Raw genomic sequence first — 56,151 nt, forward strand, 5'->3', positions numbered from 1 at the left:
GCGCGTCGACCAGGCCCGCCTGTTCGACGCCGTCGACAGTCTCGTGGCCAAATCGATGGTCGCGCCGCGCCCCATCGGCGCCATGATGCGCTACCGCCTGCTCGACACGACGCGCGCTTATCTGCTCGAGATCGAGCCCGATGACGCGGCTCTCGCCGCCCGCCACGCGACGTACTACCGGCGATGGCTGGAACAGGCCGGCATGACATGGGCCGCCGTGCCGAGCGCGGACGAGCGAGCTGCTCACTTCTCCGCGCTTCACAATGTGCGCGCCGCGCTCGACTGGTGCTTCGGGGCGGGCGGTGATCTTGGCATCGGCATTGCGCTCGCCGCTGCCGCGGCGCCGATCTTCCTGGCGATGTCCTTGTTGATCGAATGCCGGCGCTGGTCGGAACGGGCGCTGCTGGCGATGGACCCCTCCTCGCGCGGCAGCGCCGAGGAAATGCACATCCAGGCCGCTCTCGGACTGACCTTGATGTTCACCCGCGGCGGCAGCGAAGCGGCGCGCAGCGCCTTGAGCCGGAGCCTTGCGATCGCCGAAGCGCGCGGCGACGAAATCAACCAGCTCCAGCTGCTCGGCCGGATGCATATTTTTCACGAGCGGATGGGAGAGTTCGACGCCGCGCTCGGCTATGCGCAGCAGAGCCTCGGGGTCGCGAGGTCGCTGGGCGATTCCGCCTCGATCGCCCTCGCCCATTCCCTCCTCGGCGTCTCCTTGCATCTGGCAGGCCGGCATCGCGACGCGCTCGAGATGCTGGAGGTCGCATGGCGGGGACCGGGCACGGAGCGAATCAGCACCGTCCACGGCTTCGATCATCGCAATCGGGCCGGCATCACGCTGGCTCGCGAGCTCTGGTTGCAGGGCCGCCCCGCGGATGCGCTGCAACTGGCGCGACAGACGGTCACCGAGGCCGCGCAGATGGATCACCCGATCACGCTCTGCATTGCGCTGATCTGGACGGTCGCAATTGATCTCTGGAGCGGAGACCTCGACGGTGCGGACGCGAACATCGACCGCTTCATCGCGCATGCGGCGTCGCGTTCGATGGGGCCTTATCTCGCCGTCGGCCGCGGCGTCAAAGGCGAGCTGGCGATCCGGCGCGGCGATGCCGCAGTTGGCGCCGAGACGATCAGGACTTGCCTGCGTGAGCTCCACGATGCCCGCTACGAGCTGCTGACCACGACGTTCAACATCGCGCTGGTTCAGGGATTGGTAGCGCTCGGCCAGATCGCGCAGAGCGCACAGCTGATCGACGACGCCATCCGCCTCGTCGCGCAGAGCGGCGATCACCTCTATATGCCCGAGCTGTTGCGCATGAAGGGCAAGGTGCTGTCGCACCTGCCCGAGCCGCAAATCGAGGAAGCGGAGGCCTGCCTGGTGCAGGCGCTGGAACTCAGCCGCGACAAGGGCGCCAAAGCGTGGGAATTGCGCGCGGCAATCGATCTGGCGCAGCTTCTTGCCCACCGGCGCCGCGGCAAGGAAGCCAGGCGATTACTTCAATCGGCACGCGAAGGTTTCGCTGCAGGTTCCGAGACTGAAGATATCAGGGCCGCCGATGCCCTCCTGAAGGCGCTGTAGCGGGCTCACCCCGTCGGCGTGCCCTGCTTCCACTGGCCGCCGGCGATCTTGGCGGCCGCGATCACCGCCTGGGTGCGGCTTTCGACACCGAGCTTTTGCAGGATCGCCGAGACATGTGCCTTGATGGTGGCCTCGGAGACCCCGAGCTCATAGGCGATCTGCTTGTTGAGGAGGCCCTCCGACAGCATCATCAGGACCCGGACCTGCTGCGGCGTCAGCGTCACCAGACGGTCGCGCAGGCGCGTCATATCGGGATCGGCCGCAGCCGACAGATCGGTATCGGCGGGAACCCAGACGTCGCCCTCCATCACCTTGAGGATGGCGTCGCGCAGGGTCTCGACGCCGAATCGCTTGGGAATGAAGCCGGAGGCGCCGAAATCGAGCGAGCGGCGGATCGTGGCGCTGTCGTCGGACGCCGAGACGATCACCACCGGGATCGCCGGATATTGCGCACGCAGATAGATCAGGCCGGAAAAGCCTGAGATCCCGGGCATCGAGAGGTCGAGCAGGATCAGGTCGACATCCGAAGTCTGTTCCAGGAGCTTGGTCAGATCCTCGAACGATCCGGCCTCGTCGATCCTGGCCGAGGTCAGGACGCCGGCCACCGCCTGTCGCAGCGCGTCGCGGAAAAGAGGATGGTCATCGGCGATGACGAGATGGGTCGAGGGAGCGTTCATCGTTCTCTTGCTGTCGTTCGCGGGCCGGCGGACAGATCCCGGGTATGTCAATTCTTCCCCGAGCGGCCGTGGCATGCAAGTGCACATTATCCCTTTGCTGCAAAGGGGTTAATCCGGAAGCCTACGTGGCGGCGCGCCGGTGCCCGATACCGGCGTCAGCTACGCGTCAGTGCGCAAGGCCGAAAGTCGTATTGGGGCGGGTTTCACGCCGATGTTACCTTGCAGCCAAGACCTGGGTTGATCCGGCATGTCCGGACGTCTGGGGTGCGAGGAAACGCAATTCGGGGAGCGACTCAATATGTCGACAATGGCTGTGTCTCAAGCAGGCGCGGGAGGGATGACGAAGGACGAACGGTTCGTCATTCTCGCCTCCTCGCTCGGTACCGTCTTCGAGTGGTACGATTTCTACCTCTACGGCTCGCTGGCTTCGATCATCGGCGTGCAGTTCTTCTCGGATTACCCGCCAGCCACCCGCGACATCTTCGCGCTGCTGGCCTTCGCCGCCGGCTTCCTGGTGCGTCCGTTCGGCGCGATCGTGTTCGGCCGCGTCGGCGACATCGTCGGCCGCAAATACACCTTCCTCGTCACCATCCTGATCATGGGTCTGTCGACCTTCATCGTCGGCCTGCTGCCGAACGCGGCGACCATCGGCATCGCGGCTCCGATCATCCTGATCGCGCTGCGCCTCGCCCAGGGCCTGGCGCTCGGCGGTGAGTATGGCGGCGCGGCCACTTATGTCGCGGAGCATGCTCCGAACGGCAAGCGCGGCTACTACACCTCCTTCATTCAGACCACCGCGACGCTCGGCCTGTTCCTGTCGCTACTGGTGATCCTGTTCACCCGTAGCGCCCTCGGCGAGGCCGATTTCGCGAAGTGGGGCTGGCGCATCCCGTTCCTGGTCTCGGTGCTGCTGCTCGGCATCTCGGTCTGGATCCGGCTTCGCCTCAATGAATCCCCGATCTTCCAGAAGATGAAGGACGAGGGCAAGAGCTCGAAGGCGCCGCTGACCGAAGCCTTCGGCAACTGGCAGAACGGCAAGCTGGTGCTGCTCGCGCTGCTTGGCGGCGTGATGGGCCAGGGCGTCGTCTGGTACACCGGTCAGTTCTACGCGCTGTTCTTCCTGCAATCGATCCTGAAGGTCGACGGCTACACCGCCAACCTGCTGATCGCCTGGTCGCTGCTGCTCGGCACCGGCTTCTTCATCGTGTTCGGCATGCTGTCCGACAAGATCGGCCGCAAGCCGATCATCCTCGGCGGCTGTCTGATCGCGGCGCTGACCTTCTTCCCGATTTTCAAGATGATCACCACCAATGCCAACCCGGCGCTGGAAAAGGCGATCGAATCGGTCAAGGTCGACGTGGTGGCGGATCCCGCGGGTTGCGGCGACCTGTTCAACCCGGTCGGCACCCGTGTCTTCACCGCACCTTGCGACACCGCACGTGCCTACCTGTCGCAGTCGTCGGTCAAGTACTCGACCACGTCTGGCGCAGCCGGCTCGGGTGTGAAGGTCGTCGTCAATGGTAAGGAAGTGCCCTACACGAGCGCCAAGGACAGCAACCCGGCAGTGCTCGCCGCGGTGCAGGCGGCCGGCTATCCGAAGGCCGGCGATGCGGGCATCGTGAAGATGTCCCATCCGTTCGACATCTTCCGTCCGCAGGTGGCGGCGATCATCGGCCTGCTGTTCATCCTGGTGCTGTTCGTCACCATGGTGTACGGCCCGATCGCGGCGATGCTGGTCGAACTGTTCCCGACCCGCATCCGCTACACCTCGATGTCGCTACCCTACCACATTGGTAACGGCTGGTTCGGCGGCCTGCTGCCGGCGACCGCCTTTGCCATCGTGGCCTCGACGGGCGACATCTATGCCGGCCTCTGGTACCCGATCATCTTCGCCTCGATTACCGTTGTGATCGGCTTCTTCTTCCTGCCCGAGACCAAGGACGTCGACATCAAGGCGACCTGATCGAAAGCAGCGATAGGTACAACGAACCGGCCGCGGAGCGATCCGCGGCCGGTTTTGTTTGAGCACTAAAATTGCTTTATTGATTGCTGCCGACGAATTGCAGCACCACCTCGCGCCGGTGCGGGCGCTTGCGGTGCTCGATCAAATAGATCGCCTGCCATGTGCCGAGGGCAAGCCTGCCGCTCAGGACCGGGACCTGAAGCGAGGCCCCGGTCAGCATCGTCTTGATATGTGCCGGCATGTCGTCCGGTCCTTCGGTGTCGTGGGTCCACCCGGCATTCTCCGGCGCCAGCCGGGACAGCGCCGTGGTGAGATCGACCAGCACGGACGGATCGGCGTTCTCCTGGATCGTCAGCGAGGCCGAGGTATGGCGGATGAACAGCGTCAGCGCGCCGTCGCGCGCGTGAACCTCGGCGATGAATTTTGCAGCCTCGCTCGTCAGATCGGTGAAGCCGTGACCCGATGTCTGCACGGTCAGCAATGACGATGCGATGGTGTCGGCTTGCACCGACGATGGCGCCGAGCGGGTGACTGATCTGGTTGATGTCATGAAGGGTCTCGACTAATCGAATACTGCCGTAGGGTGGGCAAAGGCGCAAAGCGCCGTGCCCACGTCTTTTCTTCATTGTCTTAGAAGCATGGTGGGCACGGCGTAAGAACGCCTTTGCCCACCCTACGGCACCTCAACGCACGGATGGCGCGAAGGGGTCCTCAAATCTTCCCCGACACGTCCTTCTGGACGCGGTTGGCCATGTCGATCAGCCGCCGCCAGGCCTTTTCCAGAAACGACATCACGCGGTCGACGTCCTGGTCGCTCGGCAGCGGGATCTCGATCTTGCGCTCGCCCTCGGCGGCCTTGGGCTCCGCTTTCTTCAGCGGGTCGGATTTCGGCAGCGCCTCGTCGATCTTGCCCGACACCGTCGGCCCGGCCGCGAGCTGTCCCTGCAGCCTTTCGACCTCGGCCTGGAGCCGGCCGATCTCGGCGTCGAGCGCGGTCCGTTCGTCGGGCACCGCGTAACAGGCCCAGCCGGCGCCGTTCTTGGTGCAGGTCGATACCGTCCCGGTGCGCGTGTCGAGCCGCAACACGCCCTCGGGGATGGGCGTCATGCTGTAGCGGCCGTTCTCGCTATCGGGCGCGGATTGCGCGGCCTCGAGGTCGCCGCCGATCGCCACCGCGGCGGCGAACGCCGCCAGCGCAAGCCATGATGTTGTGGATGACGTCACTGGTCTCATCGCGATCTCCGCCACGACGTGCAGGTGGCCCTCTCGCAAATTCTACACCCCGGTGAGGCGATCCGCCGCCCAAAACACGCACCCTTATCAACGATCGCGGCGGCGTGTTCGATCCCGGCAGCGTGGCGAAAGGGCGGCCGCCTTCGCCGATCCTGAGGCTTGCTGCTGCGGTGCGGCGTCACGCTGTGTGCAGCGCTGCCGTGCGCGCCAATATCATCAAATAAATCAGCTACATAACCGAAAGCGACGCAATCGTGACTTGGCTTGACTTGATTATGGGCCATCAGTATGGTCCGCGCGGCTTTTGAGGGTGGCGGGCGCAATTTCCATTCAGCCGCGGCGTTTCGGGTCTTCGTTGCATGACACAGGGCACGGGACACGGCGAGAATGGGGATCGCGATAGATCGTCCGAGGAAGCTGCGCTTTCCGAACGGCTCGGAAATCTTGATCAGCGGTTGTCCGAATTCCGGGACCGACGAATCAAGACCGAGCAACCCGCAGGTGACGGTGAGGACAGAGCGGCCAGAGCTTCGGCGATGGCGCTTGGTTTCCGGTTATCCTCCGAGTTGATCGCCGGGGTCGTTGTCGGAGCGGGGATTGGCTGGGGTTTCGACCGCTTGCTGTCGACGTCGCCTTTCGGATTTATCGTGTTCCTGTTGCTGGGCTTCGTCGCCGGCGTGGTGAATGTGGTGAGAACGGCGGGTGCGGGTCAAAACAGGCGCGGTGGGTCTTAGCCGATCCGCACCAGGACAGGAATGATCGTGCCGGCCTTGCCGGTACGGGCCGGCCCGGCCGGCAGACCGAGACCCGCCGGCATTGCCCGGCAGACCAAGAGATGCCGCGCTGATGAAAATCGACCCGATCCACCAGTTCAACATCGAGCCTCTCTTCACCCTGGGCCATATCGGCAATCACACGATCGCCTTCACCAATTCGTCGCTCTACATGCTGGTGGCGGTGGCGGTGATCTCGATCCTGATGCTCGCCAGCGGCACGCAGCTGGTTCCCGGGCGCCTGCAATCGGTCGCCGAAATCTCCTACGAATTCGTCGCCTCGACCATCCGTTCGACGGCCGGCGCGGAAGGCATGAAGTTCTTCCCGCTGATCTTCTCGCTGTTCATGTTCATCTGCGTCTCGAACCTGGTCGGCATCATCCCCTATACCTTCACGGTGTCGAGCCATCTGATCGTCACCGCGGCGCTCGCGCTTCTGGTCTTCTTCACCGTCCTGATCTACGGCGTCGCCAAGAACGGCCTGAAGTTCTTCTCGATCTTCGTACCCCACGGCGTCCCCGGCTACATCCTGCCGCTGGTGATGTTCATCGAGATCCTGTCGTTCTTCCTGCGGCCGGTCTCCCACAGCGTCCGTCTGTTCGCCAACATGCTGGCCGGCCACATCGCGCTGAAGGTGTTCGCGGGCTTCGTCGCCATGCTCGGCTTCTCGCTCGGGGCGCTGGGCTGGGTCGGCGGCGTGCTGCCGCTGGCTCTCACGGTCGCGCTGTACGCGCTCGAGATTCTGGTCGCGTTCCTGCAAGCCTATGTGTTTGCGATCCTGACCTGCATCTACCTCAACGACGCCATTCATCCGGGACACTGAGCGGTCCGGGGAATTTCCACCCACAACCCAATCTTTCTTCCAAGGAGTCTAAAATGGATCCGGCAGCAGCAAAACTTATCGGCGCGGGCATCGCATGCATCGGCATGGGCGGCGCGGGCGTCGGCGTCGGCGTGATCTTCGGCAACTACCTTGCCGCAGCCGTTCGCAACCCCTCGGCCGCTCAGGGCCAATTCGGCAACCTGATCTTCGGCTTCGCCGTGACCGAAGCGCTCGGCATTTTCTCGCTGCTGATCGCGCTGCTGCTGCTGTTCGTTCCGCTCTGAGGACGACGTTTTTCGCGCCGTTCCATCCATTGGGACGGCGCGTGTGACTGCAACAGGAGAACTCCGTGGCTGAAAGTCATGGCGGCGCAAAAGGTCCGGCGGCGGGCGCTCACACCGAGGCTGACGGTGGTCACCACGGTGGCGGTTTTCCGCCGTTCGAGAGCAGCAACTACGCTTCACAGCTGGTGTCGCTCGCGATCTTCTTCGTCCTGCTTTACGTGATCGTGTCCAAGCTCGCTCTGCCGAAGGTCGGCGGTGCGATCGAGGCGCGTCAGAACAAGATCGAGGGTGACCTCGCCGAGGCGCAGAAGCTGAAGGACCAGTCCGAGGCGGCGCTCAAGGCCTATGAAACCGAGCTCGCTTCGGCGCGCACGCGGGCACAGGCCATCGGCAACGAATCCCGCGACAAGGCGAATGCGCAGGCGGAAGCCGAGCGCAAGACGCTGGAGGAACAATTGGCGGCCAAGCTCGCCGGGGCGGAGAAGACCATCGCCTCGACCCGCGCCACCGCCATGAGCAACGTCCGCGGCATCGCGGCCGATGCGGCAGGCCAGATCGTGCAGCAGCTTACCGGCGTCGTTCCCGACGCCGCGTCGGTCAATGCCGCGGTCGATGCGTCCCTGAAAGGTTAGTCGAGATGTTCTTCGATCCTGAAACCTGGGTCGCCATCGCCTTCGTGATCCTGATGGTCGTGTTCGCCTATCTCGGGGTCTTCAAGTCGGCGATGACGGCGCTGGATCATCGTGCCGCCCGCATCAAGGCCGAGCTCGACGACGCGACGCGGCTCAAGCAGGAAGCGGCCAAGGTGCTCGCCGACTACAAGGCACGCAGCGCCACGGCCGAGCGCGAAGCTGCCGACATCATCGCCAACGCCAAGGCCGAAGCCGAGCGCATCGCGGCCGACGCCAAGGCGAAGATGGAAGACTTCGTCGCCCGCCGGACCAAGACCGCGGAGAGCAAGATCGCGCTCGCCGAGGCCCAGGCGCTCGCCGATGTCCGCGCCGCAGCCGCGGAAGCCGCCGTTCAGGCCGCCTCCACGATCCTGTCGCAGTCGGTCAAGGGCCAGGTCGCCGACGATCTGCTCGCCAAGGGCATCACCGAGGTTCGCCAGAAGCTGAACTGAGGGTTTTGCCTTCAGTAATCAAAAAGCCGGCGCGATGAGCGCCGGCTTTTTTGTTTGCGACACCGCAATCCACAAATACCGTGTCATCACCCGCGAAAGCGGGTGATCCAGTATTCCAGAGACAGCAATGAGATACGGAGAAGCCGCGGCGTACTGGATGCCCCGCCTGCGCGGAGCATGACAGCGTTCTTCGTGACGACTTGCTTACCTACTTCTTCTTCCGTCCCTTCGGCTCGGGCGACAGCGCCTGCGGGTCGAAGCCGACATAGAAGACATAGGAATCGGCGACCGCGGCGGAGGGCGTCGGATAAGCCAGATCCTCGACGATGAAGGTGAAGGGCACGCTGCCGCCCTCCGACATCTCGACCGTCGTCCGGTAAGCCTTCGAGGCGATCACTTTCTCGCCGACGCCGCCCTGCACCACCGCGACACGCAAGGGCACCTCGACGGTGGCGGGCGCGCCGGCGGGCCCGGCGATCACGCGGCCCTGGATTCCGATCCGAGCCGTGATGCCGACACTGCTGCGGGAACATTCGCGCGCCATCTTGGTGATCGAGGCCTGGAAGCGGATCTCGTTGCCGACGGCCGGCTTGCCGGCCGCCCCGACCGCGTAGGTTGATGCGCCCGCGCGCACCGTCACCTGCGGGCAATCAACCTCGTCTTCCGCCGGCTGGCCAGGCGCGGGCGCGGGCTTGGGCGGGGCCGGCTCATCCGACTTGCCGCCGAACAGGCTCTTGAAGCGGTCAGTCAAGGACTGGGCGGCCACCGGCGAAACCGCCGCGAACGACATCGACAAGACAAGCGCGATCGCCGTCCCCCGCCGCAGCACATTCCGCGATGACCGAAGCTGCTTCACCATCAAAGCCCGTACTCCAATGACAATTGTCCGGCCGATCGGGCCGGGGCATGCGGGTTATATCGTCAAAATCGGCGAACCCAAGGCAGCAAAAAGGGGGACTTGGCAGGGGACTTGGCAAGGGACTTGGCCAAAAGACTTGGGCAAGGGACTTGGCCATATGTTCGCGCGGCTCAGCCGCGGAAATCCTCATGCAGCAGGCCGAACAGCAAATGGTCCTGCCAGACCCCATTGATGCAGAGATAGCGGCGCGCCAGGCCCTCACGGGAGAAACCGCACTTCTCCAGCACCCGGATCGACGGCGCATTGGTGGGGATGCAGGCGGCCTCGACCCGGTGCAGATTGAGCTCGCCGAACAGCGTCGGCAGGAGGACCCGCAGTGCAGCTGTCATGTAGCCGCGATGGGCATGGGGTTGGCCGACCCAATAGCCGATGGTGCCGGCCTGCACGATGCCGCGCCGGACATTGGCCAGCGTGATGCCGCCGACCATGGCGCCATCAAGCTCGCGGAAGATCAGAAAGGGATAGGAACGGTCCGCGGCAATGTCCTCGGAATAGCGGCGCAGGCGGCGGCGGAAGCCGGATCGGGTGAGATCGTCAGACGGCCAGATCGGCTCCCAGGGCGTCAGATAATCGCGGCTGGTTTCGCGCAAATGCGCCCATTGCAGGAAGTCCGACATCTGCGGCGCGCGCAGCAACAGCCCGTTACCGCGCGGCGCGAGGGCGGCGGGTCCACTGGACGGCAGGCGAAAGAGGGCCATGGTGATGCTTCCCGGGGCAGCTCAGCCCGCGCGCGGCTCCTAATGCAGCCGCGCCTTGGCACGTGCCCGCGTCAATCCTTCCGCAAAAGACACCGCCGTGTCCAGACCCCTGCCACTGCCTAATGCGACAACGGCAGGCCGGCTCCGCGACAGCAGCGCACGCGCCGCGTCCCGGGTCGATTCGACGCTGACGGCGTCGATCCGGCCCACCAGCTCCTCGACCGTCTGCGGCCGGCCATAGGCCAGCACGTGGCGCGCCAGCTGCTCGGCGCGGGACGAGCAGCTCTCCAGCGCCATCAGGAGCCCTGCCTTCATCTGCGCCTTGGCCCGCGCGATCTCGGCCTCGGTCAGCGTCTCCACCGACTCATTCATGATGTCGACCACGACCTCCATCATCTCCGGCGCGTCGGCCGGATCGGTGCCGGTGTAGAGGCCGAAGAAGCCGGTGTCGGTATAGGGCGCGTGGAACGAGTAGATCGAGTAGCAGAGGCCGCGCTTCTCGCGCACCTCCTGGAACAGGCGCGACGACATTCCGCCGCCGAGGATGTTGGTGAAGACCTGGAGCGAGAACAGCGACAGATCGCTCTGCGGCACGCCTTCCAGCGCCAGCGTCAGATGCGCCTGCTCCAACTCGCGATGCACCACCTTGGCGCCGCCCTTGCCGAACTGAGCGGTTTGCGGCTTCGGGCCCGGCGTCCCCTCGAAACTCGCAAAGCGCTTCTCGACCTCGGCAACGACTTGGCTGTGATCGACCGCGCCTGCGGCCGCCACCACCATGTCGGGCCCGCGATAATGCGTCGAGAGGTAGCCGCGCAGCATGTCACGGTTGAAGGCGCGCAGCGTCTTGGCCGTGCCGAGCAGCGAGCGGCCCATCGGCTGATCGGGATAGCAGAGCTCGTTGAGATGCTCGAACACGACGTCATCGGGCGTATCCTGCGCGGCACCGATCTCCTGCACGATGACGTTCTTCTCGCGCTCCAGCTCGTCGGGCTCGAAGGCGGGATTGGCGAGGATGTCGGCGAGCACGTCGAGCGCGAGCGGCACGTCGGCCTTGAGCACCCGCGCGTAATAGGACGTGGTCTCGGTCGAGGTGCCGGCATTGAGGTCGCCGCCGACCGCCTCGATCTCCTCGACGATCTCGCGCGAGGAGCGCTTCGTCGTGCCCTTGAACGCCATGTGCTCGAGCAGATGCGAGATGCCGTGCTCGTTCGGCTTCTCGTCGCGTCCGCCGACGCCGGCCCAGACGCCGAGCGCCGCGGTCTCGAGATGGGGCATCTTGTCGGTGACGACGGTCAGGCCGGAGGCAAGCTTGGAAATCTCGACGCTCATCCGGCAACTCCCTGCTTTGCGGCGCGGCTGACCGACAGCACGAACCGCTCGACCTCGGCCTGATCGTTCTTCATCACCTTCATGTGTTCGGATTTGGTCATCAATCCGTCGAGCCAGGCCGGCAGTTGCGGCCGCTGGCCGCAGGCCGCTTCGACGGCGTCGGGGAATTTGGCCGGATGCGCGGTGGAGAGCACGATGCTTGGCACCCTCGTGTCGGTGGTGTCGCGATCGGCGACGGCGAGCGCCACCGCCGTATGGGGATCGACCAGCTCGCCTGCCTCCCGCCAGCCGGCGCGGATCGCAGCCGCGGTCTCGGTCTCGTCAGCGCGGCCGGCGTCGAACTCCTCGCGGATCGCGGCCAGCGTTGCGTCCGGCAGCACGAAACGTCCTGACTGCTTCAGCGAATCCATCAGGCGGCGCACGCCGGCTGCATCGCGCTTGCCGGCCTCGAACAGCAGCCGTTCGAAATTCGAGGAGATCTGGATGTCCATCGACGGCGACGCCGTCGCGTGCACCTCGCGCACCTCATAGATCCCCGTCTTCAGCGTGCGCGCCAGGATGTCGTTGACGTTGGCGGCGATGCGCAGGGTCCGCACCGGCAGCCCCATGCGCTTGGCGACGTAGCCGGCGAAGATGTCGCCGAAATTGCCGGTCGGCACGACGAAATCCACCGCGCGCGCCGGCGCACCGACGGCGACGGCGGAGGTGAAATAGTAGACCACCTGGGCGACGATGCGCGCCCAGTTGATGGAGTTGACGCCGGAGAGCGAGGTCGCATCGCGGAAGCGATGGTTGTTGAACATCCCCTTCACGAGCGCCTGGCAGTCGTCGAAATTGCCCTCGATGGCGAGCGCATGGACATTGGCCGCGCCCGTCGACGTCATCATCCGCCGCTGCACCTCGGAGATGCGGCCGTGCGGGAACAGCACGATGAGATCCACGTTCTCGAGGCCGGCGAAGGCTTCGACCGCAGCGCCGCCGGTATCGCCTGAGGTGGCGACCACGATGGTGGTGCGCTGGCCGCGCTTGGCGAGCACATGGTCCATCAGCCGCGAGATCAGCTGCATCGCCACGTCCTTGAAGGCGAGCGTCGGGCCGTGAAACAGCTCCAGCACGAACTGGTGCGGCGACATCTGGCGCAGCGGCACCACCGCCGGATGGCGGAAGGTGGCATAGGCCTCGTTCGCCATGCGGCCAAGTTCGGCGTCCGAAATCTCGCCGCCGGCGAACGGACGGATCACGTCGACCGCGACCTCCCAATAGGGGCGGCCGAAGAAGCCGGCGATGGTTTCAGTGGAGAGCTGGGGCCAAATGGTCGGCACATACAGGCCGCCGTCGCGCGCAAGCCCGGTCAGCATCACGTCGCAGAAGCCGAGTTCGGGGGCCTCGCCCCGGGTCGAGATATAACGAGTCAAACTGCCCTCCAAAGGCCGACCGGGCTTACGCCCGCTCGTTAAGCCTTTGATTTTACGAAATTACTTGTTAACAGCCAGAGGCTTTGCGCCACCATAAAGTGTTTTGCAGCATCAGGAAACCGCTTCCCGCCGGCACCCCTGCCCAGCAAAAAGGGCTGCGGCGATGCCGCAGCCCTCTCTTGGAAGGTCTGTCGTTGATATGTGCAGACCGGTTTGCCTCTGGGGTCGCCGCCCCCGCTGAAACTTGTCCGGCAACCTTTCGCCGTCAGTCACGAAATCGTCAAGGGCGAAAACGACGAGCGCGGGAAGATGTTCCTATTTTTCCCGACATGCCCAAGCTTTTGCGAGCGCGCTCCAGCCAATCGTCGCGAAGAATTGCCATTTTATCCCGACAATTGCAGGGATCCGGAACGAATGCCACCTCGACCCATTGTGTCCGCGGATGGGTGTCGGCTGTGTCCATGCATTGCCCGGCTGCACGCCGGCACTAATCCGTCTCGCCGAACCGGCTGCATCCTGGAGCAGCCGGTTCGGTGCCGGGGCCCCGGACCGTCAATTCATCCCGATTTCAACCGCGATCCTGATCAGGTCGGAATGATTCTTAGCTCCCAGCTTCTGCTTGAGCAGGGACGTGGTGTTGGCGACGGTCTTGTAGGAGATGCCGAGCGCCTCGGCGACTTCCACGATCTTGTCGCCGCGTCCGAGCAGGCGGAGAATTTCGAGCTCCCGCGGCGTCATCTGCGAGGCCGGGTTGGCCTTGATCGCCGCGCCGGAAAACGTCACGGCTTCCGCGAGTTGCGGTGAGATGTAATTGTCGCCCGCGACCACCTTGCGCACCGCTTTCAGCAGGATCCTGGGATCATCGCCCTTGGAGACATAGCCCTGCGCCCCAAGCTCGACCGCCCGCACCACGAAGGCCGGATCGTCATTCATGCTGAACATGATGATCTTGGCGTCGGGATCGTCCTTGCGGATGCGTCGCATCAGCTCGAAGCCGGAGACATCGGGCAGGCTGATGTCGATCACGGTGACGTCGGGCCGCTTGCTGACATAGGCGCGATGGCCGGATTTGGCGTCGGTCGCCTCGTCGATACGGATCGAATGGTCCGAAGCGAACAGGGTACGGCAACCGGACAGCACCACGGGGTGGTCATCGACAATCAGGACCCTAGTCGCCGGCTTGGCGGTATCTTGCATCGCGCACTCTCTTGTTTTTCGACTCATAGACCGGCGGGAACAAATGGAAAGAGTAAATCCCGCCGATGCGCGTTAGAATTGACCTAATGTGGCAACGACTCTCGTTCAGAACGCAACTGTTTCTTCCACTTGGGGCGAGCTTTCTCGCAGCGCTGATCCTTGGCGGCGTGCTGCTCCAGATCTTCGCGGCCGGTCAGCTCGCCGACGAGAACGAGCCCGCACGACGTTCGACCCGGACGATCGCGGCCGCACTCAACAACACTCTGCGCGCGTCGGACGACCCGCGGAAGACGCTTGACGCCTTTGTTCAATCCTTGACCACCTCCTCGGACATCCAATTCCGTTCCGCGGAAGCCCCTCCTGCGGAGCCACCAAAGGACGGCCTGCACAAGCTGCAAGGGGTTCCGCAGTGGTTTGTCAACCTGCTCACGGTACCGGACATGGACGCCGCAACCCCGGTGCTGATCGATGGCAGACGTGTCGGCGATATCGTGTTCCTGCCGGACCTGTCGGCCGACCTGTTCGAGAAGTGGATCGGCTTCCTGGCGCTGACCGGCCTCGTCGCCGTGCTGACCGTGCTCACCGGAATCATCGCTTACGTCTTCGCGGGATCGGCAATGCGTCCCCTGCAGCATCTCGGCCAAGGCCTCACACGGATGCGGCGCGGCGACTACGCAAAGCCGATCCCGGTCGGAGGGCCGCCGGAGATCCGGCAGAGCTGTGCGGAAGCAAATGCGCTGGCTGCGACGCTGGCGCAATTGAGCCAGGACAATCGCGATCTGATGCACCGCCTGGTGTCGCTCCAGGACGACGAGCGTCGTGACCTCGCCCGCGAATTGCACGACGAACTCGGACCGCTGCTGTTCAGCATCCGCGCCGGCACGATCGCGTTGGTCGACGCCTCGCCGCAGGTGGGAAATCTCGGCAAATCAGCCCAGGATGTGCTGCAATCGGTCGAGGCGCTCCAGCAGACCAACCGCCGCATCCTCGATCGGTTGCGGCCGCTCTACATTCAGGAGCTTGGCCTTTCGACCAGCGTGCAGACGCTGCTCCAGAACTTTCGCAAGCAGGCACCACATATCGTCCTGACGGACACGATCGATCCGGGTCTCAACGGCATCGGCGGGCCGTTGGCCCAGACCGTCTATCGCGTGATCCAGGAGGCGCTGACCAACGTGCTGCGCCACGCCAAGGCCGGCAACGCCCATGTCCAGGCGACCGTCACCGGCGAGGCGCTCATCATCGATATCTCCGACGACGGCGACGGCTTTCCCGAGGGCAACGTTTTCGGCCGCGGCCTGACCGGCATGCATGAACGCGTGCGCGCGCTCAGCGGATCGCTGTCACTGTTGCGCGTGGATGGGCGAACTTATGTACGCTGCCGGCTTCCGACCGAGCCGGCACGCCAGGCGCCGGTCCAGCCAATTGGATGAGCTGACCTTGTCGGAGACCCGCTGCGCACTTTGCGCCAACGCGGCCCTTCGGGTCCGCATCATGCCCTAACAGGCGCAGCCATGATGCGCGTCCTGTTGCGCCGGCTCGCACAGCGTGCTGCGGATCTTGCCTTCCGGGCTGAAGCGAAACGAGGCATGAATGCGTAGCGCGCCGGCGACGGAATATTCGACATCGACGCCATGGGGCGCGGGATGGATCTCTTCCAGCCCGAAACCCGCCAACGAGAAGGCACTGAGGCGCGGCTGCCAATAGGCCTCGAGCTCGCTGCGGCCGCGATAGCGTTGCGCGCCGTTGCACGTGCATTCGACCTGGGCGTCGTCCGCATAGAGGTCGAGCAACGTCGAGAGGTCGCCCTTCCGGCAGGCGTCCACCCAATCGACGACAATTCCCATCTGGTCGAAATCGCTCACGCCGCAATCCCTGTCTGCCGCGGAAACTCACCGGCGGCTTAGGACCACACTCGTGAATGTGCGCTGAATAATAAACCCCGGACGATACCGGGTTCCCTCGGGGTATCTACCGTCGAGCTCAGCTCTGCCGCCGCCCTCTTGCCCACACCGCGAAGGCGATCAGCACGGCGCCTGCGAGCAGGAACCAGGTGATGGCGTATTGCAGGTGATTGTCCTTCAGATGCACGTCGAGCGGCCCCGGGCGCGGGATGCCGTTCTCGGGCACCGGTTGCTCGAGGTCGACATAGAACGGCGCAACCGCGCCCCAGCCGAGCGCGCTTGCGATGGCCGGATGATCGCGCACGAACCAGAGCCGCTTGTCGCGGTTCTCCGCCGGCGTCAGCCAGCCTGGCGGCTCGGGAAAGCGCAGGTAACCGGTGAGCGCGACCGGCTGCCCGGTGACGAGCTTCTTCACCGCGCGATCCTCGACGCTGCGGTCCTGCATCGTGTTCTCGACGAAGCCCGCATCGATCACGACCGTCTCGCCGCTGGGAAGCCGCGCCGGCAGGAACGCCCAGGTGCCGGGGCCGGAGGCGTCCTTGCGCACCGCCGAGCCCGAGGAATAGATCATCGCATCCGGCAGGGCTGCGTAGGTCGCGGTGAAGCTGACGCGGCGGAATTCGTCGCGCGCGGGATCGAGTGCAGCCCATTGCGAAGATGGCGGCAGCGCGATGGGCACCTCTGCAAGGCGCTCGGTGAGCGCCGCGACCAGCGCGTGCTTGGCGGTCCGGCGCTGCAATTGCCAGAGGCCGAGCGCGATGAAGACGGCCGTGAGGAACAGCGTGAACAGCGCGAAGCCGGCCACGCGAGGCTTGCGCGCAGGCTGATTCATTTCGCGCGGTCGACCAACCGGCCCGGCGCCGCCTTGTGGTGGAATTGCAGCGCGATCAGCAGCGACTTCATCGCACGCAGCGGCAACAATGTGGTGGCCAGGATCAGCGGCAACCACAGCGCCGCATGCAGCCAGTATGGCGGCTGGTATTTGACCTCGACGATGAGCGCAGCCGCCACCACGATCCCACCGGCCAGCATGATGATGAAGATCGCCGGCCCGTCGCCGGTATCGATGAAGGCATAGTCGAGACCGCAGCGGTCGCAGGCAGGCGCGAGCGTCAGGAAGCCCGCATAAAGCTTGCCCTGGCCGCAGCGCGGGCATCGGCAGGCAAGCCCGCGCAGCGCGCTTTGCAGGACGGTGGTTTCAGGCACGGACGGGCCGGTGGTGTCGTTCATGATCGCGGACTCTATCACAGTTCCGCCGGAGCTCCGGCGGCCTGAAAGCGAAAGGGCGGCCTTGCGGGCCGCCCTTGTTGATGATCTGCCGCGCGGGCTCAGTGCGCGCCGTGGGCCATGGTCTCGGCGCCGTGTCCCCAGACGTAGATGCAGAGGAACAGGAACAGCCAGACCACGTCGACGAAGTGCCAGTACCAGGCGGCGAACTCGAACCCGAGGTGCTGCGTCGGCGTGAAGTGGCCGGCATAGGCGCGGAACAGGCACACCAGCAGGAAGATGGTGCCGACCAGCACGTGGAAGCCGTGGAAGCCGGTCGCCATGAAGAAGGTCGCGCCATAGACGTTGCCGCCGAACGAGAACGCCGCATGGCTGTACTCATAGGCCTGCACGCAGGTGAAGAGCGCACCGAGCACGACGGTGAGGATCAGGCCGTATTTCAGGCCCTGGCGGTCGTTCTCGAGCAGCGCATGGTGCGCCCAGGTCACGGTGGTGCCCGACGTCAGCAGGATCAGCGTGTTGAGGAGCGGCAGGTGCCAGGGATCGAAGGTCTCGATGCCCTTCGGCGGCCAGGTGCCGGGGACGGCGCAGGCGCCGGCCTGGGTGCCGAGGCCGCAGCCGAACACGGCATCGCGGGTGGCGTGGACGGCGTCGGCCGGAAACAGCGCGGCGTTGAAATAGGCCCAGAACCATGCCACGAAGAACATCACCTCGGAGGCGATGAACAGGATCATGCCGTAGCGGTGATGCAGCTGCACGACGCGGGTGTGGTCGCCCTTGTACTGGGCTTCCTTGATCACGTCGCCCCACCAGCTCGCCATGGTGTAGAGCACGCCCACGGTGCCGACGCCGAACACGATCGGCGCGGCCGAGAACATGTGATGCATCCAGGCGATCGCGCCGACCGCCATGATGAAGGCCGAGAGCGAACCGACGGCCGGCCAGGGCGAGGGATCGACCAGGTGATAGTCGTGATGCTTGGTGTGCGCCGTAGCCATTTCGGTCTCTCTCCTCAATCCCGTGCCTGTCAGGCACTTATCCCCTTGTTTCCAACCGCCTGAGCGCGAGCCCGGCGATCAAAGATTTCCCTTGCGCTTGTCGCCTTCGCCCGATGCCAGCGGCTTCACCACGGGATCCTTCACCGGATAGAAGGTGTAGGACAGCGTGATCGTGTTCAGCCCGTCGTTCTCGTGATCGTCAGCGATCGACGGATCGACGTAGAAGACAACAGGCATCTCGCGCTTCTCGCCGGGCGCCATGGTCTGCTCGGTGAAGCAGAAGCAGTTGATCTTCTGGAAATAGGAGCCGACCGTCAGCGGCGCGACATTGTAGGCGGCCTGCGCGGCCGTGGTGCGCGCGGCCTGGTTGGTCACGGTGTAGAAGACGGTCACGACCTGGCCGATATTGACCTCGATCTCGCTCTGCTCCGGCTCGAACTTCCAGGGCAGGCCGGGCGCGACGTTGGAATCGAAGCGCACCGAGATTTTCCGCGCGATCGGGCCGGTGGCCGGCGCGGAGGTCGCGACCTGGGTCGTGCCGTTGAAGCCGGTGGCGCGGCAGAACCAGTTGTAGAACGGCACCGCCGCGTAGGAGGCACCGACCATCAGCGCGACCACACCGCCGCAGATAGAAGCAACCACCACATCGCGGCCCAGCCCGCGGCCCTTGGTCGGCTCACGCTTGGCCGGCTTGGCGCTGACATCCTGCGATATGGTGGGATCGTGATCCATGTTTCCTACATCGGCCGCACGAGGACTGCCGGCCCCTTGACCATGGTGACGGCGAAGAACAGCACCACGAGCACGCCGAGCGCGAGCGCGATCGCAATCGAACGCTGACGACGGCTCTTCTTCTGCGCCTCGGTGAGGACGATTCCATCTGGCTCCGGTTTGTCGACCATCCCTGCGATCATGCGCCCCCTACCAGCGGAGCAACTGCCCGGAACATGACCTCGGCCAGCAGGGTCGCGAACAGCACGAACAGATAGAGGATCGAGAAGGCGAACAGCTTGCGGGTCGCGCGCAGCGACGCAGCTCGCTCGCGGCGCAGATAGACGTTGATCGCGAGCACCAGCATGCCGGCGCCAAGGATCAGCGAGACGATGCCGTAGATCGCGTCGAAATAGCCGAGCGCCCAGGGCGCGGCGGCGACCGCGATCAGCACGATGGTGTAGAGCAGGATCTGGAGCCGCGTCGCGTCGGGGCCGGCGACATTGGGCAGCATCGGAATGCCGGCGCGCGCGTAATCGTCGGAGCGGAACAGCGCCAGCGCCCAGAAGTGCGGCGGGGTCCAGAAAAAGATGATGGCGAACAGCAGCAGCGGCTCGACGTCGACCGTGCCGGTCACCGCAGCCCAGGCCACCACCGGCGGCAGCGCGCCGGCGGCGCCGCCGATCACGATGTTCTGCGCGGTCCAGCGCTTCAGCCACATCGTGTAGATGACGACGTAGAAGAAGATGGTGAAGGCGAGCAGCGCGCCCGCGATCCAGTTGACGAGGATGCCGAGCGTCATCACCGAGAAGAAGGACAGCGTCAGGCCGAACGCCATGGCTTCAGGGCGGGTGATGCGGCCGCGCGGAATCGGCCGGTTCGCCGTGCGCGACATCTTGGAGTCGATATCGCCTTCCAGCGCCATGTTGAGCGCGCCGGAGGCGCCGGCGCCGACGGCGATGCAGAGCAGCGAGGTGATGGCCAGCACCCAGTGGAAATGCCCGGGCGCCATCGCCATCCCGACCAGCGCGGTGAAGATCACCAGCGACATCACCCGCGGCTTCAAGAGCGCGATGTAGTCGCCGACCTCCGCCTCGGAGATGCGGGGATTGATGTCGATGGCGTTGTGGTCGAGGACGGACACTTAATTCAACTCGCTTCGTTATAGAGCCGCGGCGCCCGTCACGGGCGCCGCGGGAGATCGATCACTGCACGCGGGGCAGCACTTCGAACTGGTGGAAGGGCGGCGGCGAGGGCAAGGTCCACTCCAGCGTGGTCGCACCTGCACCCCACGGATTGTCGCCAGCCGGCACCTTCTTCATGAAGGCGTCGAGCACGCAGTAGAGGAAGATCAGCACGCCGAAGCCGGAGATGTAGGAGCCGACCGACGAGACCAGGTTCCAGCCCGCGAACGCGTCGGGATAGTCGACATAGCGGCGCGGCATGCCCGACAGGCCGAGGAAGTGCTGCGGGAAGAACACCAGGTTGACGCCGATGAAGGTGACCCAGAAGTGCGCCTTCGCGAGCGTCTCGCTGTACATGTAGCCCGACATCTTCGGGAACCAGTAGTACCAGCCGGCGAAGATTCCGAACACCGCGCCGAGCGACAGCACGTAGTGGAAGTGGGCGACGACGTAATAGGTCTCCTGCAGCACGCGGTCGACGCCGGCATTCGCCAGCACGACGCCGGTGACGCCGCCGACCGTGAACAGGAAGATGAAGCCCACCGCCCAGATCATCGGGGCCCGGAATTCGATCGAGCCGCCCCACATCGTGGCGATCCACGAGAAGATCTTCACGCCGGTCGGAACCGCGATCACCATCGTCGCGGCGACGAAATAGGCCTGCGTCGCGCTGGACATGCCGACCGTGTACATGTGGTGCGCCCACACCACGAAGCCGATGCCGCCGATCGCGACCATGGCGTAGGCCATGCCGAGATAGCCGAACACGGGCTTGCGCGAGAAGGTGGAGATGATCTGGCTGACCATGCCGAAAGCCGGCAGGATCAGGATGTACACTTCGGGGTGGCCGAAGAACCAGAACAGATGCTGGAACAGCACGGGGTCGCCGCCGCCTTCGGGGTTGAAGAACGTCGTGTGGAAGTTGCGGTCGGTGAGCAGCATGGTGATCGCACCGGCAAGCACCGGCAGCGACAACAGCAGCAGGAACACCGTCACCAGGATCGACCACACGAACAGCGGCATCTTGTGCAGGGTCATGCCCGGCGCGCGCATGTTGAAGATCGTGGTGATGAAGTTGATGGCGCCGAGGATCGAGGAGGCGCCCGCCAGATGCAGCGACAGGATCGCGAAGTCGACGGCCGGGCCCGGATGGCCCGAGCTCGACAGCGGCACGTACATGGTCCAGCCGGCGCCGACGCCGTTGGCACCCGGCTCGCCCTCGACGAAGGTCGACATCAGGAGCAGGGCGAAGGAGGCCGGCAGCAGCCAGAACGAGATGTTGTTCATGCGCGGGAACGCCATGTCGGGCGCGCCGATCATCAGCGGCACGAACCAGTTGCCGAAGCCGCCGATCATCGCGGGCATGACCATGAAGAAGATCATGATCAGGCCGTGAGAGGTCACGAACACGTTATAGGTGTGCGTCTCGTGGAAGATCTGCACGCCCGGATACATCAGCTCGGCACGGATCGCGATCGACATCGCGGCGCCGATGACGCCGGCGATGACCGCGAAGATCAGGTACATCGTGCCGATGTCCTTGTGGTTGGTCGAATAGACGTAGCGGCGCCATCCGGTCGGATGGGCATGCTCGTCATGTCCGTGGGCGTGATCGCCGTGTGCCGCTGCGCTCGTTGCCATTTTCAAATCCTGCCTTGCGTCCCAATCGGACCTCTGGAGGTCCCGCCCTTATGTCGCTTTCAGTCCCTTAGAGCCGTCACCCGACGCTTACTGCGTCGGGCCGGCCGCGGAGGCGTAGGTGCTGGTGCCGCCGCTCGCAAATTTCTTCTTTGCCGTCTCGACCCAGGAGGCGAACTCCTGGTCATTCACGACGCGAATCGCGATCGGCATGAAGGCGTGGTCCTTGCCGCAGAGCTCCGAGCACTGGCCGTAGAACATGCCGGTCTTGGTCGCCTTGAACCAGGTTTCGTTCAGCCGGCCCGGAATGGCGTCGATCTTGACGCCGAAAGCCGGCAGCGCGAAGGCGTGGATGACGTCGGCGCCGGTGACCTGGACACGAATCACCTTGTTGACGGGCACCACCATCTCGTTGTCGACGCCGAGCAGGCGGGGCTGCTTGTCCTGCGCCATCAGCGAGTCGAACTCGAACTTACCGTTGTCCGGGTAGGCATAGGACCAGTACCACTGCTTGCCGGTCGCCTTGATGGTGATATCCGCCTTCGGCACGTCGAGCTCGAGGAACAGAAGCCGGAACGACGGCACCGAGATGCCGACGAGGATCAGCACCGGAACCAGCGTCCAGGCCACCTCGATCAGCGTGTTGTGGGTGGTCCGCGACGGCACCGGATTGGCCCGCGCGTTGAACTTGACGACCACGACCACGAGCAGCGCCAGGACGAACAGCGTGATCAGCGTGATCAGCACGAACAGGAAGTTGTGGAACCAGACGATGTTGTCCATCACCGGCGAGCCGGACTCCTGAAGCGTCCATTCCCAGGGCTTCGGTTGCCCGAGCTCGGCAAATGCCGCACCGCCCGTCGCCAGCGTCAGACCCGCCACGGCCAATCCCAGCAAGTGCCGGCCCACCGGGCCCATCGACATCCTCATGCCGTTCGCGCTCCCCTTACGAAATCACCCCAAGTGCGCTCCCCCTGTTTGCGGGAAACGCTTATTCGATCCGCCCGCCTGACAAACCGCCGCGCAAGAATACCTCTAAGAGGAATTGGGGCCAGATCGCTAGAACGCCGAAATCAAGCCTCTCAAACCATAATTTTTGATCTATCGCAATGCAGTCTTGAGCCCCGTCTGCCAGCGATCACCCGCAAGATATTTCCTAGTAAGATCAGACAAAAATACCGTTTGCCGGGATGCTGCCGCTTGACAGCGGAATTGCCCGCGGTAGGCACTGACAGATGGCCGCGCAGGAACCTGATTCGTGCGGGCGGCGGCGGCGCGAGGCGGCGTGGAATTTGCTTGGGAATCGCCTTCAAGGCGCCGTCATTCCCGTATCAGTCCGCCAGATTAGTCCGCCAAGCGCGAGCGAGGAAGGCGAGCAGAGGGACCGACCCGATGGGGCTTTCGAAATCGATGGCAGGGCTGGCTATGGCAAGGCTGGCTAGAAGGCAGATGACCCGCCTTTCGGCGCTGGCCAGCCTGCTGGCCGCGCTCGTCCTTCTGGCACTCCCCGGCCTCGCCCATGCGCAGGGCGCAGTCCGCTCCGTCCATGGCGACTGGCAGATCCGCTGCGACACCCCACCGGGCGCCCAGACCGAGCAATGCGCCCTGATCCAGAGCGTGGTAGCCGAAGACCGCTCCAATGCCGGCCTGACCGTCATCGTGCTGAAGACCGCCGACCAGAAGAGCCGCCTGATGCGCGTGGTCGCGCCGCTCGGTGTCCTGCTGCCCTCCGGTCTCGGCCTCAAGCTCGACAACCAGGACGTCGGCCGCGCCGGCTTCGTCCGTTGCCTGCCCAATGGCTGCGTCGCCGAGGTCGTCATGGACGACAAGCTGCTCGGCCAGCTCCGCACCGCCAAGACCGCCACCTTCATCATCTTCGAGACCCCGGAAGAGGGCATCGGCTTCCCTCTCAGCCTGAACGGGCTCGGCGAGGGCTATGACAAGCTGCCTTAGGGCTACGCCCTGTCCACGCGATAAAGCTCCGTGTCGCACCAGCCGCAGCGATAGATGCGGCCTCTGCCGGCCACTGGCCCGACCAGCGCCTTTCGCCGACATGTCGCACAGAGGATGCCGTCAACGGTGTCACAGGCCGGGTGAGCCGCGACATAGGCCTCGCGCGTGGGATAGGATGTCCAGCGGCGTCGGTAGACGAACTGATTGAAGATCAGGACCAAAGCCAGCGCGGCGAAGCCGATGATCAGGCCGTGATACTGATCCCAGAACACTGTCAGGGAATTCCACATGCTCTGTCTGCGGCTCCGACTCCGGGTTCGCCGTTGATTGCCCGAAAAGCCTGAAAGCCGGCTTAAGCCCGAGCCGCACCTATCGTTTTCGTAATGTCACGGTCCGGCCCTCGCGGAACTGGCGGGAAACCATTATCTTGCCCTACATCTTCCGCTAATGGACGGACGCATGACAAATCCTGCCACGACCTCCCTGCTCGACCGCGCCAATCTCGACCGCGACCAGGTTCGCCACGAGGTCGCGCGCGGGCTTTCCGGTGCCGACGATGGTGAGCTGTTCCTGGAGTACAGCCAGACTGAAGCGCTGATGTTCGACAATGGGCGGCTGAAGCAGGCGACCTACGACACCTCGCAAGGGTTTGGCTTACGCGCGGTCAAGGATGATGCGGTCGGCTACGCCCACTCCTCCGACGTCTCGCTGCCGGCGCTGATTCGTGCCGCCGACGCAGTCGCGGCCGTACGCGGCGGCTATTCCGGCAGCTTCGCCGCGCCGCCGGCGCACACCAATGTGCGCCTTTACGGCGATGACAACCCGCTCGATGCCCCGGGCTTCGAGACCAAGGTAAAACTGCTCGCCGAGATCGACGCTTATCTGCGCGACAAGGATCCGCGGGTGCGGCAGGTCAGCGTCAGCCTGGGTGCGACCTGGCAGGTCGTCGAGATTCTGCGGCCCGACGGCGAGAGCTATCGCGACATCCGCCCGCTCGTGCGCGTGAACATTTCCGTCGTTGCCGGCCAGGGCGACCGCCAGGAGAGCGGCAGCAAGGGTTATGGCGGCCGCGCCGGCTATGCCGAATTCATCGAGAGCAAGAACTGGCGCGATGCGGCCGACGGCGCGTTGCGCGAGGCCTTGGTCAATCTGGAATCGATCCCCGCCCCCGCCGGCGAAATGGACGTCGTGTTAGGGGCCGGCTGGCCCGGCGTGATGCTGCATGAAGCGGTCGGCCACGGCCTCGAAGGCGACTTCAACCGCAAGAAGACGTCGGCATTTGCCGGCCTGATGGGCCAGCAGGTCGCGGCCAAGGGCGTCACGGTGGTCGATGACGGCACCATGGCCTCGCGCCGCGGCTCGCTGTCGATCGACGACGAGGGCACGCCGACCAATCGCACCGTGCTGATCGAGGACGGTGTCCTGGTCGGCTACATGCAGGACCGCCAGAACGCGCGGCTGATGAACATGAAACCGACCGGCAACGGCCGTCGCCAGGGCTATGCCCATGTGCCGATGCCGCGCATGACCAACACCTACATGCTCGCGGGCGACCGCGATCCGGCGGAGATCCTCGCTTCGGTGAAGAACGGCGTCTTCGCTGCGAATTTCGGCGGCGGCCAGGTGGACATCACCTCGGGCAAGTACGTGTTCCAGTGCACCGAGGCCTACAAGATCGAGAACGGCAAGCTGGGCGCGCCGCTGAAGGGCGCCATGCTGATCGGCAACGGGCCGACCGACCTGCATCGCATCCGCATGATCGGCAACGACCTTGCGCTCGATACCGGCATCGGCACCTGCGGCAAGAATGGACAGGGCGTGCCTGTCGGCGTCGGCCAGCCGTCGCTGCTGATGGAGCGCATCACGGTGGGTGGAACGGGCGCATGAGCGTGGAAGAAAAGGTCACCGTCACCCCCAAGCGGAAGAGCAGCGGCTGGGGCGGGCAGATCGTTCAGCTCGCCGGCATCGTCGCAGCCGTCTTCATCGCCAAGGGCGCGCTTGCCGAGCCCTTCTACGTGCCGTCGGGCTCGATGGAGCCGACGCTGCTGATCGGTGATGCACTGCTCGCCTCGAAATTCCCCTACGGCTACGGCACCTCGTCGCTGCCGATCCAGATCAGCCTGCCCGAGAGCGGCCGCGTCTTCGCGGAGACGCCGAAGCAGGGCGACGTCGTCGTATTCCGCTGGCCTGGCGATCGCTCGCAGGCCTGGGTCAAGCGCGTCGTCGGTCTGCCCGGCGATCGCATCCAGATGCGGCAGGGCCAGCTCTTCATCAACGACCGCCCCGCCGAGCTCAAGCCGGACGGCGTTGGCGCGGCCGAGGACGACAATGGCGGCAGCGAGCCCGCCTATCGCTATGTCGAGACGTTGCCGAATGGCGTCTCGCATTTGATCTTCAAGATGCGCGACAACGGTCCGCTCGACAATTCGCCGGAAGTGACGGTGCCGGCCGGCCACCTCTTCGTGCTCGGCGACAACCGCGACAATTCCGCCGACAGCCGCGTGCCGCTGCGGTCCGGCGGCGTCGGACTGTTGCCGATCGACAATCTGATCGGCCGTGCCGATGCAGTGCTCGGCTCCTGGGATCTCGGCATACGCGGCCAGCCGGTTTACACTTGGCTCTCCGGCTTCCGGCTCGGCCGGTTCTTCACCGCCGTGCATTGATCGCGTAGATCCTGCGGTGGGCAAAGCGGAAGCGTGCCCACCTCTTCTGTCGCAATCTGGAGAGCCCTAACCTGCGACTCCTGATGATCCGCGACGAATTCCTCGCATTGGCGCTCCGCAATCCGCTCAACGTCGCGATCACCGACGCGCTCGTGCAGCTCGCGCTGCCGGATGCGTGGCTGGTTGCAGGTTGCCTGGTGCAGACGGCGTGGAACGGGCTCACGGGCCGCCCGATCGGTCACGGCATTGCCGATTACGACGTGTTCTATTTCGATCCCGATACCTCCTGGGAAGCCGAGGACGCGGTGATCCGTACGCTGCATGCGCGGCTTGGACATCTCGGCGCCAAGATCGAGATCCGCAACCAGGCGCGCGTCCATCTCTGGTACCCTGCCAAGCATGGCCTGCCCTATCCGCCGTTGACACGTTCGACTGACGGTATCGACCGCTTCCTCACGCAGAACACGCAATTCGGAGTGAGATGCGCGGGCGGAGATTTCGACGTCTATGCGCCCCACGGGTTCGACGACGTCGCGGGGTTGATCGTGCGGCCCAATCGAGCGCTGAACTTCTCCATCGCCAATTACGAAGCGAAGGCCGCGCGATGGAAGGCGCTGTGGCCCGAGCTCACGGTGATCGTGGCAGAGTGAGATGCCGTAGGGTGGGCAAAGCGAAGCGTGCCCACGCGCCTGTCGCCGCATCTCAGAGATCGTGGGCACGGCGCAAGGGCGCCTTTGCCCACCCTACGGCATCTACGCTCGCAATGATTGCGGTGAGAGCTGCTGATCGCGCGGCCAATCCGGGACCGAATTTTTCCGCGGCGAATTACGCGGTGAAGGCCGCTGTGGCCGGAGCTCACGGTGATCGTGGCAGAGTAAGATGCCGTAGGTGGGCAAAGCGGAGCGTGCCCACGCGCCTGCGCCGTATCTCAGAGATCGTGGGCACGGCGCAAGGGCGCCTTTGCCCACCCTACGGCACCTTGCCTACCGCACCACGCCCGACGTGAATCCCGCCTTCCTTCGCGGCGGCTTGATTTCCTTTTTCAGGAAGCAGCGCGCCTCGCGTCCGGTGTAACCGGGGCGGGCATAGGTGAAGGCGCGGCATTTGTTATCGGCGGTGCAGGCGGCCTTGCAGGCCTCTTCGCCCTCGCCGTCCTTCAGCTCGAAATTGCGCAGATCACCACCGGGGCGGTCGATCGACGTCTCCACGCCCTCGACCCGCGGCTCGATCACGCCGGCGCCGCGCACACCCGAGATGCAGCAACTTCCCGGCACCCGCGCCGGCACGGTGTTCTTCAGCCAGCACACCGCCGCGCCGCCCTCGACGTCGGGATAGCTGAAGCTCCACGAGCGGCAGCGGCGGTCGCGCTCGCACAGCAGCGCGCAATCCTCGGGATCGCCCGAGGCGACCGGCGTGCTGAAATAGTCGCCGCCGGGCCGGTCGAACGCAGTCTGGGCGCGCGCCGGCACGCTCACGCATGCGAGCGAAAGCAGCGCGGCGCATGCCACAGCGCTTGCCAGGACTTTTGCCAAGACCTTTGCCATGACGGCGCCGGACAGGCGGCCCTTCCCCATCAGAACAGCTTTCGAGTTATTGACGACGTTCAGGTTTTTTCAGCCGGTCATTTGATCGCCGCAAACCTGTATGGGCGATGAACGGCTGAATCCCTGACCGTCCTAGAACGCGTATTCCGCGTAGGCCGGTTCCACCGAGCCCTTCCAGGGACCGTTGAACTTGTCCAACATTTCCTCGGCCGGCGTCCGCCCGGAATCGATGATGCGGTCGAGCGGCTCCAGATGCCGCGTTTCGTCGCGGCCAAGCTGGTCGATCCGGCCGCGCCGGCGCAGGCCGGCATGCGCCAGAACCAGGCATTCCTTGGCGATCTCGAACAGATAACGGTTCTTGATCCGCGCCTTGAAGCCGAAGCGCGTCACGTCGTCGCGCAGGGCCTGACGCTCGGGCGCGCTCCAGTGCTTGACGATCTCCCAGGCCGCATCTAGCGCGACGTCGTCATAGAGCAGCCCGACCCAGAACGCCGGCAGCGCCGGCAACCGGCCCCACGGGCCGCCGTCGGAGCCGCGCATCTCGAGATAGCGCTTGAGCCGCACTTCCGGGAAGATCGTCGAGAGATGGTTGGCCCAGTCCGACAGCGTCGGACGCTCGCCGGGTAGGTTGTTGTTGCGGCCGTCGAAGAACGCGCGGAACGAGGAGCCCGACACGTCGATGTATTCCTCGCCGCGCTTGACGAAATACATGGGCACGTCGAGCGCGTAGTCGACATAGCGCTCGAACCCCATGCCGTCCTCGAACGCCCACGGCATCATGCCGGAACGCGCATTGTCGGTGTCGCGCCAGATCTCGGAGCGGAAGGAGAGGAAGCCGTTCGGCTTGCCTTCGGTGAACGGCGAATTGGCAAACAAGGCGGTCGCGACCGGCTGCAGCGCGAGCGAGACGCGCAGCTTCTTGACCATGTCGGCTTCGGAGGAGAAGTCGAGATTGGTCTGCACGGTGCAGGTCCGGTACATCATGTCGAGGCCGTATTGGCCGACCTTCGGCATGTAGTTGGTCATGATCTTGTAGCGGCCCTTGGGCATCACCGGGATATCGGCGCGCGACCAGGACGGCGTCATGCCGAGACCGAGGAAGCCGATGCCGAGCGGCGTTGCGATCTCGCGCACCTGTGCAAGATGCGCCATCAGCTCGCTCTGGGTCTGGTGCACGTTCTCGACCGGCGCGCCGGAGAGCTCGAACTGTCCGCCGGGCTCGAGCGAGATCGCACCGCCGCCGGTGACATCGTAGAGGCCGATGATGTTGCCCTTCTCCATGATCGGCTCCCAGCCGAGCAGGAGCTTCATGCCTTCAAGCAACGCACCAATGCCGCGCGCGCCCTCGTAAGGCACCGGACGGTGGCCCTCGAGCGTGAACGGCGTCTTCTCGTGCTCGGTGCCCATGCGGAATTCGGACGGGTCCTTGCAGCCTTCCTCGAACCACGAAACGAGCTCGTCGCGCGACTGCAGCGGCGTCATATCGATCTGGTCTCGCGCCATATCAAACTCTAATCAAAAGGCGCTTCGATCGAACGCGCGCGGGTGACGGGATGGTCCGCGAACCCACCGGGTGCACGGACGAGCTGGTGTGCCGCGCGATCATCGCGACGGCGAGGTTTCGTTGGCGTTGGCGACGGGCGGCAGTTTCATCTCGCCGCACGAGCAGCCCAGGCGGTCGAGCAGACCGCTGAGCTTGACGGCATCGGCATCGGACAGTTTCGAGCCGACATATTTCTCGATCGCAGCCGAATATGCGCTCCACATCCGCTTCTGCAACTCGCGGCCGGCTTCCGTGATCTCGACGAACTGGCCGCGCTTGTCGATCTTGCATTCGCGCCGCGAGGCGAGGCCCTCGTCGACCAGGCGGTCGATCAGGCGCGAGGTGGAATATTGCGGGATCAGCATCTGCCGTTCGAGTTCCACCGGCCTTAGTTCGCCCGAGGGAGCTCGCGACAATTCGAGCAACGCGTCATACCATGCCAGCGGCGGGAAGCCGGCCTTCTTCAGATCCTGCTCGACGCAATCGAGCACGCGGCTCTGCACCCGCATCAGGCGGATCCAGGCGGAAGTCGCCTCGGTCGATGGTTTGCGTTTCATGGTCCCGCTCAAGCTCGTCGCCCGTCTCTTACCCCATTTGATGCAGCTGCATCAATATTGACTGTTACAAGCAGCTGCATGTAGTCGTTCTTTCCGCCGAACCAAGCGTCAAGAGGAGGAAATTCCATGAAACTGTACTATTCGCCCGGTGCCTGCTCGCTGTCCCCCCACATCGCGCTCCTGGAAGCCGGCCTGCCCTACGAGCTGGTCAAGGTCGATATCCGGGCCAAGAAGCTCGAAAATGGTGAGGATTATCTGAAGCTGAACCCCAAGGGCCAGGTCCCTGCGCTGGGCCTCGACAGCGGCGAGATCGTGACCGAAGGCCCAGTGATTGTCCAGATGATCGCCGATCAGGCATCAAGCAAGGCGCTGGCGCCCGCCCATGGCAGTTCCGAGCGCTACAAGCTGCTGGAGTGGCTGAATTTCCTCACCTCGGAGGTGCACAAGAGCTTTGGTCCGCTGTTCGCGCCGGCCCTGAACGACGAGGCCAAGGCCTTCTTCAGGGATCGCGTCATGGGCAAGCTGAAATACATCGACAGCCAGCTCGCCGGCCGCGACTACCTCATGGGCAAGCAGTTCACGGTCGCCGACGGATATTTGTTCACGATGCTGACCTGGGGCGATCGGATGAAGTTCGACCTCTCGGCGATGCCGAACCTTGCCGCCTACAAGGCCCGCGTCGAGGCGCGGCCGCAGGTGCAGGAAGCGCTGAAGAAGGAAGGCCTCGCGCAGGCGAAGTAAGACCCGCGCACGACAGTCGGGACGACGAAGAGCCGGATCGATAATCCGGCTCTTTTGCTTGAAGCGGTCGCGGAAGCCCGGACGTTCGCGATGTCCCGGGCATCAATTTTACGAGCATTGTCGGAGTTAACAATAACTCCGCCTTGTGTGTGCGGCAGAGATCACCATCGTTGTGAGAGCAATCCAGTTGGCTCAATTTCAGCCATGTACCGCGATGCGGCCTGAACTGGGAAGCTCTCGTGACAACCGTACTCCTCCTCTTGCTTGCGAGCACGATCACCGGCTTGGCGGCGGGACTCTTCTTCCGAGTCGGGAGTCTGTTGCTGGTCTCGCCGGCGACCGCGATCCTCGTCGCAACGGTCCTTCAGACCTCGGGCTTTGGATTTTGGACGGGCATTCCCATCGTCGCCGGCTGCCTGATTGCCGGCCAGGTCGCCTATTTGGCGGCGACGCTCTACGTGCACAGAGGCGAGCTCTCAGTGCAGGACGACGTCGACGGCGACCCAGGCCAGCGCGGCCATCGCCATGTCGATGAAGAGAACGAGTAGGGCCAGGCCGACCCAGGAGGGGAGCTTTCTGCGCCGCCGGAAGAGCCTGCGCCGCGGCCACGGCTGCCCCAGCCGCAAGAGGGGGGCGTATCTTACGGCAACGCCGGCTGCGCTGACTTGAGACACCGTGGGGATCATTGCGGGACACCTTCAATGCTGACGAGCCATCCGACGGATCGTCAGCAAGAGCGGTGCCAGGGCGGAGCGAGCGCGGCTGGACGGGTTTGCAGCGGCGTTTTCTAACCGTTCGACGACTGCAAATAGAAAGGCCGGATCGACGATCCGGCCTTTCCTGTTTCTGCGTAGCCCGGATGGAGCGCAAGCGTAATCCGGGGTGCTCTCGCAAGTTGAAAAACTGGTCCCGGATTTCGCTACGCTCCATCCGGGCTACAGGCTGCTCGTCAGGCCGCCGCCTTCTTCGGCGCGAAGCGGCCATAGAAGGTCTCGCCCTTCGCCGCCATTTCCTCGAGCAGTTTCGGCGGGGTGAAGCGCGAGCCGTACTTCGCTTCCAGCTTGTGGCAAAGCTCGACGAACTTCTTCGTGCCCATGAAGTCGATATAGGACAGCGTGCCGCCGGTGAACGGCGCGAAGCCGAAGCCGAGGATGGAGCCGACATCCGCTTCGCGCGGATCGGTGATGACGTGATCCTCGACCGTGCGCGCGGCTTCCACCGCCTGCACCACCAGGAAGCGCTGCTTCAGCTCCTCGATATCGAGCGTGTCAGGGTCGAGCTGCTTCGGCTGGAGCGCGGAGAGACCCGGCCACAGGCTCTTCTGGCCCTTGCCCTTTTCAGGGTAGTCGTAGAAGCCCTTGCTGTTCTTGCGGCCGAGCCGGCCCTGCTTCTCGACCAACTCCACCATCAGCTTCTTCTGATCGGGATTGATGGCGTTGGGGCCGAGATCGGCCTCCGTCGCCTTCATGATCTTGAGGCCGAGGTCGAGCGCGACTTCGTCGGAGAGCGAGAGCGGGCCGACCGGCATGCCGGCCATCTTGGCGCAGTTCTCGATCATCGCGGGTGGCACGCCCTCGAGGAACATCTCGTTGCCCTCGGCGACGTAGCGGCCGACGCAGCGGTTGGCGAAGAAGCCGCGGGAGTCATTCACGACGATCGGCGTCTTGCCGATCTGGCGGACGTAGTCGAGCGCGGTCGCGAGCGCGAGATCGCCGGTGTTCTTGCCCTTGATGATCTCGACCAGCATCATCTTCTCGACCGGTGAGAAGAAGTGGATGCCGACGAACTTGCCCTGATCCTTGAACGATTCAGCCAGCGAGGTGATCGGCAGCGTCGAGGTGTTCGACGCGAAGATCACGTCCGGCTTCATGTGCTCCTGCGCCTTGGCGAAGGTATCGGCCTTGACCTTGCGATCCTCGAACACCGCCTCGATGACCAGGTCGACGTCCTTCAGCGCCGCATAGTCCGCGGTCGGTGTGATGCGCGCGAGCAGGGCTTCAGCATCGCCGGGCTTGGCGCGGCCCTTTTTGATCTGCTCCTCGATCACCTTCTGCGCATGGGCCTTGCCCTTGTCGGCGCTCTCCTGGTCGCGGTCGATCAGGACGACGTCGAGGCCGGCGCGGGCCGAGACGTAGCCGACGCTGGCGCCCATGAAGCCGGCGCCGATCACGGCGATCTTCTTCACCTTGGTTGCGGGCACGTCCTTCGGACGGCGCGCACCCTTGTTGAGCTCCTGCATCGACAGGAACAGGCTGCGGATCATCGCCGCCGCTTCCTTCGAGCGCAGCACCGAGGTGAAGTAACGCGATTCGACCCGAAGCGCGGCGTCGATCGGCAACTGCAGGCCTTCATAGACGCAGCTCATGATGGCGCGCGCGGCCGGATAATTGTCGTAAGTCTCGCGGCGATAGATCGCATTGCCGGCCGGGAACATCATCATGCCGGCCTTGGAGAACACCGGGCCGCCGGGCAGCTTAAAACCCTTCTCGTCCCAGGGCGCGATCGCCTTGCCGCCGCCCTTAATCCAGTCCTTTGCCGCCTTGACGAGATCGGCAGCCGGTACGATGGCGTGGATCAGGTTCAGCGCCTTGGCCTTGTCGATCGTGACGGGATCGCCCTTGAGCAGGATCGTCATCGCGTCCTGCGGCGGCACCAGGCGCGGCACGCGCTGCGTACCGCCGGCGCCCGGGAACAGGCCGACCTTGACCTCGGGCAGGCCGAGCCTGGTCTTGGGATTCTCCGCGGCGACGCGATAGTGGCAGCACAGCGTGATTTCGAAACCGCCGCCGAGCGCGAGCCCGTTGATCGCGGCCGCCCACGGCTTGCCGGAGGTTTCGATCGAGCGCAGCACCAGCGAGAAGCGTCGGCTCTGGTCGAACAGCATCTGGTTCGCGGCGGTCTCGCCCTGCTCCTTGAAGACCTTGGCGTAGGCCTGGTTCATGCCCTCGAGCATCGACAGGTCGGCGCCGGCGCAGAACGCTTCCTTGGCCGAGGTGATGACGACGCCCTTCACCGCCGCATCCGCAGTGGTCGCCTTGACGATGGCGTCGAGCTCGTTGGTCGAGGTCTCGTCGAGCACGTTCATCGACCGGCCCGGGATGTCCCAGGTGACGAGCGCGATGCCGTCTGCGTCGGTCTCAACCTTGAAATTCTTGTACGACATGTTGGTTGCTCCTCGGTGCCGCAGCCAATCTCAGGCGCGGCGGTTGATGGGGTCTCGTCTTACCCTCTCCCCTTGTAGGAGAGGGTCCGAGCGAAGCGAGGGGGTGAGGGGTCTGCATCCGCGGAGACAGACCCCTCACCCGGCTCGAACCCGCTCCGCGTGTTCGCGCCACCCTCTCCCACAAGGGGAGAGGGGAAGAAGTCACACCCGCTCGATGATGGTCGCGGTGCCCATGCCGCCGCCGATGCACAGCGTCACCAGGGCGGTCGCCTTGTTGGTGCGCTCGAGCTCGTCGAGCACGGTGCCGAGGATCATCGCACCGGTTGCACCAAGCGGATGGCCGAGCGCGATGGCGCCGCCATTGACGTTGATCTTGGCGTTGTCGATGTCGAAGGCCTGGATGTAGCGCAGCACGACCGAGGCGAAGGCTTCGTTGAGCTCGAACAAATCAATGTCCGACTTCTTCATGCCGGAGCGCGCGAACAGCTTTTCGGTGACGTCGACCGGACCGGTCAGCATCATCGCCGGCTCCGAGCCGATATTGGCGAACGCGCGGATTTTTGCACGCGGCTTCAGGCCGTATTTGCTACCAGCCTCCTTGCTGCCGAGCAGCACGGCGCCGGCGCCGTCGACGATGCCCGACGAATTGCCGGCGTGGTGCACGTAATTGACCCGCTCGATCTCGGGGTGCGACTGCACCGCGACACCGTCGAAGCCGCCCATCTGCGCCATCATCGTGAACGACGGCTGCAGCTGCGCCAGCGACTGCATCGTCGTCGAGGGACGCATGTGCTCGTCCTTGGCCAGGATGGTGAGGCCGTTGATGTCCTTCACCGGGACGATCGACTTGTCGAAGCGGCCTTCCTCCCAGGACTTCGCTGCACGCTGCTGGCTCTGCACGGCATAGGCATCGACGTCGTCGCGCGAGAAGCCGTATTTGGTGGCGATCAGATCAGCCGAGACGCCCTGCGGCATGAAGTAAGCGGGGACCGCCATCGAGGGATCCATCGGCCAGGCGCCGCCGGAGGCGCCGATGCCGACGCGGCTCATCGATTCGGCGCCGCCGCCGATCACCAGCTCATGCTGGCCGCTCATCACCTGCGCGGCGGCAAAGTTCACGGCATCGAGGCCGGAGGCGCAAAAGCGGCTGATCTGCACGCCCGGCACGGCTTCGCCGAGACCGGCTTTCAGCGCCGCGAAACGCGCGATGTCGGAGCCGGCTTCACCGACCGGATCGACCACGCCGAGGATGACGTCGTCGACGGAATCCTCAGGCAGATTGTTGCGGTCCTTCAGCGCCTTCAACGGCACGGTCGCGAGCGCCAGCGCCGTGACTTCGTGCAGCGAACCGTCCGCCTTGCCGCGGCCGCGGGGGGTGCGAACGTGGTCGTAGATGAATGCCTCAGGCATGACGCCCTCCTGATGTGATGTTCAATACGATTGGGAGCAGGCAGCGGAAGCAGCCTCAGAACGCTTCCGCCGGCAATTCCATGATGGTGGCGCAGCCGGCCTGGATGCGCGCGAGATTGGCGGCGGTCTCCGGCAGCATCCGCTCCATGAAGAAACGGCCGGTGACGAGCTTGGTGGAGAGATAGGGCGTCGCCCCGCTCTCGGCAATCTTGGCATTGGTCACCTTGGCCATCTTCGCCCACATGTATCCGAGCGCGACGAAGCCGAAGAGATGCAGGTAATCGGTTGCGGCTGCGCCGGCATTATCGGGCTTCGCCATCGCATTCTGCATCAGCCAGGTCGTGGCCTGCTGGAGATGGCCGAGCGAGGCCGAGAGCGGCGCGATGAAGGGTTTTAGCGCCTCGTCGCCGCCATTCTCCTTGGCGAAGGCCATGACCTCGCCGAAGAAGGCCATGATGGCGCGGCCGCCGTCGCGCGGCAGCTTGCGGCCGACGAGGTCGAGCGCCTGGATGCCGTTGGCGCCTTCATAGATCATGGCGATGCGGGCATCGCGCACGAACTGCTCCATGCCCTGCTCGGCGATGTAGCCGTGGCCGCCATACATCTGCTGCGCCTGCACCGCGTTGGCAAAACCGTAATCGGTGAGGAAGCCCTTCAGCACCGGCGTCATTAGGCCCATATGATCGTCGGCGGCCTGGCGGTCCTTCGGGTCTTCCGAGCGATGGGCGACGTCGCTCTTCAGCGCAGTCCACATCACGAAGGCGCGCGCGGCTTCGTTGAAGGCGCGGATCGAGAGCAGCGTACGGCGCACGTCGGGATGCACGATGATCGGATCGGCCTGCTTGTCCGGCGCTTTGGCGCCGGTGAGCGCGCGGCCCTGGATGCGCTCGCGGGCGTAGGCGACCGCGTTCTGATAGGCGACCTCGGACTGCGCGAGGCCCTGCACGGCGACGCCGAGCCTCGCCTCGTTCATCATCACGAACATGCCCTGCATGCCCTTGTTCTCTTCGCCGATCAGCCAGCCGGTGGCGCTGTCGTAGTTCATCACGCAGGTGGAATTGCCGTGGATGCCCATCTTGTGCTCGATCGAGCCGCAGACGACGCCGTTGCGGGCACCGACTGAACCATCCGGATTCACAAGGAACTTGGGCACCACGAACAGCGACACGCCCTTGATGCCGGCAGGTGCGCCCTCGATGCGGGCGAGCACGAGATGGATGATGTTGTCGGCAAGGTCGTGCTCGCCGGCCGAGATGAAGATCTTGGTGCCTGATATCTTGAAGCTGCCGTCGGCCTGGCGCACCGCCTTGGTGCGGAGCATGCCGAGATCAGTGCCGCAATGCGGCTCGGTCAGGTTCATGGTGCCGGTCCATTCACCCGCCACCATCTTCGGCACGTAGGTCTTCTTCTGCTCGGGTGAACCATGAACGATCAGCGCCGCGGTCGCGCCCATGGTGAGGCCGCCATACATCGAGAACGCCATGTTGGCGGAGATCTGGAATTCGTTGACCGCCTGGCTCAGCGTCACCGGCAGGCCCTGCCCGCCAAACTCGGTCGGCGCCGACAGACCAAGCCAGCCGCCTTCGGCAACCTGCTTGAACGCGTCCTTGAAACCCTTCGGCGTGGTGACGCTGCCGTCATCGGCACGCTTGCAACCTTCGAGATCGCCGACACGATTGAGCGGTTGCAGCACCTCTTCGGCGAGCTTGGCGGCTTCGCCCAGAATGGCTTCGCGCACATCGCTCGACGCATCGGAGAAGCCGGCGAGATTGTCGTAGCGGTCGATCTGGAAGACGTCGTTGAGCAGGAAGTTCACGTCTTCGACGGGGGCTTTGTAGATCGGCATGGGGTTCTCCCGGCAATGGGCCTTGAAGTGGTGGAATTCTCTGAACGGTCCTTGCGGCGCAGCCTTGCCCGCGAGCTTAGCGGGTTCTGCAACCTCAGGGCAGGGTCATGATTGGGCGGCCAACTGCTCCGCCATCAGGCGGTGCAGCATGTTGATCGCCTTGAGCGGACGCACCATCACCTTGAAATGCGTGATGCGTCCCTCGGCATCGAAGCTGATGATGTCGACGCCGTTGATCTCGATACCGTCGATCATGGTCTTGAATTCGAGCACGGCGCCGCGCTCGCTGGTCCACTCACCGACATAGGTAAAGCCGGGACCGCCGAGCACCTTCTCGGCGCTGGAGAGGTATTTGAAGGTGATGTCGCGCCCGCGCTGCGGCGAATGCACGACGGGACTTTCGAAGACGGCGTCGGGATGAAGCAAGTCCCAAAGCGCGGTGCGGTCGTGGGACTTCATGTAGCCGTACCAGGAGTCGAGGCCGGTCATTCCAGGATGCCTCCCTAAAGGCCTTGGCAAAAAACGCGAAAACAACCCCATGCACAGTAGCTTGCTGATTGATTCCGCTGGGTTTTTCGGGTCGGATCTTCAGCCCGTCCCTGAACGCCTCATATGCACATTGACGCATATGCGCCAATGCGCATAAAGTCAAGCGGGTTGGTCGAGGTCGAAGAAGAAGGAGGCCGGTCATGGCACTGGGCGACGCAATCCTCGCATGCCTGACGGAACGCCCCATGACGGGCTACGAACTCGCCAAGACGTTCGACTCCTCGATCGGCTTCTTCTGGAAGGCCGACCACCAGCAGATCTACCGAGAGCTCTCCAAGCTGCGCGACCGCGGCCACATCCAGGGCCGCGAGGTCGTGCAATCGGGCAAGCCCAACAAGCTGGTTTATACGCTCACTCCGGAGGGGCGAACAGCGCTGCGGCACTGGGCCGCGCGACCAAGCACGCCAGCCTCGACCAAGGACGACCTGCTGGTCCGCCTCCATGCCCTCGACAGCATCGACATCGAGCCGCTGCGCACCGACCTGATGGCCCGCCTGGAGCACCATCGCGACCGCCACGCCAATTACGAGCGCATCCTGAAGAAGCGCTTTCCGGAGGGCACGGCGGAGGGCCGGCTCGATCTCGGCAATCTGCTCCTGCTCCGCTTAGGGGCCCGCCACGAACAGATGGTGGCCGACTTCTGCGAAGAGGCGCTCGATGCGCTGTCGGCGATGACCGGCAAGGCCACGGTGGTGCCGCTGGAGGATGGCAAGCGCGAGGGGAAGGGCTGAGGGGTGGCCCGACCCGACAGGAGACTGTCACCACATTTACCGGTGTCATGCTCCGCGAAAGCGGGGCATCCAGTACTCCGAGGCAGCGCGGCTGGAATCGAGCCGCCGCGGCGTACTGGATCGCCCGCCTTCGCGGGCGATGACAGCGGAGTATATGGCGGCGGCAGGTCGCGAAGGATGCAATGACGCCGCTTCCGGCGTGCCCCAGTTCCCGCCGCCCAACTTTAAGACACCGGGCTCGCGTTCCTTAACCCGTTATTTACCGTAACAGGAAAAAGTCGGTTTTCGAGGCAGACGACCCGCGCCAAATCCGATTGTCTTTGCAACCGGCACGCGAGGGGAGGCTGGAGGCGCCGGGTGGGGCGCCGGAGTCGGAACCGGACAGAGTCATGAATTCGCGCGTATCGTGGAGTATTGACGGCATCGATCCATCCGTCAGGGAGCGGGCCGAAGCTGCTGCGCGTCGCGCCGGCATGTCACTCAACGATTGGCTGAACTCCACCCTCGGCGAAACTGCTCCCCCGAACTTTCGCGAACCGTACGACCAGCGTCCGCAAGCCCCGCACGCTCAAACCCGGGGATCGAGCCAGGAAAGCCGCGAAGTCGCCGACATCCACCAGCGGCTCGACGCGATCACCCAGCAGATCGAGCGGATCTCCAAGCCCGCGCAGCGCCAGGATTCGTCACGACAGGATTCGTCGCGGCAGGACCCTTCGCGGCCAGACGCCTCGCGCGAGCAGGGCGTCGCGCGCCAGCTCAACGATGCGATCTCGCGTCTCGATGCGCGGCTGTCGCAAATCTCCCGGCCGCAGCCTCAACCGCAGCAGCCCTCGGCTCCGCGTCCCGCGCCGGCCGACACGCGCCAGCGCCAGGCCGATGCGGTCGAGCGTGCGGCGGCGCAAGTCTATCGCAACGCCCCGCCCCTCAGCCCCGCTTCGTTCGACGTCGCCGTCGCCGAGATCACCGCGCGGCAGAGCGAGCTCGACGGCTTCACGCCGCGGCAGATGCCGCCTCGCGCCGCGCCCTCGATCGCGCCCAATGCTGCTCCCTGGGCCGCTCCTTACGCACCTCCGATGGCGCCACCCGCGCCTGCCTATGCTCCGCCGCCACCGCAGCCGGGGCCGGATTTTTCCGCGCTCGAGCGCCATCTGCTCAAGATCACGAGCCAGATCGAGTCGCTGCAGCGCCCCGACAATACCGAGCAGGCGATCAACGCCTTCCGCAGCGAGCTTGCCGAGATCCGCGCCGCCATCACCGAGGCGATGCCGCGGCGCGCGATCGAATCGATCGAGAACGAGATCCGCTCGCTGCACCGCCGGATCGACGAGACGCGGTCCAACGGCACCGACGGCCAGGTCCTGTCGGGCATCGAGCACGCGCTGTCCGACATCAAGCAGGTGCTGCGCACGCTGACGCCGGCCGAACAGCTCACCGGCTATGACGAGGCGATCCGCAATCTCGGCGCCAAGCTCGACCTGATCCTGCGCGCCAATGACGATCCCTCGACGGTGCGCCAGCTCGAAGGCGCGATCACCGCGCTGCGCGGCATCGTTTCCAACGTCGCCTCCAACGAAGCGCTGGCACGCCTGTCCGAAGACGTGCAGCTGCTGTCGTCCAAGGTCGACCAGGTCACCCGCGCCTCCGGCCAGGGCGACAGCTTCGCGGTGCTGGAGCAGCGCATTGCGGCGCTCACCGCGGCGCTGGAAACGCGCGAGCGGCCGCAGCCGGCCGAGAGCACCGAGCACCTGGAATCCGCGATCCGCGCGCTGTCGGACCGCTTCGACCGCATGCAGGTCGGCAACGATTCGGCCTCGACCTTTGCGCATCTCGAACAGCGCGTCTCGTATTTGCTGGAGCGGATCGAAGCCGCCGCCGATCCGCGCAACGGCAATTTGAGCCGCGTCGAGGACGGGCTGCACGACATCCTGCGCCACCTCGAGCGGCAGCAGGCGACCTATTCCGCGCTGGCCGAGAGCCGCAGCTCCGCAGCACCGGCCGATTCCGGCGTGGTCGATCTGGTCAAGCGCGAGCTGTCCGACATCCGCTTCAGCCAGGCCGAGACCAACCGCAGCACCCAGGACTCGCTCGACGCCGTCCATAGCGCGCTCGGCCATGTCGTCGACCGCCTCTCCATGATCGAGGGCGATCTGCGCGCGGTGCGCACCGCGCCGCCGGCCCCCGCGCCGCAGCCGATGCCCATGCCGATGGCCGCTCCCATGGAGCCCGCGCCGCCGATGGCGCGTGAGCCGCGGCCGCAAGCCCAGCAGCAACCGAAATACGATCCGAAGCCGGAGCTGCCGAACCCCGCCGCGCAGCAACAGGCCCACGCGCAGCAACAGGCCCACGGCGCCTTCGCCCAAGCCGCCTTCTCCGCCGCGCCGCGTGAATTCCATGCCGCTACCCCCGCCGCGCCATCGCCGGTTCCGTCGGCGCCACCGGTGCCACCGCGCGCGATCAGCGAGATCCTGGAGCCGCACACGGTCCCCGCGCGCACCGCGCTCGCGCCGGAATTGCCGCCGGATCATCCGCTCGAGCCGGGCACACGGCCGGGTGGACGCCTCGCCACGCCGTCGGAGCGCATCGCCGCCTCCGAGAGCGCGATCAGCGACATTCCCGCCGCGCCGAAAGAGCCGGTGTCGTCGTCGAGCTTCATCGCAGCCGCCCGCCGCGCCGCCCAGGCCGCCGCCGCGCAGCCGGAAAAGCCGGCACGCGGCGCCAAGGCTGGCGCGAAGGCCGGCGCCGATCGCGGCAAGGACAAGGGCAAGGACGGCAGTTCGACCATCACCTCGAAGATCCGCTCGCTGCTGGTCGGCGCGAGCGTGGTCGTGATCGTGCTCGGCACCTTCAAGATGGCGATGAACCTGCTCGAAGGCAGCGCGCCGCCGGCGCCGCAGGCCATGGACAATACGTTGAGCCAGCCCGCGCCGCAGGCCCCACCGCCACCGCCGGTGATCGAGAACAAGCCCACCACGCCCGAGCAGGTCACGCCATCGATGACCTCGCCGACGCCGATTGGACGGCAGTCCCAGAACAACGCCGCGCCGGCTCCCGCCGCCAATTCGGGCAACTCGGCCTCGGTCGAAATTCCGCCGGCGCCCGCCGCATCCGTGCCGCCGCCTGCCACGAGCAGCGACGTCACCGGCGCGCTGTCCGGCACGAGCCGCGCCAAGCTCGGCATGATCCAGGTGCCGCCGAGCGAAAAGCTGCCTGACGGCATCGGCGGCCCGGTGCTGCGCACCGCCGCGATGAAGGGCGATGCGACCGCGGCCTACGAGATCGGCTTGCGCTTTGCCGAAGGCAAGGGTGTTGCCACGAATTACGACGAAGCGGCCAAATGGTACGACCGCGCGGCGCAGGCCGGCGTGGTGCCCGCGACCTTCCGCCTCGGCACGCTCTACGAGAAGGGCCTCGGCGTGAAGAAGGACGCCGACATCGCCCGCCGCTACTACACCCAGGCCGCCGAGCGCGGCAACGCCAAGGCGATGCACAATCTCGCGGTGCTCGACGCGGACGGCGGCGGACGCGGCGCCAACTACAAGAGCGCGGCGCAATGGTTCCGCAAGGCCGCCGATCGCGGCGTTGCCGACAGCCAGTTCAACCTCGGCATCCTCTATGCCCGCGGCATCGGCGTCGAACAGAACCTCGCCGAGTCCTACAAATGGTTCAGCCTCGCAGCTGCCCAGGGTGATGCGGACGCCTCCGGCAAGCGCGACGACGTCGCCAAGCGTCTCGACCCGCAATCGCTCGCGGCCGCCAAGCTCGCGATCCAGACCTTCAGCGCCGAGCCGCAGCCCGACGACGCCGTCAACGTCACGGCGCCCGCCGGCGGCTGGGACAGCGCGCCGCAGGCGAATGCAAAGCCGGCGCCGAAGCAAGTCGCGACCAAGCGCTCGGCCTCGGCGGCGCATTAAAGGCGAATTGCTTTAGAGAGAGAACGAGCCGCGCGCGCGGTGCACCTCTCCCGCTCGCGGGAGAGGTCGCGGAGCGAAGCGACGCGGGTGAGGGCTCTCGCCTCTTGGGGGTTCTCGCGAGAGGAGACACCCTCTCCCCAACCCTCCCCCGCAAGCGGGGGAGGGAGCGCATCTCGCGTTATCGCAACGATCGGGTCTCGTTTCACGTCAACATTCACCACGCCCGAAATTCCGGGTCCCTCCCGGCTCCGAATTCCGCTATTGAGGGGCGCGGCAATCGTTCCGACCTTCCCGCGAGCATTCCGCGACAATCGATCCGTCTCGCCGGCGTATGGTCCTTCGATGCAGCTCTATCTTCCGATCGCCGATCTTCCCGTCAACGTCTTCCTGGTGCTCGCCATGGGCGCCGCGGTCGGCTTCGTCTCGGGCATGTTCGGAATCGGCGGCGGCTTCCTGATGACGCCGCTGCTGATCTTCATCGGCATCACGCCGGCGGTCGCGGTCGCCTCGGTCACGAGCCACATTGCAGCCTCCTCCTTTTCCGGCGCGCTGTCTTATTGGCGGCGGCGTGCGATCGATCCGGCGCTGGCGAGCGTCCTGCTCTGCGGCGGCGTCACCGGCACGGCGCTCGGCGTGTGGACCTTCACGCAGCTTCGTGCGCTCGGCCAGCTCGATCTGATGATCGCGCTCTCTTACGTGGTGCTGCTCGGCACCGTCGGCAGCCTGATGTTCTCGGAAGGGCTGCGCGCACTGATGCGGACCCGGCGCGGCGCGCTGCCGCCACGACGCACGCACAATTGGATTCACGGCCTGCCGCTGAAGATGCGCTTCAAGCGCTCGAAAATCTATCTCTCGGTCATCCCCGTGGTAATCGTCGGCATCATGATCGGCTTCATCGGCGCCATCATGGGCATCGGCGGCGGTTTCATCCTGGTGCCGATCATGATCTATCTGTTGAGGGTGCCGACCTCGACGGTGATCGGGACCTCGATGGTGCTGACGCTCGTCACGATGCTGTTCGCGACCATGCTGCACGCGGTGACCAATCACCTCGTCGACGCCGTGCTGGCGCTGATCCTGATGGTCGGCGGCGTCACCGGCGCGCAGTTCGGCGTCCGCGCCGGGCAGAAGATCCGCGGCGAGCAGCTACGGCTGCTGCTCGGCCTCCTGATCCTCTCGGTCGGCGTCCGCTTCGCGATCGAGCTGGTGATCCGGCCTGAGGATCTCTTCACCATCCGCGAGCTGGGAGTGAGCGGATGATGCGCGCAGCTCTCGCACTCCTGCTCGTCCTGCTGCTCGGCTCCGCAGCGCGCGCCGAGCGTCTGATCGTGTCGGTGTCCAACCACCGCGTCACGGTGACACCGAACTATTCCGGCGAGGAGCTGGTGCTGTTCGGCTCGGTGGAGAAGGACGCGACGACACCCGCCGATCGCACGGCCTATGACCTCGTCGTCACCGTGATGGGCCCGCGCGCCGACATGGTGACACGGCGCAAGGAGCGCACCTTCGGCATCTGGATCAACACCGACTACCGGCAGTTCCTGCAGGTGCCGAGCTATCTGGCGCTGTTCGCGAACCGTCCCTTCGAGGCGATCACCTCGCCCGAGATCGCGCGGCGGCAACAGATCGGGCTGAACAACGTGCTGCTGACGCAACGGGTCGGCGGCGATTATGCCGACGTGGTGCCGAACGACGCGTTCCGCTCGGCCTTCATCCGCCTGCGTACCCAGCGCGGGCTCTATCGCGAGGATCCGAGCGCCGTCACGTTCCTGACGCCGACCCTGTTCCGCACCGGCATTCCGCTGCCGGCGGAGGTGCCGATCGGCACCTACGAGGTCGAGATCAAGCTGTTCGCGAACGGCGCGTTCATCAGCAAGACCGAGACCGCGTTCGAGATCGTCAAGGTCGGCTTCGAGCAATTCGTCGCCACCACCGCCAGGCACAACGGGCTGATCTATGGCCTCGTCACCGCCGCGATGGCGCTGATGACGGGATGGATGGCGTCGATCGTGTTCCGGAAGGATTAGTTGCCGTCATTGCGGCGCGCGCCACTCTCTCCGCTCGTCGTCGCCCGGCTTGACCGGGCGATCCAGTATTCCAGAGGCCGGCGTTAGGGAGCTCGCTCTCGCAACGGCCGCTGCGGCGTACTGGATGCCCCGGTCAAGCCGGGGCATGACAGTGGGGCTCACGGCGCCTGGATCACCGTCGGCACGCCCGGCTCCAGCAGCCGCAGCCGCGTTCCGAAACCGAGCACGTCGAACGTCTTGCGCAGATCCTCGCTGTTCTGGCGGAAATGCGCCCAGCCTTCGGTATGCACGGGCACGATCGTCGCATCGGGGAAGGCGCGCGCCGTTTCGATGGTGTCGTTGGTGTCCATGGTGAGGTGGAACGGCCCACGCGTCTGCGCGGCGCCGGCGAAGGGCAGCACCACGCCGCATTTGAAGCGGCGCGCGACTTCGGCGATGCCGTCGAACCAGGTGGTGTCCCCGCTGATGTAGACCGTGCTGGTGTCCTTCCGGCTGGACGCCACCACGAAGCCGATGACGTCGCCCGACAGCGGCTCGATGCCAGCCGGGCCATGGCGCGCCGGCGTCGCGGTGATGGTCAGGGTGTTGCCGTCGCTATCCTTCAGATGCGTCGTGCTCCAGGGCGCAAGGCCCTCGACATGGCCGCCGAGGCGCTTCGCGCCCGCCTCCGTCGTCAGCACGCGCTTGACCTTATGGAGATAGTCGCGGCCCGAATGATCGAGATTGTCCGAATGCTGGTCGTGGCTGAGCAGTACGGCATCGACCGGGCCGATCGCATCGGCTTTCAACGCGGGACCGATGGTTTTCTCCAGCGTCACATGCGGCAGCTGGTAGGCGCCGGGCGCATCGAAGGTCGGGTCGGTGAGCAGGCGGAAGCCGTCGATCTCGATCAGCGCGGTCGGGCCGCCTATCAGGGTGATGGAAATGGGCACGAGAGAACTCTCCTCTTACGAGACAGGCTTTGCAGGGCGCGTCACCAGGTAGATGCCGAGCGCGACCGGGATGATGCCCAGCAAATCACGGGCCTCGACGTGCTCACCAAGGACGAGATACGCGAACAGCATGCCGAGCGGCGGCATCAGGAAATGATAGGCGCTGGCGGCGGTCGCGCCGCACACTTTCAGGAGATGGAACCAGAGCCAGTAGGCGAGGATCGAGCCGCCCAGCACGAGGAACGCAAAGGCGCCGATCAGGCCCGGCGTATAGTCGATCGCGTGCACGTCGGCGAAACTGAACGCGATCGGCGAAAGTGCGAGGCCGGCCGCGAGGTTCTGCACGCCATTGCCGATCCACAAGGAGCCCTTCGGCGCGAGCAGCTTGAACAGGATGGTGCCGGCAACGAGCGAGGCGAGCGAAGCCAGCGTGAAGACGATGCCGTGCATGGAATCCGTGCCGACCGACAGGCGATGCCAGACGATCAAGCTCACGCCGGCGATGCCGAGCAGCAGGCCACCGGCCTTGCGCCAGGTCATGCTCTCGCCGAGCAGCAGGGTCGCGAGCGCGGCGGTGAAGACCGGATTGGCCGAGACGATCAGGCCGCCGAGGCCGGCGGAGACCGATTGCAGGCCGGTGTAGCCGAGGCCGAGATAGAGCGCGTTGTTGGCAATCCCAAGCACGGCGAAGATCGCCGCATCGCGCCAGGTTAACGACCAGCTGTCGCCGCGGATCAGCGTGGCGCCCAGGATCAAAATGCCGGCGAGCGAGAAGCGCGCGGCGAGCAGGATCAACGGCGGGCAATGGGTGACCCCGATCTTGCCGGCGACGAAGGCGTAGCTCCAGAGCAGGCAGAACAGGCCGATGGCGAGCGGAAGGGTGTTGAAGCGGGTGCGGGGGGCCGAAATCGAGGGGGCGAGCGACATGGGGGCATTCTCCTGAGCCTCGATCTAGGGAGCCCGCTTGTCATTTGGAAATTAAATGATTAACTCCATGTCAGTGGAATTTCGAATGGAGGCGGTCATGCTCGATCTCGAGCTGCTGCGCAGCTTCGTCTCGGTGGTCGAGGCCGGCGGCTTCACCCGCGCCGGCGCGCGCGTCCACCGCACGCAGTCGACCGTCAGCCAGCAGATCAAGCGGCTGGAGGACGATATCGGCCAGGTGCTGCTGCACCGCGACGGCAAGAATGTACGTCCGACCGAGGCCGGCGAGCGGCTGCTCTCCTATGCGCGGCGCTTGCTCTCGCTTGCCGAGGAGGCGCGCGACGTGCTGCGCCAGCCGGATGGCGAAGGCGCGATCCGGCTCGGCATCCCCGAGGATTTCGCGGCGTACCGGCTGACCAAATTACTGGGCGCGTTCGCGCGCTCGCATCCGGGCCTGCGGCTCGACGTGCGCGCAGACCAGAGCAAGCATCTGGCGCGCGATCTCGAACGCGGCGAGCTCGACCTTGCGCTGTTCAAGCGTGCGGCCGGCGAGAAGGGCGCCATCGCGGTGTGGCCGGAGCGGGTGCACTGGGTCACCAGCAAGAGCCATCCTGTCGATGTTCACGCCGCGTCCGTGCCGCTGATCGGCTTTCCGACCGGCTGCCTCTACCGTGCCGGCGCCATCCACGCGCTGGAAAGCGTCGGCCGCGCCTGGCACATGGCCTATTCCTCGTCGAGCCTCTCCGGAATCCAGGCCGCGGTCGCCGCCGGCATGGGCCTCAGCATCTTGTCGGAGATGTCGATCCAGTCCGACCACCGCGTGCTGACGGCGAAAGATGGTTTTGCGCCGATCAACAAGACCGAGGTCGCACTGATGGCCTCGCCCGATGCGAGCCCGGCAACGCTGCGACTTGCAGATCGTCTCGCCGAGTTTTGCGATGCAGTGCAGGCGAAGGCGGCTTGAATTCGCAGAATATCGGACGGTCTCTCAATTCGCCGCGGACATCAGCCTGTCGCCGCACGCATTCGCATAGAACTTGCCGCCGCATTGGCGCTTGATGGCGGCGCAGCGGGCCGCGGGCGAGGCACTGTGCGGGACCATGAAGCCGCAGCTGAGGCCATCGGCGCTGCGACCGGGCTTGCCGGCGGCAAACGCGGCACTGAGGGTCCGATGCAGACGACGAGCAGGGCCGCCGCGGCGATCTCGATCAGCAGTCGCGTCAGCAGTCTCATGGGAATGTTCCTCCACACTGATGGCTGAATTGATCCGCAATCTAGCACCGAATCCCGGTTTCTCCGTGCTCCCCCGGGTTCCCAAATCGGCCCGTTCCTTGCATAAATTTACGCCAGCGCAGTGCAAGGCCGCATCGGCGACAGTTCCGGTGCAGGGGCAAGACGCGTAGGGTTAGTGGTGTGTTCGACCAGGAAGTGACGGCTTTGCAAGATCAATCGTTCCAGCCCAGTTTTCCCGCCCCCGGCCAGCCGATCGACGAGCTCGCGCTGGCTGAGATCAAGGGCGCGATCCTGGCGAAGCTGCGCCTTGCCATCGGCAAGGATGCCGGCATGGCGACCAGGCACGACTGGTACCAGGCCGCGGCGCTGGCGCTGCGCGACCGTGTCGTGCATCGCTGGCTCACGGCCGAGAAGCACAGCTACGACGCGGGCCGCAAGCGCGTCTATTACCTCTCGCTCGAATTCCTGATCGGCCGTCTCTTTACCGACGCGCTCAACAACATGGGCCTGCTCAAGATCTTCGAGGTCGCGCTCGGCGATCTCGGCGTCTCGCTGCCGGAGCTGCGCAAATGCGAGCCGGACGCTGCGCTCGGCAATGGCGGCCTCGGGCGGCTTGCCGCCTGCTTCATGGAGAGCATGGCGACGCTGTCGATCCCCGCGATCGGCTACGGCATCCGCTATGATTACGGCCTGTTTCGCCAGATCATCAACCAGGGCTGGCAGCAGGAATATCCCGACGAATGGCTGAGCTTCGGCAATCCCTGGGAATTGCAGCGGCCCGAGGTGATCTACGACGTCAATTTCGGCGGCGGCGTCGAGCATGTCGACGACAAGGGCCGCGACCGCGCGATCTGGCATCCGGGCGAGACCGTGCAGGCGATCGCCTATGACACGCCGATCGTCGGCTGGCGCGGCCAGCACGTCAACGCGCTGCGCCTGTGGTCGGCGCGTTCGCCCGATCCGCTCAAGCTCGACGCCTTCAACAAGGGCGACTATGTCAGCGCCACCGCCGAGCAGTCGCGCGCGGAAGCGATCTGCAAATTCCTCTATCCGAACGACGAGAGCCCGGCGGGCCGCGAGCTGCGCCTGCGTCAGGAATATTTCTTCGTCTCGGCCTCGCTGCAGGATCTCGTCAAGCGGCACCTTGCGTCCGACGGGCAGCTGCGCAGCCTGTCGAGCAAGGTCGCGGTGCAGCTCAACGACACCCATCCGAGCCTCGCCGTCACCGAGCTGATGCGGATCCTCGTCGATCTGCACAATTTCCGCTGGGACGAGGCCTGGAAAATCACGGTCGCCACCCTCTCCTACACCAACCACACGCTGCTGCCCGAGGCGCTGGAGACCTGGCCGGTCGAGCTGTTCGAGCGGCTGCTGCCGCGGCATCTGGAGATCATCTACCGCATCAACGTGCAGCATCTGGCGCTGGCCGAAGCGCGCTGCCCCGGCGACATCGACTTCCGTGCCTCGGTCTCGCTGATCGACGAGAAGAGCGGGCGCCGCGTGCGCATGGGCCAGCTCGCCTTCGTCGGCTCGCACCGCATCAACGGCGTCTCGGGGATGCATTCGGACCTGATGCGCGAGACCGTGTTCCACGACCTCAACCATCTCTATCCCGGCCGCATCACCAACAAGACCAACGGCATCACCTTCCGGCGCTGGCTGATGCTGGCGAATCCGAAGCTGACCGACCTGTTGCGCGAGACCTGCGGCGAGGCGGTGCTCGACGATCCGACCCAGCTCTCGCTGATCGAGGCCCGCGCCAGCGACGTCGAATTCCAGAAGAAGTTCCGCAGCGTCAAGCTTCATAACAAGACCGCGCTGGCGCGCCTGATCGGCGAACGGCTGGGCATCAAGGTCGACCCGACCGCGCTGTTCGACGTGCAGATCAAGCGCATCCACGAATACAAGCGCCAGCTCCTCAACGTCATCGAGACCGTCGCGCTGTACCAGGCGATCAAGGACAACCCCAATGGCAATTGGGTGCCGCGGGTGAAGATCTTCGCCGGCAAGGCTGCCGCGAGCTATCGCTACGCCAAGCTGATCATCAAGCTGATCAACGACGTCGCCGAGGTCGTCAACAACGATCCCGCGATCGGCGGCAAGCTCAAGGTGGTCTTCCTGCCCGACTACAATGTCAGCCTCGCCGAAGTGATCATTCCCGCGGCCGACCTGTCGGAGCAGATCTCGACCGCCGGCATGGAGGCCTCCGGCACCGGCAACATGAAGCTGGCGCTGAACGGCGCCATCACCATCGGCACGCTCGACGGCGCCAATATCGAGATCCGCGACCATGTCGGCGCGGAGAACATCGCGATCTTCGGCATGGAGGCCGGCGACGTGATGATCCGGCGCAAGCAGGGGCTGGACGCCTCCGACCTGATCCGCAACTCGCCGAAGCTGCAGCGCGCCATCAATGCGATCGGCACCGGCGAATTCTCGCCCGGCGATCCCGGCCGCTTCGAGTCCATCGCGCACGCGCTGCGCTATCTCGATCATTACATGGTCAGCGCCGATTTCGATTCCTATTACGAGGCGCAGCGCAGTGTCGATGCGCGCTGGCTGGTGGCGCCGGCCTGGACGCGCGCCTCCATCCTCAACGTCGCGCGCATGGCGTGGTTCTCCTCCGACCGCACCATCCGCGAATACGCCGAGGAGATCTGGAACGTGCCGGTCAATCCGACCACGCCGCTGCTGCCCAACCTGCGCGACGCCGCGGGCTGATTTTTCCGCGGCGTGGAAGCGTTACCCGACAGGTAATTGCACAGCCACGCGATGGCTGTGATATGACGACCGTCATTCCGGGGCGGCTCGCAGAGCCGAACCCGGAATCTCGAGCTTCCGGGTTCGATGCTCGGTCCCGCGCTACGCGGTCCCATCGCATCGCCCCGGAATGACAGACGGAAACGAAAATGCACGCCAAGCTCCCGCACCCGTTCGACGATGCCACCCGCGTCACTGCCGGCGACTCCAGCTGGCAGGGGCACACCAGCGACGATTACTGGGCCTTTGTCGGCCCGTTCGGCGGCGCCACCGCCGCGACCATTTTGCGCGCGCTGATCGACCACCCGGAGCGCGCCGGCGATCCGCTGGCACTGACCGTCAATTACTGCGCGCCGATCGCCAAGGGGCCGTTCGATCTCGACGTGCGGCTGGTGAAGGCCAACCGCTCCAGCCAGCACTGGAGCGTCGAGCTCAGCCAAGGCGGCGGCGAGGTCGCAACGCTCGCCACCGCGGTGTTCGCCGAGCGGCGGCCGTCCTGGGAGTATCGGGTGGCGCAATATCCCGATGCAAAGCCGTTCGAGGAGACGCTGCCGTTCCCGAAGATCGCGGCGTCCTGGGCCAACCAATACGAGTTTCGCTTCGTCGAGGGCGAGATGCGGATCGGCCCAGCGCAGGCCGAACCCGCCAGCACCTATTCAAAAATCTGGATCAGCGACCGCACGCCGCGCAAGCTCGACATGCTGTCGCTGATGTCGATGTCGGACGCCTTCTTCGGCCGCGTCTTCCACGCGCGGCGCGAGCTGGTGCCGTTCGGCACGGTGTCGCTGACGACCTACTTCCACACCGGCGCAGACGAACTCGCGGCCGAGGACATCACCCGCGTGCTGGCGACGGCGGACGCAAAGATCTTCCACAAGAGCTACGCCGACCAGAACGGCGAGCTGTGGTCGCCGAACGGAAGGCTGCTGGCGACCACGACGCAGATTGCGTATTTCAAGGCGTGAGCTCTCTCCACCCCTCGTCCCGTTCTTACCGGGTCCCTAACCCGCCATTCGCTGCCTCAGGCTCTGATAAAACGCCGTCTCGAAATTCATGTAGCCGATGAACGACGTTGGATCGCCAAACGGAAGAATCTGCGTGGCCCAGAACCCGCCGAACCCGTTCTGCCGGTCGATCCAATAGAACAGATTGGCAAGGCCCGCCCAGCCGAGGGCGCCGGCGGGACGCCCGGTGGGTGCTTCCTGGTCGTTGATCATGAAGGACAGCGCCCAGGACTTTGACTGGCCCGGGAAGAACTCGGCATCATTGCACAGCGCTGGGATGACGCCGGTGATCGGTGTCACCTTCTTGTCTCCGAGATGATTCTTCTCCGCCATGCGCACGGTCTCCGCCTTCAGCACGCGACCATGCTCGCCGGCACCGTCATTCAACCACATCCGGATGAAACGCATGTAGTCGCCGACCGTGCCGTAAAGGCCGTGGCCGCCCATATGCACTTCAGGGTTGGCGGGGAGCTCGAAATCCATCGGCGTCAACGAGCCGTCGGCGCCGCGCGCGTGGATCCCGGCCAGTTTGCCGCGCATGGCCTCCGTCAGCTCGAAGGTCATATTCTTGATTCCGAGCGGCTCGAAGATGCGCGTATTGAAAACCTCGCCAAGCCGGCGCCCGGCGATGGCCTCGACGATTTGGCCGCACCAGTCGAGATTGGTGCCGTAATCCCAGCGCTCGCCGGGATCGAACAGCAGCGGCGTCATCAGGCAGGCTTTGGAAGCGGTGATGACGCTGGGCTGCCCCTTCTCTTCGGCGAGGCGGTTATAGGTGCGGTTGATGAAATCGTAGCTGAGACCGGCGGTATGCGTCATCAGCATCCGTGTGGTGATGTCCCGCTTGGGCGCCCGCAGCATTGGCTCACCCGCGGCATCAAAGCCCTCGATGACCCGGAGCTTGCCGATGTCCGGCGCGTAGCGCTTGGCCGGTGCGTCGAGATCGAGCTTGCCCTCTTCGACGAGTTGCAGCACGGCCGTGCCGGTGATCGCCTTGGTCGTGGAGAAGATGGCAAAGATGCTGTCGGCCGTCATGTCGGCGGGCTGGTCAAGGCGCCTTTTTCCCGCAGCACCTTCGTAGATGTTGCGATAACGGTCCGTCACCATCGCGACGACGCCGGGCACGCGCGGCGTGGATGTAACGACACCGTCAAGAACGGCGTCTGCAGCAGCACCGAAATTCGTGCTCATGGTTGTCCTCCCGTTTGGATTGGATGAATTCCGTCGACGCAGCGCTTCGCGAGCACTCAGTTCATGGTGAAGCCCAGGTAGCCGCTGGCGGCGACCTCGTTGCATTTCTGCCGGTAGGCGCCGACGCCGCCGCAGTAGGACAGAACGCGGCGCGGTTTGCCTTCGACGTTCGAGCCCAGGTACCAGGAATTGGTCTTCGCGATCAGCGTCGCATTGGCGATCTCATCGTGATGCGCCACCCATCCGTCTTCGGCATCCCTGGTCGGCTCAACCACCTTCAGGTTCTTCGTGCGCACGAACCTGATGCAATCGTCGATCCATTCGACCTGCTGCTGGAGACAGGTGGTCATGTTGCAGAGCGCAGCCGACGGAGCCAGCGGCACCGCGGTCGTGAACAGGTTCGGGTAGCCGTGAACCTGCAGGCCCATCGTGGTGCGGATATCCTTGCTCCAATCCTCCTTCAGCGACCGGCCACCGCGGCCCCTGATATCGATGCGCGTCAACGCGCCGGTTCCGGCGTCGAATCCAGTCGCCAGAACGATGACGTCGAGCTCGTGGATCGTCCCGTCCGCGGTCTGGATACCCATGGGTGTCACGCGTTCGATCGGATTGGCCTTGACGCTGACGATCTCGACATTGGGGCGGTGGAAGGCCTCGAGGAAATTCTGCTCCAGCGGCACCCGGTGCGTCCCGAAACCGTAGTCGGCCGGAATCAAGGCTTCGCACAGCTTTGGATCCTTCAGTCGCTCGCGCATCTTCTCGCGCACGAAGTCGGAGATCTCGGCGTTGACCTCGGGGTCGAAGAACAACTCGGCGAAGGACGAGATCCACAGCTTCAGGGAGCCGTCGTTCCAGCAATCCTCGATCACCTCCCTGCGCCGTTCTGGCGAAAGTCCGGCCCAGGCGTGCTCGAAATCGTATTCGAATCCGGTGAAGGTATGCGGGAGGCGCTCCGTGAGATGCTGGAATTTTGACTTGTAGGCCTGCGCATCTGCCGCGCTGTACTTGGGATTCTTCATCGGAATCATGTATTGCGGCGTGCGAATAAAGACCTTCAGATGACCGACCTCGCCAGCGATGGTCTGGATGACCTGGATGCCGGTTGCGCCGTTGCCGATGACGCCGACGCGCTTGCCGGCAAAATCGATCGGCTCCCTGGGCCAGCGCGCCGTGTGGAACAACTGCCCCTTGAACGTCTCCTGTCCCGGAAACGATACGTGCGGGGCGGAGAGCATGCCGCAACAGGTGATCAGAAACTGGGTGTCGATCACGTCACCCCTGTCGGTCGTGACCAGCCAGCGCTGTGTGGCTTCGTTGAAATGGGCGGTTTTGACGATCGTCCCGAACTGGATGTCCTTGCGCAGATCGAGGCGGTCGGCGATGTAGTTGAGCCAGCGTTCGATTTCCGGCTGGCCGGGGAATTTCTCGCTCCAGCTCCATCCCTTGTAGAGCTCCTCGGAGAACAGATACTGGTAGATGTGGCTTTCTGAATCGAAGCGGGCGCCGGGATAGCGATTCCAATACCAGGTGCCGCCCACGCCTGCGCCCGCGTCAATTGCCCTGACCTTTAATCCCTGTTCGCGCAAACGGTAGAGCTGATAGAGCCCGGCGACGCCGGCTCCAACAACCACCGCGTCGAATTTCGCCGTGACATGCGCGCCATTGCTTCCATTGGGTTTGGTCGCCGTTTCCGCCATTTTTCCCTCCTAGGTGTTTCCAGAGCGCGCGCGGCCCTCCCCACCCGTCGTGCGCTCGGATGGTGGTGCATCGCGTCATTTGTCGGTCCCGCGAGTGCCTGCGGCTTTTCACCCTTCTTCCGCACTTGCCCGGGACGCGAGGGAGGCTATGAGGCGGGCTGCGTTCCCGGCTTGAACAAAACCGACAATCCTTTGAATGAAGCCGGAGGCCGGCGCCGAGCTCGCCCGAGCTCGCTTGGCAAATGGCAAATCCGGCCTATGCTGCTGCCTTGCCGATCGGCCAATGAGAACAACAAGCGTCGACCATGCCAAAACTCCAGGGAGGAGGCTCGCGCGATGGGGCAGTTCATCACGGTCGAGGAGCTGCCACGCTATGCTCCCGGCGAAATGATGCTGGACAGTTCGGCGGTGGGAAAAGCCGATTTTCGGCTGCGCGTGTTCCGCTATGCGCCTTCCGATATCTGGGTGCCGCCATCCGATAACTTTCTGATCGTGATCTATCGCGAAGGCACCACGGCGATGAAGCGCCGCGTGACCGGATCCTGGAAGCAGGATCGCGTCGGCCGCGGCGTCACGACACTGCTGACGCGGGCCGAAGCGTCGAACTGGCGATGGTCCCATGACATCGAAGTCAGTCATCTCTACATCTCGCCCAGGCTCATGGCGAAGACCGCGAGCGAGGCTTTTGACCGGGATACCGAAAGCGTCGAGCTTCATGATCTGCTCAGGATCGAGGATCCAGTCCTGACCTGGATTGCTGACCAGATGGTGCAGGAGGTTTCCGCAGGAGGTCCGGGCGGCCGGCTCTGCTACGATGCCATGGCACTTCAGGCGAGCATTCACATCCTGCGAAAATACGCCTCAGTGCAGTTCAAGATGCCCTGTGCGCAAGGGCCCTTCAGGCCGGCGCATGCGCGAATGATCGAGGATTATATCGAGCAGAACATTTCCCGGAACATCACGCTCGACGAACTGGCCAACATCTGCAACTGCACGCCGGTGCAGTTCGCCCGCAAATTCCAGGCACACTATGGCATGCGGCCGCACAGCTATGTCCTCACCCGCAAGGTGGAGCGCGCCTGCGAACATCTGCGCAAGGACCGCCTGGCGTTGAAGGAGATCGCCCTGTTGAGCGGATTCTCCGACCAGAGCCATCTCAACCGGATCTTTCGCCGGCACATGAGTACGACTCCCGCAGAATATCGCAAGCAATGCACGGGCTAGGCAGCCTGACGATGCTCGGGCCGTAAAAGAAAGGGCGGCTGATGAAGCCGCCCTTTCTCGTCAATCACGTCTTGCGGAGAACTTACTCCGCCGCGAGCTTCACGTCCGGCGCGGCGGCACGCACTTCGGCGTCCACCTGGGCTTCGAACTTGGCAAAGTTCTTCTGGAACATGCCGACCAGCGCGCGGGCGGTCTTGTCGAACTCGTCCTTGTCCTTCCAGGTGTTGACCGGGTTGAGGATCTCGGCCGGCACGCCGGGCAGCGCGGTCGGGACCGCGAAGCCGAAATATTTGTCGGTGCGGAATTCGACATTGCGGAGCGAGCCGTCGAGCGCGGCGGTGAGCAGCGCGCGCGTCACCTTGATCGGCATACGCGAGCCGACACCGTATTTGCCGCCGGTCCAACCCGTGTTGACCAGCCAGCAATCGACATTGTGCTGGGCGATGAGGTCGCGCAGCATGTTGCCGTAGACGGATGGATCGAGCGGCAGGAAGGGCGATCCGAAGCACGTCGAGAACTCAGGCTGCGGCTCGTTGCCGAGACCGCGCTCGGTGCCCGCGACCTTGGCGGTGTAGCCGGACAGGAAGTGATACATCGCCTGCGCCGGCGAGAGCTTGGCAATCGGCGGCAGCACGCCGAAGGCGTCGGCGGCGAGCATCACCACGTTCTTCGGCTGCGGCGCGCGGCCGGTGCGCGAGGCGTTCGGGATGAAGTCGAGCGGATAGGCCGAGCGCGTGTTCTCGGTCTTGGAGCCGTCGTCGAAATCCACCACGCGGGTATCTTCGTCGAGCACGCAGTTCTCGAGCACCGCGCCGAAGCGGGTCGAGGCCGCGAAAATCTCGGGCTCGGCTTCCTGCGACAGCTTGATGCACT

The 56,151-nt window shown here is 64.9% G+C and carries 52 protein-coding genes and 1 pseudogene (2 of these 53 only partly in view); 22 read left to right on the forward strand and 31 right to left on the reverse strand.

The window, feature by feature from the left end:
• Positions 1 to 1,579, forward strand: partial view of a tetratricopeptide repeat protein gene (locus tag GGD65_RS23165; protein ID WP_183236717.1) — the 3' portion only. The gene continues 1,283 nt to the left of window position 1, outside the view; only the last 1,579 of its 2,862 coding nucleotides appear in the window; its start codon lies off the left edge, out of view; the stop codon is at positions 1,577 to 1,579.
• A gap of 5 nt (positions 1,580 to 1,584) precedes the next feature.
• On the opposite strand, the gene GGD65_RS23170 is transcribed toward GGD65_RS23165, so the two are convergent.
• Positions 1,585 to 2,256 carry a response regulator transcription factor gene (locus GGD65_RS23170; RefSeq protein ID WP_018316334.1) on the reverse strand — a complete coding sequence of 224 codons (672 nt, stop codon included), beginning with the start codon at positions 2,254 to 2,256 and terminating at the stop codon, positions 1,585 to 1,587.
• A 337-nt stretch (positions 2,257 to 2,593) separates the two neighbouring features.
• Between GGD65_RS23170 and GGD65_RS23175 the strand changes: the two genes are divergently transcribed.
• Positions 2,594 to 4,219, forward strand: a complete 1,626-nt coding sequence (locus tag GGD65_RS23175; protein ID WP_018316335.1) for an MFS transporter — start codon at positions 2,594 to 2,596, stop codon at positions 4,217 to 4,219.
• 76 nt (positions 4,220 to 4,295) lie between these two features.
• Here GGD65_RS23175 and GGD65_RS23180 read toward each other — a convergent pair whose 3' ends face one another.
• Both GGD65_RS23180 and GGD65_RS23185 read right to left on the reverse strand, forming a co-directional pair.
• Positions 4,296 to 4,769, reverse strand: a complete 474-nt coding sequence (locus GGD65_RS23180) for a secondary thiamine-phosphate synthase enzyme YjbQ (protein WP_018316336.1) — start codon at positions 4,767 to 4,769, stop codon at positions 4,296 to 4,298.
• A 161-nt stretch (positions 4,770 to 4,930) separates the two neighbouring features.
• Positions 4,931 to 5,452 carry a hypothetical protein gene (locus tag GGD65_RS23185; protein WP_183236718.1) on the reverse strand — a complete coding sequence of 174 codons (522 nt, stop codon included), beginning with the start codon at positions 5,450 to 5,452 and terminating at the stop codon, positions 4,931 to 4,933.
• A 359-nt stretch (positions 5,453 to 5,811) separates the two neighbouring features.
• On the opposite strand from GGD65_RS23185, the gene GGD65_RS23190 reads away from it, so the two are divergent.
• From GGD65_RS23190 to GGD65_RS23210, 5 genes are all read left to right on the forward strand, one after another.
• Positions 5,812 to 6,186 (forward strand): AtpZ/AtpI family protein, encoded by a 375-nt coding sequence (locus GGD65_RS23190; RefSeq protein ID WP_018316338.1) that lies wholly within the window; start codon positions 5,812 to 5,814, stop codon positions 6,184 to 6,186.
• 112 nt (positions 6,187 to 6,298) lie between these two features.
• The gene (locus GGD65_RS23195) at positions 6,299 to 7,048 is read left to right on the forward strand and encodes a F0F1 ATP synthase subunit A (protein ID WP_018316339.1); all 750 of its coding nucleotides are present in this window, start codon (positions 6,299 to 6,301) and stop codon (positions 7,046 to 7,048) included.
• Positions 7,049 to 7,101: 53 nt separating this feature from the next.
• Entirely contained in the window at positions 7,102 to 7,332 is a 231-nt protein-coding gene (locus GGD65_RS23200) for a F0F1 ATP synthase subunit C (protein WP_007599451.1), read from the forward strand.
• A 65-nt stretch (positions 7,333 to 7,397) separates the two neighbouring features.
• Positions 7,398 to 7,964 (forward strand): F0F1 ATP synthase subunit B', encoded by a 567-nt coding sequence (locus GGD65_RS23205; protein WP_018316340.1) that lies wholly within the window; start codon positions 7,398 to 7,400, stop codon positions 7,962 to 7,964.
• A 5-nt stretch (positions 7,965 to 7,969) separates the two neighbouring features.
• Entirely contained in the window at positions 7,970 to 8,455 is a 486-nt protein-coding gene (locus tag GGD65_RS23210) for a F0F1 ATP synthase subunit B (RefSeq protein WP_018316341.1), read from the forward strand.
• A gap of 208 nt (positions 8,456 to 8,663) precedes the next feature.
• On the opposite strand, the gene GGD65_RS23215 is transcribed toward GGD65_RS23210, so the two are convergent.
• From GGD65_RS23215 to GGD65_RS23235, 5 genes are all read right to left on the reverse strand, one after another.
• Positions 8,664 to 9,314: a hypothetical protein gene (locus GGD65_RS23215; RefSeq protein WP_018316342.1), complete on the reverse strand. Its 651-nt coding sequence runs from the start codon at positions 9,312 to 9,314 to the stop codon at positions 8,664 to 8,666.
• Between the two features lie 170 nt (positions 9,315 to 9,484).
• A complete protein-coding gene (locus tag GGD65_RS23220) occupies positions 9,485 to 10,072 on the reverse strand; it encodes a GNAT family N-acetyltransferase (protein ID WP_018316343.1) in 588 nt (195 codons plus the stop codon).
• Positions 10,073 to 10,111: 39 nt separating this feature from the next.
• Positions 10,112 to 11,401, reverse strand: a complete 1,290-nt coding sequence (locus GGD65_RS23225; RefSeq protein ID WP_179731967.1) for a pitrilysin family protein — start codon at positions 11,399 to 11,401, stop codon at positions 10,112 to 10,114.
• Positions 11,398 to 12,816, reverse strand: coding sequence for a threonine synthase (gene thrC / locus GGD65_RS23230; RefSeq protein ID WP_183236719.1), 1,419 nt, complete (start codon positions 12,814 to 12,816; stop codon positions 11,398 to 11,400). Before thrC ends, GGD65_RS23225 begins: the two co-directional genes overlap by 4 nt.
• 552 nt (positions 12,817 to 13,368) lie before the next feature.
• Positions 13,369 to 14,013, reverse strand: a complete 645-nt coding sequence (locus GGD65_RS23235) for a response regulator transcription factor (protein ID WP_179731971.1) — start codon at positions 14,011 to 14,013, stop codon at positions 13,369 to 13,371.
• 86 nt (positions 14,014 to 14,099) lie between these two features.
• On the opposite strand from GGD65_RS23235, the gene GGD65_RS23240 reads away from it, so the two are divergent.
• On the forward strand, positions 14,100 to 15,446 hold the full coding sequence (locus tag GGD65_RS23240; protein ID WP_183236720.1) for an ATP-binding protein: 1,347 nt from the start codon (positions 14,100 to 14,102) through the stop codon (positions 15,444 to 15,446).
• A 66-nt stretch (positions 15,447 to 15,512) separates the two neighbouring features.
• Here the strand turns inward: GGD65_RS23240 and GGD65_RS23245 are convergent, their stop codons facing one another.
• From GGD65_RS23245 to coxB, 9 genes are all read right to left on the reverse strand, one after another.
• The gene (locus GGD65_RS23245; RefSeq protein WP_092255821.1) at positions 15,513 to 15,878 is read right to left on the reverse strand and encodes a nuclear transport factor 2 family protein; all 366 of its coding nucleotides are present in this window, start codon (positions 15,876 to 15,878) and stop codon (positions 15,513 to 15,515) included.
• A gap of 118 nt (positions 15,879 to 15,996) precedes the next feature.
• Positions 15,997 to 16,749: an SURF1 family protein gene (locus GGD65_RS23250; RefSeq protein ID WP_183236721.1), complete on the reverse strand. Its 753-nt coding sequence runs from the start codon at positions 16,747 to 16,749 to the stop codon at positions 15,997 to 15,999.
• Positions 16,746 to 17,147, reverse strand: coding sequence for a DUF983 domain-containing protein (locus GGD65_RS23255; protein WP_183236722.1), 402 nt, complete (start codon positions 17,145 to 17,147; stop codon positions 16,746 to 16,748). Before GGD65_RS23255 ends, GGD65_RS23250 begins: the two co-directional genes overlap by 4 nt.
• Before the next feature lie 98 nt (positions 17,148 to 17,245).
• Positions 17,246 to 18,142 carry a cytochrome c oxidase subunit 3 gene (locus GGD65_RS23260; RefSeq protein WP_092255826.1) on the reverse strand — a complete coding sequence of 299 codons (897 nt, stop codon included), beginning with the start codon at positions 18,140 to 18,142 and terminating at the stop codon, positions 17,246 to 17,248.
• Positions 18,143 to 18,220: 78 nt separating this feature from the next.
• Positions 18,221 to 18,874 (reverse strand): cytochrome c oxidase assembly protein, encoded by a 654-nt coding sequence (locus GGD65_RS23265; RefSeq protein ID WP_018316352.1) that lies wholly within the window; start codon positions 18,872 to 18,874, stop codon positions 18,221 to 18,223.
• 5 nt (positions 18,875 to 18,879) lie between these two features.
• Positions 18,880 to 19,056, reverse strand: coding sequence for a hypothetical protein (locus tag GGD65_RS23270; protein ID WP_018316353.1), 177 nt, complete (start codon positions 19,054 to 19,056; stop codon positions 18,880 to 18,882).
• A complete protein-coding gene (locus tag GGD65_RS23275) occupies positions 19,053 to 19,997 on the reverse strand; it encodes a heme o synthase (RefSeq protein WP_183236723.1) in 945 nt (314 codons plus the stop codon). The genes GGD65_RS23270 and GGD65_RS23275 overlap by 4 nt, the downstream gene beginning before the upstream one ends.
• Before the next feature lie 61 nt (positions 19,998 to 20,058).
• Entirely contained in the window at positions 20,059 to 21,678 is a 1,620-nt protein-coding gene (gene ctaD / locus GGD65_RS23280) for a cytochrome c oxidase subunit I (protein ID WP_018316355.1), read from the reverse strand.
• A gap of 87 nt (positions 21,679 to 21,765) precedes the next feature.
• Positions 21,766 to 22,605, reverse strand: a complete 840-nt coding sequence (gene coxB / locus GGD65_RS23285) for a cytochrome c oxidase subunit II (RefSeq protein WP_018316356.1) — start codon at positions 22,603 to 22,605, stop codon at positions 21,766 to 21,768.
• Positions 22,606 to 23,085: 480 nt separating this feature from the next.
• On the opposite strand from coxB, the gene GGD65_RS23290 reads away from it, so the two are divergent.
• Positions 23,086 to 23,628, forward strand: coding sequence for an invasion associated locus B family protein (locus GGD65_RS23290; RefSeq protein ID WP_409362757.1), 543 nt, complete (start codon positions 23,086 to 23,088; stop codon positions 23,626 to 23,628).
• A 2-nt stretch (positions 23,629 to 23,630) separates the two neighbouring features.
• Here GGD65_RS23290 and GGD65_RS23295 read toward each other — a convergent pair whose 3' ends face one another.
• Entirely contained in the window at positions 23,631 to 23,918 is a 288-nt protein-coding gene (locus GGD65_RS23295; RefSeq protein ID WP_018316358.1) for a hypothetical protein, read from the reverse strand.
• Positions 23,919 to 24,087: 169 nt separating this feature from the next.
• On the opposite strand from GGD65_RS23295, the gene tldD reads away from it, so the two are divergent.
• The 3 genes from tldD (at position 24,088) to GGD65_RS23310 (ending at position 26,941) form a co-directional block, all read left to right on the forward strand.
• Positions 24,088 to 25,515, forward strand: a complete 1,428-nt coding sequence (gene tldD / locus GGD65_RS23300) for a metalloprotease TldD (RefSeq protein ID WP_026201654.1) — start codon at positions 24,088 to 24,090, stop codon at positions 25,513 to 25,515.
• Positions 25,512 to 26,291 carry a signal peptidase I gene (lepB, locus tag GGD65_RS23305; RefSeq protein WP_018316360.1) on the forward strand — a complete coding sequence of 260 codons (780 nt, stop codon included), beginning with the start codon at positions 25,512 to 25,514 and terminating at the stop codon, positions 26,289 to 26,291. Before tldD ends, lepB begins: the two co-directional genes overlap by 4 nt.
• Positions 26,292 to 26,374: 83 nt before the next feature.
• Positions 26,375 to 26,941: a nucleotidyltransferase family protein gene (locus GGD65_RS23310; RefSeq protein ID WP_183236725.1), complete on the forward strand. Its 567-nt coding sequence runs from the start codon at positions 26,375 to 26,377 to the stop codon at positions 26,939 to 26,941.
• A 333-nt stretch (positions 26,942 to 27,274) separates the two neighbouring features.
• Here GGD65_RS23310 and GGD65_RS23315 read toward each other — a convergent pair whose 3' ends face one another.
• From GGD65_RS23315 to GGD65_RS23325, 3 genes are all read right to left on the reverse strand, one after another.
• Positions 27,275 to 27,865: a PAN domain-containing protein gene (locus GGD65_RS23315; RefSeq protein WP_018316361.1), complete on the reverse strand. Its 591-nt coding sequence runs from the start codon at positions 27,863 to 27,865 to the stop codon at positions 27,275 to 27,277.
• 102 nt (positions 27,866 to 27,967) lie between these two features.
• Complete coding sequence (locus GGD65_RS23320; RefSeq protein ID WP_028139831.1) at positions 27,968 to 29,338, reverse strand: glutamate--cysteine ligase; 1,371 nt, start codon at positions 29,336 to 29,338, stop codon at positions 27,968 to 27,970.
• 99 nt (positions 29,339 to 29,437) lie between these two features.
• Positions 29,438 to 29,935: a MarR family winged helix-turn-helix transcriptional regulator gene (locus tag GGD65_RS23325; protein WP_183236726.1), complete on the reverse strand. Its 498-nt coding sequence runs from the start codon at positions 29,933 to 29,935 to the stop codon at positions 29,438 to 29,440.
• A gap of 126 nt (positions 29,936 to 30,061) precedes the next feature.
• Here GGD65_RS23325 and gstA point away from each other — a divergent pair, with 126 nt between their 5' ends.
• Positions 30,062 to 30,676 carry a glutathione transferase GstA gene (gene gstA / locus GGD65_RS23330; protein WP_183236727.1) on the forward strand — a complete coding sequence of 205 codons (615 nt, stop codon included), beginning with the start codon at positions 30,062 to 30,064 and terminating at the stop codon, positions 30,674 to 30,676.
• 239 nt (positions 30,677 to 30,915) lie between these two features.
• Positions 30,916 to 31,224: a hypothetical protein gene (locus tag GGD65_RS23335; RefSeq protein WP_183236728.1), complete on the forward strand. Its 309-nt coding sequence runs from the start codon at positions 30,916 to 30,918 to the stop codon at positions 31,222 to 31,224.
• Positions 31,225 to 31,625: 401 nt separating this feature from the next.
• On the opposite strand, the gene GGD65_RS23340 is transcribed toward GGD65_RS23335, so the two are convergent.
• The 4 genes from GGD65_RS23340 to GGD65_RS23355 form a co-directional block, all read right to left on the reverse strand.
• The gene (locus tag GGD65_RS23340; RefSeq protein WP_183236729.1) at positions 31,626 to 33,839 is read right to left on the reverse strand and encodes an FAD-dependent oxidoreductase; all 2,214 of its coding nucleotides are present in this window, start codon (positions 33,837 to 33,839) and stop codon (positions 31,626 to 31,628) included.
• A 201-nt stretch (positions 33,840 to 34,040) separates the two neighbouring features.
• The gene (locus GGD65_RS23345; RefSeq protein ID WP_018316367.1) at positions 34,041 to 35,249 is read right to left on the reverse strand and encodes an acetyl-CoA C-acetyltransferase; all 1,209 of its coding nucleotides are present in this window, start codon (positions 35,247 to 35,249) and stop codon (positions 34,041 to 34,043) included.
• A gap of 55 nt (positions 35,250 to 35,304) precedes the next feature.
• Positions 35,305 to 37,095, reverse strand: a complete 1,791-nt coding sequence (locus GGD65_RS23350; protein WP_183236730.1) for an acyl-CoA dehydrogenase C-terminal domain-containing protein — start codon at positions 37,093 to 37,095, stop codon at positions 35,305 to 35,307.
• Between the two features lie 105 nt (positions 37,096 to 37,200).
• A complete protein-coding gene (locus tag GGD65_RS23355; RefSeq protein WP_091959955.1) occupies positions 37,201 to 37,584 on the reverse strand; it encodes a nuclear transport factor 2 family protein in 384 nt (127 codons plus the stop codon).
• A gap of 200 nt (positions 37,585 to 37,784) precedes the next feature.
• On the opposite strand from GGD65_RS23355, the gene GGD65_RS23360 reads away from it, so the two are divergent.
• From GGD65_RS23360 to GGD65_RS23375, 4 genes are all read left to right on the forward strand, one after another.
• Positions 37,785 to 38,375 (forward strand): PadR family transcriptional regulator, encoded by a 591-nt coding sequence (locus GGD65_RS23360; protein WP_092255855.1) that lies wholly within the window; start codon positions 37,785 to 37,787, stop codon positions 38,373 to 38,375.
• Between the two features lie 389 nt (positions 38,376 to 38,764).
• Positions 38,765 to 42,286, forward strand: coding sequence for a tetratricopeptide repeat protein (locus GGD65_RS23365; protein WP_183236731.1), 3,522 nt, complete (start codon positions 38,765 to 38,767; stop codon positions 42,284 to 42,286).
• Positions 42,287 to 42,628: 342 nt separating this feature from the next.
• On the forward strand, positions 42,629 to 43,546 hold the full coding sequence (locus tag GGD65_RS23370) for a sulfite exporter TauE/SafE family protein (RefSeq protein WP_026201657.1): 918 nt from the start codon (positions 42,629 to 42,631) through the stop codon (positions 43,544 to 43,546).
• Positions 43,543 to 44,313 (forward strand): TIGR02186 family protein, encoded by a 771-nt coding sequence (locus GGD65_RS23375; RefSeq protein ID WP_018316371.1) that lies wholly within the window; start codon positions 43,543 to 43,545, stop codon positions 44,311 to 44,313. Before GGD65_RS23370 ends, GGD65_RS23375 begins: the two co-directional genes overlap by 4 nt.
• A gap of 158 nt (positions 44,314 to 44,471) precedes the next feature.
• Here the strand turns inward: GGD65_RS23375 and GGD65_RS23380 are convergent, their stop codons facing one another.
• The gene (locus tag GGD65_RS23380; RefSeq protein ID WP_183236732.1) at positions 44,472 to 45,245 is read right to left on the reverse strand and encodes an MBL fold metallo-hydrolase; all 774 of its coding nucleotides are present in this window, start codon (positions 45,243 to 45,245) and stop codon (positions 44,472 to 44,474) included.
• A gap of 15 nt (positions 45,246 to 45,260) precedes the next feature.
• Positions 45,261 to 46,172 (reverse strand): DMT family transporter, encoded by a 912-nt coding sequence (locus GGD65_RS23385; protein WP_183236733.1) that lies wholly within the window; start codon positions 46,170 to 46,172, stop codon positions 45,261 to 45,263.
• Positions 46,173 to 46,269: 97 nt separating this feature from the next.
• On the opposite strand from GGD65_RS23385, the gene GGD65_RS23390 reads away from it, so the two are divergent.
• A complete protein-coding gene (locus GGD65_RS23390; RefSeq protein ID WP_179731998.1) occupies positions 46,270 to 47,133 on the forward strand; it encodes a LysR family transcriptional regulator in 864 nt (287 codons plus the stop codon).
• 24 nt (positions 47,134 to 47,157) lie between these two features.
• Here GGD65_RS23390 and GGD65_RS40990 read toward each other — a convergent pair.
• Positions 47,158 to 47,402: pseudogene (locus GGD65_RS40990) on the reverse strand (hypothetical protein).
• Positions 47,403 to 47,606: 204 nt separating this feature from the next.
• On the opposite strand from GGD65_RS40990, the gene GGD65_RS23395 reads away from it, so the two are divergent.
• Both GGD65_RS23395 and GGD65_RS23400 read left to right on the forward strand, forming a co-directional pair.
• Positions 47,607 to 50,123 carry a glycogen/starch/alpha-glucan phosphorylase gene (locus GGD65_RS23395; RefSeq protein ID WP_183236734.1) on the forward strand — a complete coding sequence of 839 codons (2,517 nt, stop codon included), beginning with the start codon at positions 47,607 to 47,609 and terminating at the stop codon, positions 50,121 to 50,123.
• 188 nt (positions 50,124 to 50,311) lie between these two features.
• Positions 50,312 to 51,127 carry an acyl-CoA thioesterase II gene (locus GGD65_RS23400; RefSeq protein ID WP_183236735.1) on the forward strand — a complete coding sequence of 272 codons (816 nt, stop codon included), beginning with the start codon at positions 50,312 to 50,314 and terminating at the stop codon, positions 51,125 to 51,127.
• A gap of 36 nt (positions 51,128 to 51,163) precedes the next feature.
• Here GGD65_RS23400 and GGD65_RS23405 read toward each other — a convergent pair whose 3' ends face one another.
• Positions 51,164 to 52,357, reverse strand: a complete 1,194-nt coding sequence (locus GGD65_RS23405) for a serine hydrolase (RefSeq protein ID WP_179732006.1) — start codon at positions 52,355 to 52,357, stop codon at positions 51,164 to 51,166.
• 56 nt (positions 52,358 to 52,413) lie between these two features.
• A complete protein-coding gene (locus tag GGD65_RS23410) occupies positions 52,414 to 54,054 on the reverse strand; it encodes an NAD(P)/FAD-dependent oxidoreductase (RefSeq protein ID WP_183236736.1) in 1,641 nt (546 codons plus the stop codon).
• Here GGD65_RS23410 and GGD65_RS23415 point away from each other — a divergent pair.
• Positions 54,010 to 55,278 (forward strand): helix-turn-helix domain-containing protein, encoded by a 1,269-nt coding sequence (locus GGD65_RS23415; protein WP_246783385.1) that lies wholly within the window; start codon positions 54,010 to 54,012, stop codon positions 55,276 to 55,278. The two genes, GGD65_RS23410 and GGD65_RS23415, sit on opposite strands and share 45 nt — an antisense overlap.
• An 82-nt stretch (positions 55,279 to 55,360) precedes the next feature.
• Here the strand turns inward: GGD65_RS23415 and GGD65_RS23420 are convergent, their stop codons facing one another.
• Positions 55,361 to 56,151: the end of a phosphoenolpyruvate carboxykinase gene (locus tag GGD65_RS23420; protein WP_183236737.1), read on the reverse strand. 826 nt of this gene lie beyond the right edge of the window; 791 of the gene's 1,617 nt are visible here — the last part of the coding sequence; the start codon falls outside the window, past its right edge; it ends in the stop codon at positions 55,361 to 55,363.

Origin of the sequence: Bradyrhizobium sp. CIR18 (genome assembly GCF_014198295.1) — a bacterium.
GTDB lineage: Bacteria > Pseudomonadota > Alphaproteobacteria > Rhizobiales > Xanthobacteraceae > Bradyrhizobium.

What these genes read in the sequence shown, in the direction of transcription:
- ctaD (WP_018316355.1), bottom strand. Translation starts at nt 21,678, where the DNA reads ATGGCAACGAGCGCAGCGGCACACGGCGATCACGCCCACGGACATGAC.
- GGD65_RS23410 (WP_183236736.1), bottom strand. Translation starts at nt 54,054, where the DNA reads ATGGCGGAAACGGCGACCAAACCCAATGGAAGCAATGGCGCGCATGTC.
- GGD65_RS23190 (WP_018316338.1), top strand. Translation starts at nt 5,812, where the DNA reads ATGACACAGGGCACGGGACACGGCGAGAATGGGGATCGCGATAGATCG.
- gstA (WP_183236727.1), top strand. Translation starts at nt 30,062, where the DNA reads ATGAAACTGTACTATTCGCCCGGTGCCTGCTCGCTGTCCCCCCACATC.
- coxB (WP_018316356.1), bottom strand. Translation starts at nt 22,605, where the DNA reads ATGAGGATGTCGATGGGCCCGGTGGGCCGGCACTTGCTGGGATTGGCC.
- GGD65_RS23255 (WP_183236722.1), bottom strand. Translation starts at nt 17,147, where the DNA reads ATGAACGACACCACCGGCCCGTCCGTGCCTGAAACCACCGTCCTGCAA.
- GGD65_RS23415 (WP_246783385.1), top strand. Translation starts at nt 54,010, where the DNA reads ATGCGCGCCATTGCTTCCATTGGGTTTGGTCGCCGTTTCCGCCATTTT.
- GGD65_RS23235 (WP_179731971.1), bottom strand. Translation starts at nt 14,013, where the DNA reads ATGCAAGATACCGCCAAGCCGGCGACTAGGGTCCTGATTGTCGATGAC.
- GGD65_RS23240 (WP_183236720.1), top strand. Translation starts at nt 14,100, where the DNA reads ATGTGGCAACGACTCTCGTTCAGAACGCAACTGTTTCTTCCACTTGGG.
- GGD65_RS23385 (WP_183236733.1), bottom strand. Translation starts at nt 46,172, where the DNA reads ATGTCGCTCGCCCCCTCGATTTCGGCCCCCCGCACCCGCTTCAACACC.
- GGD65_RS23290 (WP_409362757.1), top strand. Translation starts at nt 23,086, where the DNA reads ATGGCAGGGCTGGCTATGGCAAGGCTGGCTAGAAGGCAGATGACCCGC.
- GGD65_RS23405 (WP_179732006.1), bottom strand. Translation starts at nt 52,357, where the DNA reads ATGAGCACGAATTTCGGTGCTGCTGCAGACGCCGTTCTTGACGGTGTC.
- GGD65_RS23370 (WP_026201657.1), top strand. Translation starts at nt 42,629, where the DNA reads ATGCAGCTCTATCTTCCGATCGCCGATCTTCCCGTCAACGTCTTCCTG.
- GGD65_RS23200 (WP_007599451.1), top strand. Translation starts at nt 7,102, where the DNA reads ATGGATCCGGCAGCAGCAAAACTTATCGGCGCGGGCATCGCATGCATC.
- GGD65_RS23175 (WP_018316335.1), top strand. Translation starts at nt 2,594, where the DNA reads ATGACGAAGGACGAACGGTTCGTCATTCTCGCCTCCTCGCTCGGTACC.
- GGD65_RS23355 (WP_091959955.1), bottom strand. Translation starts at nt 37,584, where the DNA reads ATGACCGGCCTCGACTCCTGGTACGGCTACATGAAGTCCCACGACCGC.
- GGD65_RS23195 (WP_018316339.1), top strand. Translation starts at nt 6,299, where the DNA reads ATGAAAATCGACCCGATCCACCAGTTCAACATCGAGCCTCTCTTCACC.
- GGD65_RS23260 (WP_092255826.1), bottom strand. Translation starts at nt 18,142, where the DNA reads ATGGCTACGGCGCACACCAAGCATCACGACTATCACCTGGTCGATCCC.
- GGD65_RS23400 (WP_183236735.1), top strand. Translation starts at nt 50,312, where the DNA reads ATGCACGCCAAGCTCCCGCACCCGTTCGACGATGCCACCCGCGTCACT.
- GGD65_RS23365 (WP_183236731.1), top strand. Translation starts at nt 38,765, where the DNA reads ATGAATTCGCGCGTATCGTGGAGTATTGACGGCATCGATCCATCCGTC.
- GGD65_RS23345 (WP_018316367.1), bottom strand. Translation starts at nt 35,249, where the DNA reads ATGCCTGAGGCATTCATCTACGACCACGTTCGCACCCCCCGCGGCCGC.
- GGD65_RS23310 (WP_183236725.1), top strand. Translation starts at nt 26,375, where the DNA reads ATGATCCGCGACGAATTCCTCGCATTGGCGCTCCGCAATCCGCTCAAC.
- GGD65_RS23340 (WP_183236729.1), bottom strand. Translation starts at nt 33,839, where the DNA reads ATGTCGTACAAGAATTTCAAGGTTGAGACCGACGCAGACGGCATCGCG.
- GGD65_RS23170 (WP_018316334.1), bottom strand. Translation starts at nt 2,256, where the DNA reads ATGAACGCTCCCTCGACCCATCTCGTCATCGCCGATGACCATCCTCTT.
- GGD65_RS23350 (WP_183236730.1), bottom strand. Translation starts at nt 37,095, where the DNA reads ATGCCGATCTACAAAGCCCCCGTCGAAGACGTGAACTTCCTGCTCAAC.
- lepB (WP_018316360.1), top strand. Translation starts at nt 25,512, where the DNA reads ATGAGCGTGGAAGAAAAGGTCACCGTCACCCCCAAGCGGAAGAGCAGC.
- tldD (WP_026201654.1), top strand. Translation starts at nt 24,088, where the DNA reads ATGACAAATCCTGCCACGACCTCCCTGCTCGACCGCGCCAATCTCGAC.
- GGD65_RS23315 (WP_018316361.1), bottom strand. Translation starts at nt 27,865, where the DNA reads ATGGGGAAGGGCCGCCTGTCCGGCGCCGTCATGGCAAAGGTCTTGGCA.
- GGD65_RS23250 (WP_183236721.1), bottom strand. Translation starts at nt 16,749, where the DNA reads ATGAATCAGCCTGCGCGCAAGCCTCGCGTGGCCGGCTTCGCGCTGTTC.
- GGD65_RS23270 (WP_018316353.1), bottom strand. Translation starts at nt 19,056, where the DNA reads ATGATCGCAGGGATGGTCGACAAACCGGAGCCAGATGGAATCGTCCTC.
- GGD65_RS23375 (WP_018316371.1), top strand. Translation starts at nt 43,543, where the DNA reads ATGATGCGCGCAGCTCTCGCACTCCTGCTCGTCCTGCTGCTCGGCTCC.
- GGD65_RS23225 (WP_179731967.1), bottom strand. Translation starts at nt 11,401, where the DNA reads ATGAGCGTCGAGATTTCCAAGCTTGCCTCCGGCCTGACCGTCGTCACC.
- GGD65_RS23390 (WP_179731998.1), top strand. Translation starts at nt 46,270, where the DNA reads ATGCTCGATCTCGAGCTGCTGCGCAGCTTCGTCTCGGTGGTCGAGGCC.
- GGD65_RS23220 (WP_018316343.1), bottom strand. Translation starts at nt 10,072, where the DNA reads ATGGCCCTCTTTCGCCTGCCGTCCAGTGGACCCGCCGCCCTCGCGCCG.
- GGD65_RS23210 (WP_018316341.1), top strand. Translation starts at nt 7,970, where the DNA reads ATGTTCTTCGATCCTGAAACCTGGGTCGCCATCGCCTTCGTGATCCTG.
- GGD65_RS23325 (WP_183236726.1), bottom strand. Translation starts at nt 29,935, where the DNA reads ATGAAACGCAAACCATCGACCGAGGCGACTTCCGCCTGGATCCGCCTG.
- GGD65_RS23265 (WP_018316352.1), bottom strand. Translation starts at nt 18,874, where the DNA reads ATGGATCACGATCCCACCATATCGCAGGATGTCAGCGCCAAGCCGGCC.
- GGD65_RS23185 (WP_183236718.1), bottom strand. Translation starts at nt 5,452, where the DNA reads ATGAGACCAGTGACGTCATCCACAACATCATGGCTTGCGCTGGCGGCG.
- GGD65_RS23180 (WP_018316336.1), bottom strand. Translation starts at nt 4,769, where the DNA reads ATGACATCAACCAGATCAGTCACCCGCTCGGCGCCATCGTCGGTGCAA.
- GGD65_RS23295 (WP_018316358.1), bottom strand. Translation starts at nt 23,918, where the DNA reads ATGTGGAATTCCCTGACAGTGTTCTGGGATCAGTATCACGGCCTGATC.
- GGD65_RS23215 (WP_018316342.1), bottom strand. Translation starts at nt 9,314, where the DNA reads ATGGTGAAGCAGCTTCGGTCATCGCGGAATGTGCTGCGGCGGGGGACG.
- GGD65_RS23360 (WP_092255855.1), top strand. Translation starts at nt 37,785, where the DNA reads ATGGCACTGGGCGACGCAATCCTCGCATGCCTGACGGAACGCCCCATG.
- GGD65_RS23320 (WP_028139831.1), bottom strand. Translation starts at nt 29,338, where the DNA reads ATGGCGCGAGACCAGATCGATATGACGCCGCTGCAGTCGCGCGACGAG.